General features: G+C 64.2%; 55 protein-coding genes (2 of these 55 running past the window's edge). 17 read left to right on the forward strand and 38 right to left on the reverse strand.

All coding sequences use genetic code 11. The features are described 5' to 3' along the window. From IVB40_RS24055 to IVB40_RS24080, 6 genes are all read right to left on the reverse strand, one after another. On the reverse strand, positions 1-1,353 hold the 5' portion of the coding sequence (locus tag IVB40_RS24055) for a VWA domain-containing protein (protein WP_247816537.1). 564 nt of this gene lie to the left of the window's left edge; the window shows 1,353 of its 1,917 coding nt (coding positions 1-1,353); it begins with the start codon at positions 1,351-1,353; the stop codon falls past the left edge of the window. A 10-nt stretch (positions 1,354-1,363) separates the two neighbouring features. Beyond that, positions 1,364-2,176 carry a CbbQ/NirQ/NorQ/GpvN family protein gene (locus IVB40_RS24060; RefSeq protein WP_247288927.1) on the reverse strand — a complete coding sequence of 271 codons (813 nt, stop codon included), beginning with the start codon at positions 2,174-2,176 and terminating at the stop codon, positions 1,364-1,366. A 59-nt stretch (positions 2,177-2,235) separates the two neighbouring features. After that, on the reverse strand, positions 2,236-3,582 hold the full coding sequence (locus IVB40_RS24065) for a cbb3-type cytochrome c oxidase subunit I (RefSeq protein ID WP_247816538.1): 1,347 nt from the start codon (positions 3,580-3,582) through the stop codon (positions 2,236-2,238). Positions 3,583-3,621: 39 nt separating this feature from the next. Further along, on the reverse strand, positions 3,622-4,074 hold the full coding sequence (locus IVB40_RS24070; RefSeq protein ID WP_027517044.1) for a cytochrome c: 453 nt from the start codon (positions 4,072-4,074) through the stop codon (positions 3,622-3,624). A gap of 96 nt (positions 4,075-4,170) precedes the next feature. Next, positions 4,171-4,431, reverse strand: coding sequence for a cytochrome C oxidase subunit IV family protein (locus IVB40_RS24075; RefSeq protein ID WP_027569188.1), 261 nt, complete (start codon positions 4,429-4,431; stop codon positions 4,171-4,173). A gap of 2 nt (positions 4,432-4,433) precedes the next feature. Continuing rightward, a complete protein-coding gene (locus IVB40_RS24080) occupies positions 4,434-5,009 on the reverse strand; it encodes a cytochrome c oxidase subunit 3 family protein (protein WP_247359792.1) in 576 nt (191 codons plus the stop codon). Between the two features lie 171 nt (positions 5,010-5,180). On the opposite strand from IVB40_RS24080, the gene IVB40_RS24085 reads away from it, so the two are divergent. After that, entirely contained in the window at positions 5,181-5,336 is a 156-nt protein-coding gene (locus IVB40_RS24085; RefSeq protein WP_247433087.1) for a hypothetical protein, read from the forward strand. 82 nt (positions 5,337-5,418) lie between these two features. Here the strand turns inward: IVB40_RS24085 and mmsB are convergent, their stop codons facing one another. From mmsB to IVB40_RS24165, 16 genes are all read right to left on the reverse strand, one after another. Beyond that, entirely contained in the window at positions 5,419-6,609 is a 1,191-nt protein-coding gene (mmsB, locus tag IVB40_RS24090) for a multiple monosaccharide ABC transporter permease (RefSeq protein WP_027569186.1), read from the reverse strand. After that, positions 6,606-8,183, reverse strand: a complete 1,578-nt coding sequence (gene mmsA / locus IVB40_RS24095; protein WP_247816539.1) for a multiple monosaccharide ABC transporter ATP-binding protein — start codon at positions 8,181-8,183, stop codon at positions 6,606-6,608. The genes mmsB and mmsA overlap by 4 nt, the downstream gene beginning before the upstream one ends. A 188-nt stretch (positions 8,184-8,371) precedes the next feature. After that, positions 8,372-9,445: a multiple monosaccharide ABC transporter substrate-binding protein gene (gene chvE, locus IVB40_RS24100; RefSeq protein ID WP_247816540.1), complete on the reverse strand. Its 1,074-nt coding sequence runs from the start codon at positions 9,443-9,445 to the stop codon at positions 8,372-8,374. A 74-nt stretch (positions 9,446-9,519) separates the two neighbouring features. After that, positions 9,520-10,398: an SMP-30/gluconolactonase/LRE family protein gene (locus IVB40_RS24105; protein WP_247816541.1), complete on the reverse strand. Its 879-nt coding sequence runs from the start codon at positions 10,396-10,398 to the stop codon at positions 9,520-9,522. After that, positions 10,398-11,474 (reverse strand): aldose epimerase family protein, encoded by a 1,077-nt coding sequence (locus IVB40_RS24110; RefSeq protein WP_247816542.1) that lies wholly within the window; start codon positions 11,472-11,474, stop codon positions 10,398-10,400. Before IVB40_RS24110 ends, IVB40_RS24105 begins: the two co-directional genes overlap by 1 nt. Positions 11,475-11,476: 2 nt before the next feature. Next, the gene (locus tag IVB40_RS24115) at positions 11,477-12,403 is read right to left on the reverse strand and encodes a Gfo/Idh/MocA family oxidoreductase (protein ID WP_247288915.1); all 927 of its coding nucleotides are present in this window, start codon (positions 12,401-12,403) and stop codon (positions 11,477-11,479) included. Further along, positions 12,400-13,179 carry a FadR/GntR family transcriptional regulator gene (locus tag IVB40_RS24120; RefSeq protein WP_027569180.1) on the reverse strand — a complete coding sequence of 260 codons (780 nt, stop codon included), beginning with the start codon at positions 13,177-13,179 and terminating at the stop codon, positions 12,400-12,402. Before IVB40_RS24120 ends, IVB40_RS24115 begins: the two co-directional genes overlap by 4 nt. Next, positions 13,176-14,156, reverse strand: a complete 981-nt coding sequence (gene yjfF, locus IVB40_RS24125; protein WP_027569179.1) for a galactofuranose ABC transporter, permease protein YjfF — start codon at positions 14,154-14,156, stop codon at positions 13,176-13,178. The genes IVB40_RS24120 and yjfF overlap by 4 nt, the downstream gene beginning before the upstream one ends. Then, on the reverse strand, positions 14,153-15,145 hold the full coding sequence (locus IVB40_RS24130; protein WP_247816543.1) for an ABC transporter permease: 993 nt from the start codon (positions 15,143-15,145) through the stop codon (positions 14,153-14,155). The genes yjfF and IVB40_RS24130 overlap by 4 nt, the downstream gene beginning before the upstream one ends. Then, positions 15,142-16,686: a sugar ABC transporter ATP-binding protein gene (locus IVB40_RS24135; RefSeq protein ID WP_247816544.1), complete on the reverse strand. Its 1,545-nt coding sequence runs from the start codon at positions 16,684-16,686 to the stop codon at positions 15,142-15,144. Before IVB40_RS24135 ends, IVB40_RS24130 begins: the two co-directional genes overlap by 4 nt. Positions 16,687-16,808: 122 nt before the next feature. Beyond that, positions 16,809-17,774, reverse strand: coding sequence for a galactofuranose ABC transporter, galactofuranose-binding protein YtfQ (gene ytfQ, locus IVB40_RS24140; protein WP_275992772.1), 966 nt, complete (start codon positions 17,772-17,774; stop codon positions 16,809-16,811). A 432-nt stretch (positions 17,775-18,206) separates the two neighbouring features. Continuing rightward, complete coding sequence (locus tag IVB40_RS24145) at positions 18,207-19,379, reverse strand: fumarylacetoacetate hydrolase family protein (protein ID WP_247816545.1); 1,173 nt, start codon at positions 19,377-19,379, stop codon at positions 18,207-18,209. A 111-nt stretch (positions 19,380-19,490) separates the two neighbouring features. Further along, positions 19,491-20,468 (reverse strand): HEAT repeat domain-containing protein, encoded by a 978-nt coding sequence (locus tag IVB40_RS24150; RefSeq protein WP_247359804.1) that lies wholly within the window; start codon positions 20,466-20,468, stop codon positions 19,491-19,493. 2 nt (positions 20,469-20,470) lie between these two features. Continuing rightward, positions 20,471-20,704: a ferredoxin family protein gene (locus IVB40_RS24155; protein WP_007593252.1), complete on the reverse strand. Its 234-nt coding sequence runs from the start codon at positions 20,702-20,704 to the stop codon at positions 20,471-20,473. A 29-nt stretch (positions 20,705-20,733) separates the two neighbouring features. Beyond that, entirely contained in the window at positions 20,734-22,476 is a 1,743-nt protein-coding gene (locus IVB40_RS24160; RefSeq protein ID WP_007608408.1) for a fumarate reductase/succinate dehydrogenase flavoprotein subunit, read from the reverse strand. Between the two features lie 104 nt (positions 22,477-22,580). After that, a complete protein-coding gene (locus IVB40_RS24165) occupies positions 22,581-23,354 on the reverse strand; it encodes a ferredoxin--NADP reductase (protein ID WP_247816546.1) in 774 nt (257 codons plus the stop codon). 208 nt (positions 23,355-23,562) lie between these two features. On the opposite strand from IVB40_RS24165, the gene IVB40_RS24170 reads away from it, so the two are divergent. The 5 genes from IVB40_RS24170 (at position 23,563) to IVB40_RS24190 (ending at position 28,259) form a co-directional block, all read left to right on the forward strand. Beyond that, complete coding sequence (locus tag IVB40_RS24170; protein ID WP_027569172.1) at positions 23,563-23,859, forward strand: gamma-butyrobetaine hydroxylase-like domain-containing protein; 297 nt, start codon at positions 23,563-23,565, stop codon at positions 23,857-23,859. A gap of 259 nt (positions 23,860-24,118) precedes the next feature. Next, on the forward strand, positions 24,119-24,898 hold the full coding sequence (locus tag IVB40_RS24175; RefSeq protein WP_027569171.1) for a Crp/Fnr family transcriptional regulator: 780 nt from the start codon (positions 24,119-24,121) through the stop codon (positions 24,896-24,898). Positions 24,899-25,063: 165 nt separating this feature from the next. Then, positions 25,064-26,485, forward strand: coding sequence for an ABC transporter substrate-binding protein (locus tag IVB40_RS24180; RefSeq protein ID WP_027569170.1), 1,422 nt, complete (start codon positions 25,064-25,066; stop codon positions 26,483-26,485). 68 nt (positions 26,486-26,553) lie between these two features. Further along, positions 26,554-27,390 carry an ABC transporter permease gene (locus IVB40_RS24185; protein ID WP_035963082.1) on the forward strand — a complete coding sequence of 279 codons (837 nt, stop codon included), beginning with the start codon at positions 26,554-26,556 and terminating at the stop codon, positions 27,388-27,390. After that, positions 27,387-28,259 (forward strand): ABC transporter ATP-binding protein, encoded by an 873-nt coding sequence (locus IVB40_RS24190; RefSeq protein WP_027569169.1) that lies wholly within the window; start codon positions 27,387-27,389, stop codon positions 28,257-28,259. The genes IVB40_RS24185 and IVB40_RS24190 overlap by 4 nt, the downstream gene beginning before the upstream one ends. 77 nt (positions 28,260-28,336) lie before the next feature. Here the strand turns inward: IVB40_RS24190 and IVB40_RS24195 are convergent, their stop codons facing one another. Beyond that, positions 28,337-29,395: a putative sulfate exporter family transporter gene (locus IVB40_RS24195; RefSeq protein WP_027569168.1), complete on the reverse strand. Its 1,059-nt coding sequence runs from the start codon at positions 29,393-29,395 to the stop codon at positions 28,337-28,339. 130 nt (positions 29,396-29,525) lie between these two features. After that, on the reverse strand, positions 29,526-29,744 hold the full coding sequence (locus IVB40_RS24200) for a hypothetical protein (protein WP_007593267.1): 219 nt from the start codon (positions 29,742-29,744) through the stop codon (positions 29,526-29,528). 201 nt (positions 29,745-29,945) lie between these two features. On the opposite strand from IVB40_RS24200, the gene IVB40_RS24205 reads away from it, so the two are divergent. Beyond that, complete coding sequence (locus IVB40_RS24205; RefSeq protein WP_027569167.1) at positions 29,946-30,581, forward strand: DsbA family protein; 636 nt, start codon at positions 29,946-29,948, stop codon at positions 30,579-30,581. A 9-nt stretch (positions 30,582-30,590) separates the two neighbouring features. On the opposite strand, the gene ald is transcribed toward IVB40_RS24205, so the two are convergent. After that, positions 30,591-31,706: an alanine dehydrogenase gene (gene ald / locus IVB40_RS24210; RefSeq protein ID WP_247816547.1), complete on the reverse strand. Its 1,116-nt coding sequence runs from the start codon at positions 31,704-31,706 to the stop codon at positions 30,591-30,593. Positions 31,707-31,840: 134 nt separating this feature from the next. Here ald and IVB40_RS24215 point away from each other — a divergent pair, with 134 nt between their 5' ends. From IVB40_RS24215 to IVB40_RS24230, 4 genes are all read left to right on the forward strand, one after another. Next, positions 31,841-32,320, forward strand: coding sequence for an Lrp/AsnC family transcriptional regulator (locus tag IVB40_RS24215; protein ID WP_027569165.1), 480 nt, complete (start codon positions 31,841-31,843; stop codon positions 32,318-32,320). Between the two features lie 139 nt (positions 32,321-32,459). Beyond that, positions 32,460-32,951 carry a (2Fe-2S)-binding protein gene (locus IVB40_RS24220; RefSeq protein ID WP_247359813.1) on the forward strand — a complete coding sequence of 164 codons (492 nt, stop codon included), beginning with the start codon at positions 32,460-32,462 and terminating at the stop codon, positions 32,949-32,951. Then, a complete protein-coding gene (locus tag IVB40_RS24225) occupies positions 32,948-33,964 on the forward strand; it encodes a xanthine dehydrogenase family protein subunit M (RefSeq protein ID WP_247816548.1) in 1,017 nt (338 codons plus the stop codon). The genes IVB40_RS24220 and IVB40_RS24225 overlap by 4 nt, the downstream gene beginning before the upstream one ends. A 7-nt stretch (positions 33,965-33,971) precedes the next feature. Next, the gene (locus IVB40_RS24230; RefSeq protein WP_247816549.1) at positions 33,972-36,176 is read left to right on the forward strand and encodes a xanthine dehydrogenase family protein molybdopterin-binding subunit; all 2,205 of its coding nucleotides are present in this window, start codon (positions 33,972-33,974) and stop codon (positions 36,174-36,176) included. Positions 36,177-36,237: 61 nt separating this feature from the next. Here the strand turns inward: IVB40_RS24230 and IVB40_RS24235 are convergent, their stop codons facing one another. Both IVB40_RS24235 and IVB40_RS24240 read right to left on the reverse strand, forming a co-directional pair. After that, positions 36,238-36,450: a hypothetical protein gene (locus IVB40_RS24235; RefSeq protein ID WP_027569161.1), complete on the reverse strand. Its 213-nt coding sequence runs from the start codon at positions 36,448-36,450 to the stop codon at positions 36,238-36,240. 186 nt (positions 36,451-36,636) lie between these two features. Beyond that, the gene (locus IVB40_RS24240; RefSeq protein ID WP_247816550.1) at positions 36,637-37,686 is read right to left on the reverse strand and encodes a hydroxyacid dehydrogenase; all 1,050 of its coding nucleotides are present in this window, start codon (positions 37,684-37,686) and stop codon (positions 36,637-36,639) included. 278 nt (positions 37,687-37,964) lie between these two features. Here IVB40_RS24240 and IVB40_RS24245 point away from each other — a divergent pair, with 278 nt between their 5' ends. The 3 genes from IVB40_RS24245 (at position 37,965) to IVB40_RS24255 (ending at position 39,599) form a co-directional block, all read left to right on the forward strand. Next, entirely contained in the window at positions 37,965-38,531 is a 567-nt protein-coding gene (locus tag IVB40_RS24245; protein WP_247816551.1) for a thiamine pyrophosphate-binding protein, read from the forward strand. Between the two features lie 11 nt (positions 38,532-38,542). After that, positions 38,543-39,145, forward strand: a complete 603-nt coding sequence (locus IVB40_RS24250) for a thiamine pyrophosphate-dependent enzyme (RefSeq protein WP_247467614.1) — start codon at positions 38,543-38,545, stop codon at positions 39,143-39,145. Positions 39,146-39,221: 76 nt separating this feature from the next. After that, positions 39,222-39,599 carry a VanZ family protein gene (locus tag IVB40_RS24255; protein WP_247288887.1) on the forward strand — a complete coding sequence of 126 codons (378 nt, stop codon included), beginning with the start codon at positions 39,222-39,224 and terminating at the stop codon, positions 39,597-39,599. A 42-nt stretch (positions 39,600-39,641) separates the two neighbouring features. Here IVB40_RS24255 and IVB40_RS24260 read toward each other — a convergent pair whose 3' ends face one another. The 11 genes from IVB40_RS24260 to IVB40_RS24310 all read right to left on the reverse strand — a co-directional run bounded on the left by IVB40_RS24260 (position 39,642) and on the right by IVB40_RS24310 (position 52,610). Beyond that, positions 39,642-40,025 (reverse strand): DUF1236 domain-containing protein, encoded by a 384-nt coding sequence (locus IVB40_RS24260; protein ID WP_007593296.1) that lies wholly within the window; start codon positions 40,023-40,025, stop codon positions 39,642-39,644. Positions 40,026-40,140: 115 nt separating this feature from the next. After that, a complete protein-coding gene (locus tag IVB40_RS24265) occupies positions 40,141-41,028 on the reverse strand; it encodes a 2-hydroxy-3-oxopropionate reductase (RefSeq protein WP_247816552.1) in 888 nt (295 codons plus the stop codon). Between the two features lie 12 nt (positions 41,029-41,040). Continuing rightward, the gene (gene hyi, locus IVB40_RS24270) at positions 41,041-41,826 is read right to left on the reverse strand and encodes a hydroxypyruvate isomerase (protein ID WP_247816553.1); all 786 of its coding nucleotides are present in this window, start codon (positions 41,824-41,826) and stop codon (positions 41,041-41,043) included. 12 nt (positions 41,827-41,838) lie between these two features. Further along, complete coding sequence (gcl, locus tag IVB40_RS24275; RefSeq protein WP_247816554.1) at positions 41,839-43,629, reverse strand: glyoxylate carboligase; 1,791 nt, start codon at positions 43,627-43,629, stop codon at positions 41,839-41,841. A 153-nt stretch (positions 43,630-43,782) separates the two neighbouring features. Next, positions 43,783-45,585, reverse strand: a complete 1,803-nt coding sequence (locus tag IVB40_RS24280) for an adenine deaminase C-terminal domain-containing protein (protein WP_247816555.1) — start codon at positions 45,583-45,585, stop codon at positions 43,783-43,785. 85 nt (positions 45,586-45,670) lie between these two features. Beyond that, on the reverse strand, positions 45,671-46,471 hold the full coding sequence (locus IVB40_RS24285) for an NYN domain-containing protein (RefSeq protein WP_247816556.1): 801 nt from the start codon (positions 46,469-46,471) through the stop codon (positions 45,671-45,673). Positions 46,472-46,523: 52 nt separating this feature from the next. Then, positions 46,524-48,023: a tripartite tricarboxylate transporter permease gene (locus IVB40_RS24290; RefSeq protein WP_247359822.1), complete on the reverse strand. Its 1,500-nt coding sequence runs from the start codon at positions 48,021-48,023 to the stop codon at positions 46,524-46,526. Further along, the gene (locus IVB40_RS24295) at positions 48,023-48,508 is read right to left on the reverse strand and encodes a tripartite tricarboxylate transporter TctB family protein (protein ID WP_247816557.1); all 486 of its coding nucleotides are present in this window, start codon (positions 48,506-48,508) and stop codon (positions 48,023-48,025) included. Before IVB40_RS24295 ends, IVB40_RS24290 begins: the two co-directional genes overlap by 1 nt. Continuing rightward, the gene (locus IVB40_RS24300; protein WP_018458586.1) at positions 48,505-49,473 is read right to left on the reverse strand and encodes a tripartite tricarboxylate transporter substrate binding protein; all 969 of its coding nucleotides are present in this window, start codon (positions 49,471-49,473) and stop codon (positions 48,505-48,507) included. Before IVB40_RS24300 ends, IVB40_RS24295 begins: the two co-directional genes overlap by 4 nt. Positions 49,474-49,576: 103 nt before the next feature. Further along, positions 49,577-50,419 carry an IclR family transcriptional regulator gene (locus tag IVB40_RS24305; protein WP_027569149.1) on the reverse strand — a complete coding sequence of 281 codons (843 nt, stop codon included), beginning with the start codon at positions 50,417-50,419 and terminating at the stop codon, positions 49,577-49,579. A gap of 61 nt (positions 50,420-50,480) precedes the next feature. Further along, positions 50,481-52,610, reverse strand: a complete 2,130-nt coding sequence (locus tag IVB40_RS24310; protein ID WP_247816558.1) for an acetate--CoA ligase family protein — start codon at positions 52,608-52,610, stop codon at positions 50,481-50,483. 350 nt (positions 52,611-52,960) lie between these two features. Here IVB40_RS24310 and IVB40_RS24315 point away from each other — a divergent pair, with 350 nt between their 5' ends. The 3 genes from IVB40_RS24315 to frc form a co-directional block, all read left to right on the forward strand. Beyond that, complete coding sequence (locus tag IVB40_RS24315; RefSeq protein ID WP_197031202.1) at positions 52,961-53,653, forward strand: GntR family transcriptional regulator; 693 nt, start codon at positions 52,961-52,963, stop codon at positions 53,651-53,653. Between the two features lie 79 nt (positions 53,654-53,732). Then, on the forward strand, positions 53,733-55,466 hold the full coding sequence (oxc, locus tag IVB40_RS24320; RefSeq protein WP_247359825.1) for an oxalyl-CoA decarboxylase: 1,734 nt from the start codon (positions 53,733-53,735) through the stop codon (positions 55,464-55,466). 65 nt (positions 55,467-55,531) lie between these two features. Then, a protein-coding gene (gene frc, locus IVB40_RS24325) for a formyl-CoA transferase (protein WP_007608365.1) crosses the window boundary here: on the forward strand, positions 55,532-56,099 show its 5' end (the start). 710 nt of this gene lie beyond the right edge of the window; only the first 568 of its 1,278 coding nucleotides appear in the window; its start codon is at positions 55,532-55,534; the stop codon falls past the right edge of the window.

Raw genomic sequence — 56,099 nt, forward strand, 5'->3', positions numbered from 1 at the left:
GACGGCGAGATCGTGCCCCTGCGGGCGCATCGCGACATGGATACGATCGAGACCGCCGCCGCTGCCGGCGCGAAGATCGCACCGCGCGCGCACGAGCGCGTCGAGGTCGAGGTCGTGTCCATCGGCCTGGGCGCGCATCAATTCGCGGCGCGGCCGCAAGATCTCGAAGCGCCGCCGCACCTGACGGATATGCCGGCGCATGGACTCGTCGGGCGACCAGGTCTCGCCGGTTTCGGACGCGGCGCCCGCGAGCACGTGGCAGTGATCGGGCAGGTAGGAGCTGCTGCGGTAGTCCCATTCGGGATAGGTGAGATCTGCGTTCAGCGGCGAGGCATCAAGGGCTTCCGGCGGCAGGTCGAGATCGAATTTGAGCCGGCTCGCCGGCTTGCCGCTGCGACGACTGAGCGTGATCTCCTCGAGATCGTCGGCGGCCTTCTGCGCGTCCTCGTCCTCGTTGTCGTCGGCCGGACGGTCGACATTGACCATCTCGGCCATCGCGAGGATCTTTTCGAAGCGGTTGAGCACGAAGGGATCGCGGCGATTGGCGTTGTTTTCGCGCTCGCGTACGGCAAAGCGCTTGCGATTGTCCTGGGTCGCGGCCCCCGCGCCCGGCGCGCACGCGTCGTCGCCCGCATGCGCGGGCGAAAGCTCGCGCGTCCAGCAATCGCCCCAGAGCGGACACGGCAGGACCGAGCGATAGCCCGGCGGCGCTTTGTCCGGCAGCGGACCTGTTCCCATCATCGCCGGCCACAGCCGGCCCGCGGGCGCCTTTCCGGCCCCGAGCAAAGCGAGAGCGATCTGCTCGATCTCCTGCTCGAGACGCGGCAACGGACGTCGCGGCCGAGCCTCGGCCATTGCTGCGGCGAGCTGCGCGTAACCGGCGGCGAGCCCGGGAAACTGCGTGAGCACAAAGACCGCCGTCTCGCTCGCCCGGCGCAGGACCAGAAGGTCCCGCCGCAGCGGATCATGCTCCGTGATCGTCTCGATCGGAGCGACCGCGAACCACGCCCCAAGCCAGCGATAGAGGCATGCGTTGAGGCCGCGGTCGGCGAATATCGCGATGCGATCGGGGAGGAAGACGGTCGCGGCGTCGCGGCCCGGCTGTTCGAGACGTTCGTCTCCAAGGCCGATGCGCTGCCGCCAGCCGAGCCGATGGCCCGCTCTGCGTGCGCCTGCGCTTGCGATCTGAACACCCGTCTCGCCCCCAAGCGCACGGAACATCACCGCCAACCGGCCTCTCACCTCCGCAAGCGCGACCGCGTGATCATCGTGAACGGGATAGCTCGCGGTGCCGCCGACCATCCGGTGCCAGGCACGGCCGACCGTCTCCTCCAATTCGAGGAAGTCGAGCATGGAATCTGCCTCACCCAATCACGGCGCGCGTGACATCTAGCAGCGCCGCCTTGACGTCGGAATCGTCGGTCAGCGGCTCGATCATGCCGGCGAGCACGGCATCGGCGATCGAGACTCCCGCCGCAATCAAGGTCGCGCAATACACCACGAGCCGGGTCGAGACGCCCTCCTCCAGATCATGCGCCTTCAGCGCCCGCAGACGTCCGGCGAGCGCGACCAGCGGCCGTACGCGATCCGGTGGCAGCCCGCTCTCGGCCGACACCACCGCAATCTCCTGCTCGGCCGGCAGGAAGGCGAACTCGATGGCGACGAAGCGCTGCCGCGTCGAGGGCTTCAACGCCTTGAGCAGGGTCTGGTAACCGGGATTGTAGGAGACGACGAGCATGAAGCTCGCGGGAGCAACAAGCTCCTCGCCGGTTCGCTCCAGCGGCAGAATACGGCGGTCGTCGGTGAGCGGATGCAGCACGACGGTGACGTCCTTGCGGGCTTCCACCACCTCGTCGAGATAGCAGATGCCGCCCTCGCGGACCGCGCGCGTCAACGGACCGTCGGTCCACACGGTGTCGCCGCCCCTCAGCAGATAGCGGCCGGTGAGATCGGCGGCGGTGAGATCGTCGTGGCAGGCGACGGTGTGCAGCGGCAAGCCCAGCCGTGCCGCCATATGCGCGACGAAACGTGTCTTGCCGCAACCGGTCGGCCCTTTCAGCAGGACCGGAAGCCGGTGCCGCCAGGCATGCTCGAACAGCACGCATTCGTTGCCGCTTGCGACATAGGCTGGTAGCGCGGGTGCCGGCGCGGCCAAGGCGTGAAGAGCTGCTTTCATGATCTCTCTCCGAAAATTTCTGAAGCGGCGGCCGCGATGAAACGCGGCCGCCTTCACGCTTACTCGGCCGGCTGCAGCGCGGCGGGAATGGTCGCCTGCCTTTCGCGGCCGGGCACCAGCACGGCCCAGACGAACATCAGCGCGGAGATCGCGACGAACACACCGGAGCCGAGCCGCACCCAGTAGAAGAAGGCGAGCTGGTCCTGCACGTCCATGTAGCCCTGACCGAGCACGCGCTGGAGATGGACCTGGACCACGCCGGCAAAGGTCAGCGCGAATGTCATGGTCATCATGGCCGTGCACATGATCCAGAAGCTCGTCATGCTGAGCCACTGGTTATAGGGCGCGCGTCCCTTGATCTGCGGGATGGCGTAAGCCATCACGGCAAGATTGAGCATCACATAAGCGCCGAAGAAGGCGAGATGGCCGTGCGCGGCGGTGACCTGGGTGCCGTGGGTGTAGTAGTTCACCGAGGACAGCGTGTGCAGGAAACCCCAGACGCCGGCCCCCTGGAACGCCATCACCGAACAGCCGACCGACCACAGCAGCGCGGCGCGGTTCGGGTGCTTGCGGCCGGCCTTCCAGGTCATCTGCACCGTGAAGATCACCATCGTGAAGAACGGCGCGACCTCGAGCGTCGAGAACAGCGAGCCAATCCACTGCCAGTAGCCGGGCGCGCCGATCCAGTAGAAATGGTGGCCGGTGCCGAGAATCCCCGAGAACAGCGCGAGGCCGATGATGACGTAGAGCCACTTCTCGACCACCTCGCGATCGATGCCATTGAGCTTGATCATGAGATAGGCGAGCACGGAGGCCATGATCAGCTCCCAGACACCCTCGACCCAGAGATGGACGACGTACCACCAGTACATCTTGTCGACGGCGAGGTTCGCCGGATTGTAGAAGGCGAACAGGAAGAAGATCGCAACGCCCCACAGGCCGAACAGCAGGATGTTGGTGACCGTGGTCTTGCGCCCCTTGAGCGCAGTCATGGTCACGTTGAACAGGAACATCAGGCAGACGACGACGATGCCGACCTTGATGATGAAGGGCTGCTCAAGGAACTCGCGGCCCTCGTGGTAGTGGAAGAGATAGCCCACCACCGCGACGCCCGCCGCGCCAAAAAACATCCAGAACTGGATCTTTGCGAGCAGCGGGCTGTACAGCTCGGTCTCAGTTTCCTCAGGCAGCAGGAAATAGGTCGCGCCCATAAAGCCGATCAACGACCACACGATCAGCGCGTTGGTGTGGATCATCCTGACGATGTTGAACGGCAGCAGCACCGATAGCGTGTTGGGCAGGACGTAGATCGTCCCGGCGAGGAGGCCGAACAGGACCTGGGCCAGGAACAGGGTCAGCGCGCCGTAGAAATACAGCATCGCGACTTTCTGGGTTTGGTATTTCATCTCGGATTCTCTCTGTCTTGAAAGAGGAAAGCGGCGGGCTCAGCCGGCCTTGTTCGGCGGCCAATCCTGGCGCTTGATCGTGCTCACCCATTGCAGGAAATCTGCGAGATCGTTGAGCTCCTGGTCGGTGAGGTTGAACTGCGGCATCTGCCGCCGGCCCTCCGCGCCCGAGGGCTGCGACTGCATCCAGGCCTTCAGCGTCTCTCGCGCGCCGGCCGGGTCTTCCTTGCCGCCCCATCGATCCCAGACGTTGCCGACTTCGGGCGCGAAATAGGCGCCTTCGCCGAGCAAGGTGTGGCAGTTGATGCAGGAGTTCTTCTCCCAGACATGCTTGCCGCGGGCGACCGACGACGTCAGCGTCGTCGCGTCCGTCGAGGTCGTGGCCATATAATAGTGGCTGTGCGCCGTCAGCCCGATGAAGATGGCGAAGAAAAAAGCCGAGCCGCCGTAGAAGACGTTTCGAGCGGCCGACTTGGTCAGGCGTTCAGCCATTGCCAATCCTTTCAATTGAGTCCTGTCGCGTAAATCGGTGATGCGATTTATTGCCGATTGGCCCAGCCCGTTCTTTGTCAAGGCGCAAGGAGTGAGTCAGATCAGGGCGACGACGGCGGATGTGAGCCAGGCAAACAGCACCACGATGAGGATCCAAGCGCTGACGAGGCCGCGCCAGAGCGCGGGCGCCGCGCGAAGATCGAGGAAGTCGAGTACTATCCGGCGGCCCTTGACGGCGGCCAAGGCCAGCAGCAGGGCGTTGCCGAGCAGTGGCCGCGGCACCAGCGGCGGCACCAGGATGGTCGCGAGCGCGAGGCCGATCAGCGCGATCCAGGTGATGTCCAGGCGATCCGGCATCGTCACCGCACCAGATAAAGAATCGGGAACATCACGATCCAGACCAGATCGACCATGTGCCAGAAGGCCGTTCCCGTCTCGACGCCGAACGCTTCAGCGCGGCGGCAGACCAATGCGAGGATGATGATGCCGAGGCAGACGTGCAGGAGATGGAAGCCGGTCAGGAGGAAGTAGAGTGTGAAGAAGGGGCTGGTTTCAATTCCGATGCCGCGTCCGATCTCTTCGGCATATTCGGCGAGCTTGACCGCCACGAACAGGCCACCAAGCCCCATGGCTGTGAACAGCCAGTATCGTGTCGCCCGCCTCTCGCTGGCCCGCGCGGCCTTCGTAGCCCGGGCCGCGGCCCAACCGCTCGTCACCAGCACGATAGTGTTCAATCCGGCGAGACCCGGATCAAGCGCCGCCTGCCCCGCCGCGAACACGGCGGGATGGATCGCGCGGGCGACCGTGAAGGTACCGAGAAACAGACCGAAGGCGGCGAGTTCGCTGAAGATCAGCACCCAGATCATGGGATCGCCGGGAAGATCGTCCAGAATTCCCCAACCCGTTCCCTGTGGTTCGCAATCGGCTGACGACATCTGCTCTTCCGGATCAGGACACCGGCCAGACCTAGCTCAGCCGTACCGATCCGAGTTTGTTGCCGGACAAACTTGGGGAATGCCGATCAATTTGTTTGCGCCGTCACAACGTCCAGCCTGCCGGGTCGCGGTACGAAACGCCGAAGGTTCCATGGAGCTGCGAGCGATGACATGAGCGATGCACAAATCGGGCTGATGACCGCGACGCCCATCATCATCGTCTTCGCCTTCGCGCTCCGGCGAATCGGCGTGCTATCGACCGTGGCCACCGTGTCGGCGGTGAGCATCTCCGTCGCGATCGCGGCGGTGCTGTTCACGACGCAGTAACGGCTGCCCCAGCCTGCATGGAGCAGAGCGGAATGCGGGTCAGGGTCCCGTATTGCGATTCGCTCCATCCGGCTACGCAGCCTCATCTCCGCTGATTATAAACGTCGATGCACACTGCCCCGAGCAGGACCAGGCCCTTGATGACCTGCTGATAGTCGATGCCGATGCCGAGGATGGACATGCCGTTGTTCATCACACCCATGATCATGGCGCCGACCACGGCACCGCCGACGCGGCCGACCCCGCCATAGGCTGAGGCGCCGCCGATGAAGCAGGCGGCGATGACGTCGAGCTCGAAGCCGAGACCCGCCTTCGGCGTTGCGGTGTTGAGGCGCGCGGCGAAGACGAGGCCGGCGAGCGCGGCGAGCACGCCCATGTTGACGAAGGTGAGGAAGGTCAACCGTTCCGTCTTGATGCCCGACAGGCTTGCGGCCTTGGCGTTGCCGCCGACCGCATAGATTTGCCGGCCGATCACGGTGCGGCGGGTGACGAAGCCGTAGAGCGCGATCAACGCACCCATGATCACCAGCACGTTGGGCAGGCCGCGATGCGAGGCAATCAGATAGGTGAAATAGAGCACGGCGCAGGCCAGAAGAATGCTCTTGCCGAGGAAGAACGCGTAGGGCTCGACTTCGATGCCGTGCAACTGCTCGCGCGACCTTCCCCTGGCGCTGGCGTAGACGAGGCCGAGCGCGAGCACCGCACCGATCAGCATGGATGTCGGATGCAGGGTGCCGGCCTCCGGCAAGAGCTCCGGAATGAAGCCGGAGGACAGTTTCTGGAAGGTCGCCGGGAACGGTCCGAGCGACTGGCCCTGCAACACCGCGAGCGCAAGCCCCTTGAACACCAACATGCCCGCTAGCGTCACGATGAAGGACGGGATCTTGAAATAGGCCACCCAATAGCCCTGCGCGGCGCCGATTGCCGCGCCCAGCAGCAGGCAGGCGATGAAGGCGAGCGTGTAGTCGACCTTGTATGTCACCATCAGCACGGCGGCCACCGCGCCGACGAAACCCGCGACCGAGCCGACCGAGAGGTCGATATGGCCGGTGACGATGACGAGCAGCATGCCCAGCGCCATGATGACGATGTAGCTGTTCTGGAGCACCAGATTGGTCAGGTTGAGCGGCTGCAGCAGCGTGCCGCCGGTCATGACCTGGAAGAACAGCATGATCGCGATCAGCGACATCAGCATGCCGTAGTTGCGCAGATTGTTCTTGATGAAGCTGCCGTTCCGGCGCTCCTCGGGCAGCGAAACCGTCTTGTCGGTCATGGCTGCGATCCTCCCATCTCGGCACCCGCCAGGGCGCGGCTTCCATAATTTCTGTCGTTGCGCATGATGGCGCGCATGATCTTTTCCTGTGTCGCTTCGGTGCCGGGGAACTCGCCGACGAAGGCACCGTCGTTCATGACGCAGATGCGGTCGCAGATGCCGAGCAACTCGGGCATCTCCGAGGAGATCACCACCACACCACGGCCGGCCTCTGCAAGCTCGTTGATGATACAGTAGATCTCGTACTTGGCACCGACGTCGATGCCCCGGGTCGGCTCGTCCAAGATCAAGACCTTGGGATCCGTCATCAGCCATTTCGACAGCACGACCTTTTGCTGGTTGCCGCCAGAGAGCTGGCTGGTCTCCTGATAGACGTCGGAGCAGCGGATGCGCATCCGGTTGCGGTAGTCGCTAGCGACCTTCAGCTCGGCGATGTCGTCGATCACGCGGCGAGGAGCGACCTGGTCGAGGCTTGCGAGCGTTATGTTCTTGCGGACGTCGTCGGCAAGGATCAGCCCGAGCTGCTTGCGGTCCTCGGTGACATAGGCAATGCCGGCGTCGATCGCGGCCGCGACGTTCGGCAGCACGATCTCACGGCCCTCGAGCCGGATGCGACCGCTGATCGTGGTGCCCCAGGAACGGCCGAACAGGCTCATGGCGAATTCGGTGCGGCCAGCGCCCATCAATCCGGCAATGCCGACCACCTCGCCGCGTTTCACGCTGAAATCAACGTTCTTGATCACCTGCCGCTCGGGATGGATGGGATGGTAGACCGACCAGTTCTCTACGGTGAGGACGGGCTCGCCGATCTTTGCGCTGCGCTCCGGAAAGCGATGGGCGAGATCGCGGTTGACCATGCTGCGGATGATGCGGTCCTCCTGGATCGGCTCGGCGCGGCAGTCGATGCCGTCGACGGTGCGGCCATCGCGCAGGACGGTGATGTGATCGGCAACGCGGGCGACCTCGTTCAGCTTGTGCGAGATCAGGATCGCGCCGATGCCTTGCTCGCGGAAGGCCATGAGACGTTCGAGCAGCGCGGCACTGTCGGCCTCGTTGAGGCTGGCGGTCGGCTCGTCCAGGATCAGCATCCGCACCCGCTTGGACAGCGCCTTGGCGATCTCGACAAGCTGCTGCTTGCCGACGCCGAGATCGGTGATCAGCGTGTCCGGCGATTCCTTGAGGCCGACCTGAGCCAGGAGTTCCCGGGTACGCCGATAGACCTCGTCGCGATCGATCACGCCGAGCTTGGACGGCGGATGCGACAGGAAGATGTTTTCGGCAATCGACATCAGCGGGATCAGCGCCAGCTCCTGATGGATGATGATGATACCGAGCGCCTCGGAATCGTTGATGTCGCGGAAGCGGCGCTCCTCGCCATCGAAGATGATGGTGCCCTCGTAGCTGCCGGCCGGGTAGACGCCGCTGAGCACCTTCATCAGCGTGGACTTGCCGGCACCGTTCTCGCCGACGAGGGCGTGGATCTGCCCGGCTTCAACCGAGAAGTTGACATCGCGCAGCGCCTGGACGCCGGAAAAGCTCTTGCTGACGTTACGCATCTCCAGCATTGCGGTCATCGGTTCATTCTCCCGGGGGCTTCCACAATCGTCATGGCCGGGCTTGTCCCGGCCATCCACGTGCAGCCGCTTGCGAAGAGGGACGTGGATGCCCGGGACAAACCCGGGCATGACGAGTTGATACACATGCGCTTCGCCCTAACCCTAAAGAACTCCCTCTCCGCAGGTCGGGAGAGGGAGTAGACCTCCTACTGGAACTGGGTCTTCTTGTAGTAGCCGCTGTCGACCAGGACCTTCTCCCAATTGTCCTTGTAGACCACGACCGGCTTGAGCAGATAGGACGGCACGGTCTTGGCGCCGTTCTCGTAGGTCTTGGTGTCGTTGACGGTGACCTGCTTGCCGGCAAGCGCAGCGTCGACCATGTCGGCGGTCACCTTGGCGAGATCGCGGGTGTCCTTGAAGATCGTCGAATACTGATCGCCGCGCAGCATCGCCTTGATCGAGGGCACTTCGGCATCCTGGCCCGAGATGACAGGCATCGGCTGACCGGCGCTGCCATAACCGACCCCCTTCAGCGAGGAGATGATGCCGATCGACAGGCCGTCATACGGCGACAGCACCGCGTTGACCTTCTTGTTGCCGTAGTAGGCGCTGAGCAGATTGTCCATGCGGGCCTGCGCGGTGGCGCCGTCCCAGCGCAAGGTCGCGACCTTGTCCATGCCCATCTGACCGGAGACGACAACGAGCTTGCCGCTGTCGATGTACGGCTTCAGAACGCTCATCGCGCCGTTGTAGAAGAAGTAGGCGTTGTTGTCGTCGGGCGAGCCGCCGAACAGCTCGATGTTGAACGGACCCTTGCCATCCTTGAGGCCGAGGCCCTGCACGATCGACTCGGCCTGGAGCACGCCCACCTGGAAATTGTCGAAGGTCGCGTAATAGTCGACGTTCGGCGTGCCGCGGATCAGGCGGTCATAGGCGATCACGGTGATACCTTTTGCTTTCGCCTGCTTGAGCACGTCGGACAGCGTGGTGCCGTCGATCGCGGCGATCACCAGCGCTTTCGCGCCCTTGGTCACCATGTTCTCGACCTGCGAGAGCTGGTTCGGAATATCGTCCTCGGCATATTGCAGGTCGGTGTTGTAGCCGCGCTCCTTCAGCACCTTGACCATGTTGTTGCCATCGTCGATCCAGCGCGCCGACGATTTGGTCGGCATGGCGATGCCGACTGTTGCTTTGTCCTGGGCCGAGGCGGTGACGCCCGCGGCGATCGTCGCAGCGCCGGCCAGCGCGAGCGCGAGGAAGGTCGTCTTCAGTTTCAACATGTTTCACTCCCTTGGATGTCAGACTGTTTTTTCGTGTCGTCGAGAACTTTGGTAGTGTGCGGCTTCGAGCCTCCTTATGCGAGCTTGACGTCGGGCTCCGCGCGACCGCGCGCGGAGGCCTCCAAGAGGAAGGTGTAGCCGGCTTGCGGATCGGCAGCACGCGCCGCCGCATCCATGTCCTGCCAAGCCGAGGTGACGAGGAGACGCGACAGATCAGGGCCGACAAAAGCGGGGCAGCTCGCCTGCTTTGCCGGCACGCTGAGCGAGCGCAGCCGCTCGCCTTGCGGAGAGTAGAGGTCGACGCGGCTCGCGCCCCAGCAGGCGTTCCAGAGGTTTCCGTCCGCGTCGCACACCGATCCGTCGAGGCCGCCGACGCCGGTGTGGCGCAGCAGCACTTCCGGCTCGCCGCGGGGCAGGCCGGTCGTGGGATTGAGCGGCACCGCGTAGAGCACCGCGCGCGCAGTGTCGGCGAAGTAGCCGGTGGCGCCATCGGGCGAGAAGCAGATCGAGTTGGGAATGCTGATGCGCGGAAACAGCATCGATATCTCGCCGTGATGGAACGCGTAGATCGCGCCTGCCCCTGCTTCCGCCTTGCGTCCCATGGTGCCGATCCAGAACGTGCCGGAGGGATGCACGCGGGCATCGTTGGAGCGGGTCGCGGGATTGTCGGCTTCGAGCGGACAGAGCAGCCTCATCGCGCCGTCGGCAATTTTGCGGATATAGAGGCCGTCTTCCGCGACGATCAACTGCCGCTCGGCGTCGATCCGTCCAAGTGCGCTCGCCATCCGGCCCAGCGCATGAACGCGAATGCTGCCGCTGCCGAGTTGCGCCTCGAACAGTCGTCCCTCGCGGATATCGAACCACCAGGCGGTGTCGGTGGTCACGTCATAGGTCGGTCCCTCGCCGAGATGGCAAGGATCGTTCGAAAGAACCGAGGTCGGCACCTGTTCCATCAGGACCTCCTCACCGCAAAGCGATAGACCGTATGATGGCGGTAGACCTTGCCGGGCGCTAGGCGCGGGCTCGGGAAATCCGGCCGGTTCGGTGCGTCCGGCCAGATATGCGGCTCCAGGCACATCGCGTCCGACTGCCGGAACAGCTTGCCGCCCTTGCCCGAAATCGTGCCGTCGAGATAATTACCCGAATAGACCTGCAGACCGGGCTGATCAGTGAACAGCTCCATGATGCGCCCCGAGCGCGGCGCCTCCAGCCGCGCCGCGAGCGCAAGCTTGCCGTCACGCGCGAGACAGTAGGTGTGATCGTAGCCCTTGCCGTTGCGCAATTGCTGGTCGCTCTCGCGAATGCGCTCGCCGACAGGCCGCGGCTCGCGGAAGTCGAACGGCGTGCCGGCAACGCTGCGCGGCGGCTCGGGCAACGGAATGGCGGTTGGATCGATCGCGAGGAAATGCCCGGCGGCGACCGTCAGCTTGTGATCGAGAATGGCCGTGCCTGATGTCGCGCCTTCGAGATTGAAGAAGCTGTGGTTGGTCAGGTTGACGATGGTCGGACGGTCGGTCCGCGCCTCCATGGTCAGGGATAGCTCGGCCGGGCCGGTGACGCGATAAGTCAGGCGCACATCGAGCCGACCGGGATAGTTCTCCTCGCCGTGCGGACTGACATAGGTCAGCGTGACCGCGGGCTCGGCGCCGTCGTCGATCTCCGCAATGTCCCAGAGCTTGCGGTCGAAGCCGTCGAGGCCGCCATGCAGCGCATTTGGACCGTTGTTGACGGGAAGCTGCACCGTCTCGCCGTCCAGCGAGAATTGTCCGTTGGCGATGCGATTGGCGTAGCGGCCGACGGTGGCGCCGAAGAACTTTCGTTCAGCGAGATAGCCGGCGAACCCATCATGGCCGAGCACGACGTCGTCGTAGCCGCCTTTGGCGTCCGGCGCGATCAGCGCCTGGATCACCGCGCCATGGGTGATGATGCGCGCCTCGAACCCGCCCTCGCCGCGCAGCACGATGCGCTCGACCTTGCAGCCGTCAGGCAGCGTTCCGAAGACGTCTCTCTCTGTTTTCGATCCAGCCATGATCAATCCACAAACGGTTCGACGATCGTGCGCCTGCCGAGCAGGAAGGCGTCCGCAACGAGACGAAGCGGCGCCAGATCGACGTCGCTCGCCCCTGTCGCGGCAAGCGTGACGAAGCGCCGGTAAAGCTCCCGATATTCCTCATCGGGCGCCTCGGCAACGGTCTTGCCATCGATCGCCATGATCCGGCCGCCGCGGGATAGCGTCATTCGGCCCTGGTCGGTTTCGACCAGGATATCCCAGCTCTGCGGTCCGGTCTGGCGGAAATCGAACTCGGCGGTCACAGGCAGGCCGTCGATGTCGGTCAGCGTCAGGTTCGCGGCGATCGGCGCCTGGCAATTGGCGGGGAAGGCGAGCTCGGCCGCGGTGACGAACACGGGCTTCGGCAGGATCCGGGTCAGGATCGACAGCGCATTGATGCCGGGATCGAACACCCCGAGCCCGCCCGGCTCCCAGATCCAGGCCTGCCCGGGATGCCAGACGCGGACGTCCTCTTTCCAGTTGATGTGCACGGAACGGACGCGGCGGGCGGCGAGCCACTCGCGCGCCGGCTCGACCGCCGGCGCATGGCGCGAATGCCAGGTCGCGAACAACGTCCGCTTGGCCTCTCTCGCCATCGCGATCAGCGGATCGAGCTCGGCAACGCCGGCGCCCGGCGGCTTCTCCAGCATGACATGCTTGCCGGCCCTGAGCGCTGCGACGGCCTGGGCGCGGCGCACTTGAGGCGGCGTGCAGAGCGAGACCGCGTCGATCGGCGGACCTTTTTCCAGCAGCTCTTCGATCGTCGCGAAATGCGGCAGATCCGGCAGCGAGGCGTTGCGGCTCGCGACGGCTGCCAGCGTCGCGCCGGGAACCGCTGCGATGGCGCCGACATGCTGGTCCCGCGCGATCTTGCCGAAGCCGACGATGGCGATGCGAAGTTCAGTCACGATTTTTCTCCAGCTTCCGCGGACGGCAGCGCTTCGGCCGATACAGTCTCGATCACTGTCCCCTCGTGGCGGCGCATGCCGTTGTGAATGACGTAGACCATCGCCTCCGACGCGGTCGCGGCTTCACCGGCGGCGATGGCATCGACGATCTTCTGATGCCAGAGCAGAACGGTGTCGCGGTCCTCCGGTTCGACCGGTGCGCTGAGCAGGAATGAGGCGCGCAACGCAGCCTCGATGACGTGCCCGATCGAGCGCATGAACAGATTTCCGGAGGCGCGCGCCACACCGACATGGAGCGCAAGGTCGGCATCGGCGAAGCCAACGGAGTCGGAGGCCTCAAGCCGCATCCGCTCCATGCAGCGACGGAGCTCGGAGAGATCCTGCTCCGACCGCTGCGCCGCCGCCAGCGCGGCCGCGCGCGGCTCGACCGCGAGGCGGATCTCGGCGAGGTCGTTGAGGAAGCGCTTGTCGATCCCGGCATCCAGGTGCCAGGCCAGCACGTCGGCGTCGAACATGTTCCAGGCGACGCGCTCGCGCACGACGGTGCCGACCCGCGCCTTGGTAGTAAGCAGGCCCTTGGCCACCAGCGTCTTCACGCTCTCGCGCAACACCGGTCGCGACACGCCAAACATCGCGATCATCTCGGCATCGCCCGGCAGCCGCGTCCCTTCTGCATATCGGCCGGCGATGATGTCAACGCCGATCGAGCGGGCCACTTCCGCGTGATTTGAGTGCGCCCGGCGCGTCGGAATGACGAGGATGCGCGAGGTGGTCATGAGACTGCTCCCGCGCGCTTTGCCACGGGCCGGCGCGCGAGCGCAACCAATCCCTGTTGCAAGGCGATGAAGGCGAACAGCAGCACACCGGTCGCGATCTTGGTCCACCAGCTCGACAGCGTCCCGTCGAAATTGATGTAGGTCTGAATCATGCCCTGGATCAGCACGCCGAGGAAGGTTCCGATCACCGAGCCCTGCCCGCCCGTAAGCAGCGTGCCGCCGATCACGACGGCCGCGATGCTGTCAAGCTCGACGCCGACGGCGGACAGCGAGTAGCCGGCGCTGGTGTAGAAGGAGAAGACGATGCCGGCGATGCCAGCGAGCAAGCTCGACAGCATGTAGATCTTTACCGTCATCCTGCCAACTGCAACGCCCATCAGGCTCGCGGTCGCCCGGCTGCCGCCCAGCGCATAGACATTGGCGCCGAACCGGGTGAGCTGCAGCAGCAATGCGCCGCCGATCACGATCGCAAGCATGATGATCGCGACCGCCGTCAGCCGTCCACCGCCGGGTAGTCGCAGAGCGAAGTCCGACACGGTCGAATAGACCGGTGCCGTGATCGGCACCGATTCCGTCGAGAGTAGGAAGCTGGCACCCCGGGCCAAAAACATGCCGGCGAGCGTCACGATGAAAGGCGGCAGATCGAAGACATGGATCACCGCGCCCATTGCCGCGCCGAAGGCGGCCGAGAGCGCGAGAATGGCGACGAAGGCGACCAAGGGCGGCATTCCCCAGCGCTCGATCGCCAGCGCGACGAACACCGTGGTGAAGCCGATCACCGAGCCGACCGAGAGATCGATGCCGCCGGAAATGATGACGAAGGTCATGCCGGTCGCGACGATGCCGAGGAAGGCGTTGTCAGTCAGGAGGTTGCCGACTACGCGGGTGGAGGCGATGTTGGGAAACTGCATCGCGCAGAGCACGAATCCCGCGACAAGCACGATCGCCGTGATGAGGACGGGCGGCAGGCCTTTCATGCCTTGGTCCCCCGCAGCCGCCTCACAACGCCGGCAAAGCCGGACAGCTTCGGCGATTGCAGCAGCAGCACGGCGAGCACCACCACCGCCTTGACCAGCAAATTGAACTCCGGCGGATAGCCCGACAGCAGAATGCCGGTGTTCATGGTCTGGATGATCAGCGCGCCGAGTACGGCCAGCACGAGGCTGAAGCGGCCGCCGAACAGCGAGGTGCCGCCAATCACCACCGCGAGGATGGCGTCGAGCTCGAGCCAGAGGCCGGCATTGTTGGCATCCGCGCCCATGATGTCGGCCGCTGCGATGACGCCGGCAAGCGCAGCGCAAACGCCGCACCAGACATAGACCGCCAAGATCATCGCGCGCGTGCCGACGCCGGCAAGCTCGCTCGCCCGCGCATTGCCGCCGGTTGCCTCGATCAGCAATCCGAGTGCCGAGCCTCGCACCACCGCGCCGGTGAGGATCAGCATGCCCAGCGCAATCGCGACCGGCACCGGCAGACCAAGAATTGAGCCATTGCCGAGCCAGACCAGATCGGGCGAGGAGAAGGTCACGATGCGGCCCTCGGTAATGAGCTGGGCGATGCCGCGTCCCGCCACCATCAGGATCAAGGTCGCCACGATCGGCTGCATGCCGAGCACCGCGACAAGAAATCCGTTCCACAATCCGCAGATCAGGCCCGCGCCGAGCGCAGCCGCCAGCACCACGGCCAGACTGTGGCTATCGGCGAGGCTCGCCGCGATCGCGCCCGAGATCGCCATCACAGCGCCGACTGACAGATCGATTCCGCGCGTCGCGATCACCAGCACCATGCCGAGCGAGAGCAGCGCCACCGGCGTGCCGCGGTTGAGCACGTCGATCATGCTGCCGAACAGCCGGCCGTCCTGGAGGCGCAAATCGAAGAATTGCGGCGACACCACGCGATCGACCGCCAGGATGACGATCAACGCGAGGATCTGGGCAAGGCCGCGGCGCGGCAACAGCGCGGTCATGCCCGGCCCTCATGCGCGACACTGGCGCCATCGGCGGCGATGGCGGCGAGAATGCTGCCGACGTCGATGGCCTCGCCGGTGAGCTCCTCGACATGCGCGCGGTCGCGCAGCACCACCACGCGGTCGGAATAGGTCACGATCTCGTCGAGCTCGGAGGAAATCACGAGCAGCGCAAGCCCGTCGTCGCAGAGCTCGCGTATCAGGCGGATGATCTCGGCATGCGCGCCGACGTCGATGCCGCGGGTCGGCTCGTCCAGCACGAGGAGCCGCGGCGAGGTCGCAAGCCACCGTGCCAGCAGCACCTTCTGCTGATTGCCGCCGGACAGCAGTCCGATGGGCCGCTCCGGATCGGGCGGACGAATGTCGAGCATCTTGACGTAACGGCTCGCAATCTCGTCCTGCTCGCGCCGCGACAGCGGCCGATGCAAACCGCGCTTGGCCTGAAGCGCGAGCACGATGTTCTCGCGCACGGTGAGCTCGGCGACGATGCCGTCGGTCTTGCGCTCCTCAGGGCAATAGCCAAAGCCGTGGCGCACGCCGTCACGCGGCGACTGAAGCCGGACAGGCGCGCCTTCCACCCTCGCCTGTCCGCGATCGGCGCGCTCGGCGCCGAACACCAGCCGGGCCGTCTCGGTCCGGCCCGAGCCGAGCAAGCCGGCGAGACCAACCACTTCGCCATGCCGCAGCTCGAGATTGAACGGCGCGACATAGCCGGCCTTGCCGTAACCCTCGAAGCTCGCACAGACTTCACGCGTCGTCTGTGCGCCTGCCGATGCCCGCGCGCTGGTGGTCTCGGCCAGCTCGCGGCCGAGCATCATCCGGATCAGCTCGAGCCGCGACAGCGACGCGGTCTCGCGCTCGCCGACCAGGCGACCATTTCGCAAAACGGTGATACGATCGGAGATCTCATAGACCTGGTCGAGGAAATGGCTGACGAAGACGATGCCAATGCCGCGCTTGGCAAGCTGACGCATGACGCCGAAGAGGATCTCGACCTCATGGCGATCGAGGCTCGCGGTCGGCTCGTCCAGGATCAGCACGCGCGCCGAGAGATCGACGGCGCGCGCGATCGCGGTGACATGCTGGATCGCCACCGAATAATTGCCAAGCGGCGCTGATACGTCGATGTCGAGACCGAAATCCGCGAGCAGCGACTTCGCGCGGCGTCGCATCTCGCCTTCACGCACGATGCCGAAGCGCATCGGCTGCCGGTCGAGGAATAGGTTCTGCGCCACCGAGAGATTCGGCAGCAAATTGACCTCCTGGTAGACGGTGGCGATGCCGGCCTGAACCGCCTCCTTGGCCGAGCGTGGCGCGACCTCTTCGCCGCAGATCCTGACGATGCCAGCATCGCGCGGGAACACGCCCGTGATCACCTTGATCAGCGTGGACTTGCCGGCGCCGTTCTCACCGAGCAGCGCATGGACCTCGCCGGCGCGAAGCGTGAAGTCGACCTTCTGCAACGCACGCACGGCACCAAAGCTCTTGCTGATCCCACGCACCTCCAGCAGGGAAGCAGCGGAATCCGGGCTGTTCTCCATGACAAATTCACTCCCAGCGGCGCCCGCTGACGATGCGGACACGGAGCCCTGTTCGTTCGCGCGGCGGTTTCGAGCGGGATCGCCGGACCGCCGAAACACGGCCGTCCGGCGACACTCTCGCCTCAGTAACCGAGGCCCTTCTTGCTGTCGTAGATCTTCTGCGGATCATCGGCCGGCGTGTAGAGCTTCGACTCGGTCTGGATCCATTTCGGCGGAACGCTGCCCTTGTCCTTGAAGGCGGCGATGGCATCGAGCGCGGGGCCAGCCATGTTCGGCGTCAGCTCGACCGTGGCATTGGCTTCGCCGGCGACCATCGCCTTGAAGATGTCGGGGACCGCATCGATCGAGACGGTGAGGATCTCCTTGCCCGGCTTGAGGCCGGCTTCCTTCATCGCCTGGATCGCGCCGACCATCATGTCGTCGTTGTGCGCATAAACTGCGCAGATCGACTTGCCGCCGCCTTCGGCCTTGATGAAGCTTTCCATCACTTCCTTGCCCTTGGCGCGGGTGAAGTCGCCGGTCTGGCTGCGCACCACCTTCAGGTTCGCGTGCTTGGCGATGGCGGTGTCAAAACCCTTCTTGCGGTTGGCGGCGACGCTGGCGCCGACCGTGCCCTGCAATTCGACGATGTTGCAGGCCTTGGCGCCGACGGTCTTCGCCAGCCAGTCGCCGGCGACCTCGCCTTCGTGAACGCTGTCGGAGGTCACGGCGGTGAGATAGAGCTCCTTCCCGGAGGGATCGATGTCCCGGTCGAGCAGCACGACCGGAATCTTGGCCTCCTTGGCTTCCTTCAGCACCGAGTCCCAGCCGGTCGAGACGACGGGCGCGAGGAAGATCGCATCGACGTTCTGCGCGATGAAGGAGCGGATCGCCTTGATCTGGTTCTCCTGTTTCTGCTGCGCGTCGGCGATCTTGAGATTGACCTTGCGCTTGGTGGCCTCCTGCTTGGAGACCGAGGTCTCGGCCGCGCGCCAGCCGGATTCCGATCCGATCTGCGAGAAGCCGATGGTGAGCTCGGCGGCATTCGCCGGCAGCGCGAGCAGCAACGCGGCAGTGGCGCTGGCCGCAAAGAGGGCTTTGAGGATCATCAGGCGTAGCTCCCAAATGTTATCCGGGGCGCCGATTGGTAGCATCGCACCCACAGGCCGACCTTTGAGGCGGCGGGAGGGACTATTTCACGGAAGTTTGGTTCCGACTAGTCATATTATCTGACTATTTGGATCGGTGCGATGGCTGGCAGGAAGGCTCGGGTATGACAAGCCCAGCGCGATTTTGTTCCAGCGATGCAACGCGGAGATGAAAAAATGATACAGCGGTTGGGATGAGGGCACCTCTGGACGGTGCAAGACGTACCCGCAACCTCTCTCCCCGTCATTGCGAGCGCAGCGAAGCAATCCAGAGTCTTTCCGCGTAGGGATTTTGGATTGCTTCGCTTGCCTCGCAATGACGGTGGGGAGAGCTTCTTCGTCTATCGAGCAAGGCGACTCGTGGAGAGTCCCCCACACCCGGCGGGCAGTGAGCTAGATCAGCTTCCGCTGCGCCAGATTCTTCATCAGCGCGCCGATGCCGAATGTCCAGGGCTCGCACTCGTCGCTGGTCCGCATGCGGTTGACGAGTTTGCCGAGCTGGGGTGCCGAGATCGTGACGATGTCGTCGCGCTTGTGGGTGAACCCCTGTCCCGGCGCGTCGCGATCCTTGACCGGCGCGAACATGGTCCCGAGGAACAGCACGAAGCCATCTGGATATTGGTGCACCTTGCCGATGGTCTGCTCGACCAGATCGGTCGGATCGCGGCTGATCATGCTGATCGAGGAATGGCCGTCGAGGACGAAACCGTCCTGCCCCTTCACGTTCAGGCTGATGTCGAGCTTGCGGGCGTCGTCGAGGGTAAAGCTGTCGTCGAACAGACGGAGCAGCGGGCCGATGGAGCACGAGGCGTTGTTGTCTTTGGCCTTCGACAACAGCAGCGCCGAACGGCCTTCGAAGTCGCGCAGATTGACGTCGTTGCCGAGCGCGCCGCCGACGATCTTGCCGCGGCTCGAGACGAACAGCACCAGCTCCGGCTCGGGGTTGTTCCAGGTCGACTTCGGATGCAGCCCGGCATCCATGCCGGTGCCGACCGACGACAAGGTCGGCGCCTTGGTGAAAACCTCGGCATCGGGGCCGATGCCGACCTCGAGATACTGGCTCCAGGCGTTCTGGTCGATCAGCACCTGCTTGAGGTGCATCGCCTGGTCCGAACCGGGCTTGAGCTTCGACAGATCATTGCCGATCAGCCGCGTCACTTCTGTCCGGATCGCTTCGGCCGAGGCCGGATTGCCTTTCGCCCGTTCCTCGATCACGCGCTCCAGCATCGAGATGGCGAAGGTCACGCCCGCCGCCTTCAGCGTCTGGAGATCGACCGGCGCGAGCAGCCACGGCTTTTTCGCATCGCGCTGATCGGGCGGCGTGTTGGCGACGATAGCCTCGAGATCGCCGATGCGCTCGCCCTTGATCGCGGCAAGCGCCTTCGCCGGATTGTCTTCCTCGCAGAGTGCGCTGACGGTCGGGAATTTTGCGGTGACGTCGAATACACCATCGCCACGCACGGCGACCACGGCCGGGCCATTCGCCTGCGGCAGCCAGACGCGGCCGACAAGCGTTCCCCGCGTGCCGTCCTCGGGGAGAAGGTCCTTAACCGTCAATGTCGTCATGGGCGCATCCTCGCTCTTTTCGGATCGGCCTCGCTCGCGGAGGCCTATCACATTGGCGAAGACCAATAAACGTCTGGGACGGGAAGTCCAGCGCGGCAGCCCGCCGCGCTTCTATGCCCCCGCCCGCGCTTTTCGCGCCGCAATCTGCTGAAGCGCCCAGCGCGCGTTCTTGCGCACCTCGGGATCGGGATCGTCGGCGATGACGGCAAGGAAGGCTTCGCCGTCGTGGTGGGCGATTTCGCCGAGCGCAGCAGCCGCCTCTTTCCGCAAATTGGCCTGGTCGTGGTTGACGCAATTGCCAATCGGGCGAACCGCGCGCTCGATCTTCATCCGGCCAAGGCTGCGGATTGCCTTCAGACGCACCTGCCAGAACTCGTCACTGAGCGAAGCGATGAGCTGGTCGGCGGCAATCGATCCGTTGACATTGAGGCCCAGCGTTTCCGCGGCCATCTCCCGCACCATCCAGTCCGAATCCTTCAACGCGCGCGTGATCATCTCGGCCGCGGGCTTCATCTGCGAGAAGGCGAGCGCGCTCACCGCAGCACGGCGCACATGCGCGTCGGGATCGTTGATCAGCGCGGTCAGCGCCGGAATCGATTCCTCCAGCTTGAGGAACCCGATCACGCCGATCGCCTGCACCCGCACGGCGGCATCGGAATCCTGGAGCGCTTCGAGCGCGGGTTTCAAGGTGTCCTTGCAGCGCAGCTCCTTCAGCGCACGCAACGCGCCCATGCGGACGAAGGCGTGGGCATGCTTGACCAGCGGCAGGATGATTTCGGCGCAGGCGGGATCTTTGAACTCCGCCATGCTGTCGGCCGCGGCGGCCGCGACGATTCTTTCGGGGTCGACAAGCAGCTTGACCAGCGCGCTGGCGGCCTCCGGCCCATCGAACTCGCCGAGCGCCATCGCAACCTGCTGGCGGACGCCGGCATCGGGATCGGCGACCATTTTGGCGAGATGGCCGACCGCTGCGGGATCGCCGGAATGGCCGAGCGCGATGATGGCGACGCGGCGCTCCCCTGGATCGGCGGCCTGGAGCCGCTCGTCGGCATCTTCGAGATCGTCGTAGGATTCGAACGGGCTCGACATGACTACCTCAGGAGATATGGAATGTTGACGGTGACGGCGCCGGTCGGGCAATCCGCCTCGCAGGGCATGCAGTACCAGCATTCGTCATAGGCCATGTAGGCCTTGTTGGTCATATCGCTGATACGCAGCACGTCGAGCGGGCAGACGTCGACGCACACGGTGCAGCCCTTGTCCGCGATGCATTTGGCGTCGTCGACGACCACCGGAACCGATGTCTGATAAGAAGCGAGAGGCATCGTATGTCTCCTGTTATTTGTGCGGCGGGTCAGGCGGTGGCGCGGATGCGCTGCTTGTCGTAGAGATCCTTCTCGTCGTCGGCGATCGGCACGATATAGGGCTCCACGGCACGCTTCTCGCTGGTCATCTTGCCGTCCTGCTTGCTGAGCAGCGTGTGGCAGAACCAGTTCTCGTTGTCCTTCTCCGGGAAATCCGTCCGCCAGTGATAGAGGCCCCAGCGGCTTTCCTCGCGGTAGAGCGAGGCATGCACGGCCATGTCCGCGCAATCCATGATCGACTGGACTTCGAGCGCGCGGAGCAGTTCGTGCGCATTGCGCGCGATCATGCGCTCCTGCATGTCTTCCCTCGCTTCAGCGAGCCGGCGCATGCCGAGCTCGTATTTGCGCGTGACTTTCGGCGGCTGGAGATAGTCATTGACGAGACGCCGGGTCTTGTACTCGATCTGGTTCGGCGGAATGCCGTCCTCGCGTTTGGTCGGCGCCATCACGCGGTCACGTTCGCTGGCGACATCGGCCGCGTCGAATTCCGCGAAGTCGTGATTGTCCGCGAACTCCATCGCGTCGATGCCGGCGACCGAACCGTTGGTGAAGGCGCCGAGCATGTAATTGTGCGGCACGCTGGCCATGTCGCCGGCGGCATAGAGGCCCGGCACGGTGGTGCGCGCGTTGTCGTCGACGAACACGCCCGACGCACTGTGACCGGAGCAGAAGCCGATCTCGGAGATATGCATCTCGATCGACTCGCTGCGATAGTCGACGCCGCGCCCCTGCTGGAACAGGCCGCGAGTGGGACGCTCGACCTTGTGCAGGGTCGATTCGATCTCCGAGATGGTGTCGGGGTGAAGATGCTTGAGCTGGAGAAACACCGGGCCCTTGCCGGACAGCAGCTCGTTGTAGAACTCCAGCATCATCTGGCCGGACCAGTAATCGCATTCGATGAAGCGCGATCCCTCGTTGTTGGCGGTGAAGGCGCCGAAGGGACCAGCGACGTAGGCGCAGGCCGGCCCGTTATAGTCCTTGATCAGCGGATTGATCTGGTAACATTCGAGGTTCGCCAGTGCCGCACCGGCGTGATAGGCCATGGAATAGCCGTCACCGGAATTGGCCGCATTCTCGTAGGTGCCGAACATGTAGCCGGAGGTCGGCAGGCCGAGACGGCCGGCGGCGCCCATGCACAGGATAACGGCCTTGGCCTTGATCACCAGCATCTCGGCGGTGCGGGTATTGACGCTGATCGCGCCGGCAATGCGGCCGTCGGCGGATTTGAGCAGCCGCGTCGCCATGTAGCGGTTGGAGATCAGGATGCGGGCGCGGCGGAGCTGGCGATACAGCGCCTTCTTCACCGTTTCGCCGTTCGGCATCGGCAGCACGTAGGTGCCGATGTGATGCACCTTCTTGACGGCGTAGTCGCCGTTCTCGTTCTTCAGGAAGCGGATGCCGAAGCTGTCGAGTTCCTCGATGATCGAGTAGCAGTTTTGCGCGTATTTGTAGACCGCCTTCTGATCGACGATGCCGTCATTGGCGATGGTGATTTCCTTGGTGTACTGCTCGGGCGTCGCATAGCCGGGAATGACGGCATTGTTCAAGCCGTCCATGCCCATCGAGATCGCTCCGGAGCGCTTGACGTTGGCCTTTTCGAGCAGGACGACGTTGGCCTTCGGGTTCTTCAGCTTCGCCTTCAATGCCGCCATCGGGCCGGCCGTGCCGCCGCCGATGACGAGCACGTCGCAGGAAACCTCCGAAAGTCCGTCGACGATCTGATCTAGTGACATCGCTTGCTCCTGGTCCGCCGGCAGATCCGGCGCCTCTGCATCAGATTTGTTCAGCAGGCGTCCCGGCGATAGCAATTAGTTGTCGCCGGGCTGCGATTTGCGCGTCAGCGCTCGACAAAGGCCTTTTCGATCACGTAATGGCCGGGCCGGCTGTGATTGCCCTCGGCAAACCCGCGCGCGGACAACATCGCGGGAAGTTCCTCCAGCATCGCCGGGCTACCGCACAGCATGATACGGTCAGTCTCGATGTCGAGGCCTGATAGACCGATATCGTCGAACAGCTGGTTCGACGCGATCAGGTCGCTGATGCGGCCGCGGTTCCTGAACGGCTCGCGGGTAACGGTGGGATAGTAAACGAGCTTGTCACGGATCAGCGGCCCGAAGAACTCGTGATTGCGCAGGCCTTCGACGAGGTGCTCGCCATAGGAGAGCTCGGAGACCTGGCGGCAGCCATGGGCGAGCACGATGGTCTCGTAATTCTCGTAGACGTCGGGGTCCTTGATCAGGCTGGCGAACGGCGCGAGCCCCGTTCCGGTCGAGAGCAGCAGCAGGCGCTTGCCGGGAATGAGGTTGCCGGTGATCAGCGTGCCAGTGGCCTTGCGGCCGACCAGGATGACGTCGCCCTCCCTGATCTTCTGAAGGCGCGAGGTCAGCGGACCGTCCTGCACCTTGATCGAGAAGAACTCGAGCGCCTCCTCGTGATTGGCGCTCGCCATGCTGTAGGCCCGCAGCAACGGCTTGCCCTCGACTTCCAGCCCGATCATCGCGAACTGGCCGTTCTGGAAGCGGAAGCCCGGATCGCGCGTCGCGGTGAAGCTGAACAGGCTATCGGTCCAGTGCCTGACCGACAGGACCGTTTCCTTCTGAAATGCGTTCATTGTCTCTCCTGATCTCGATTGCGCACAAGGTTTCGGAGAGACAGGAATCCGGCAACGCCGAACTGAAATTCCCGGTCGATTAGTTTCACATTTCGTGCGCAATGATCGAACAGCAGGCAGCGAAGATCAGCGTCGCGCACCTGCGCCTGGCAATTAGTTGCTATCGCAGCAGCGCTGCGGCAACGTAGAGAAGGGTCGGAGACACGTCATGACCTTGGTGGCACCGACCGTGGCAGATTACGAAGCAAGCGCCGACCTCGCGACGCTCCGCGTCCGCACCGCTAAGGACGACACGCTGGACTTGCCGGCGGAAACGCTCCGCCTCTCCTGCAAATGCGCCCACTGCACCCGCGCCCGCTTCGACGGCCGCTTCCCCGAGCGGTTTCCAGGCATCGCGATCACCGAGATCGGCGATCTCGGTTACGGGCTGAACATCTCGTTTTCGGATGGGCACAATCGGGGGATTTACCCGAAGCCGTATTTGTTGAGTCTAGCGGGGCGGTAGACGCCACAGGTCGTCCTCCAAACTCCGCTGTCATTCCCCGCGACCCGGCTACGCCAAGGCTTCGCCGGGGTTCAGGCCCAGGGGCGCCGAAGCTTTTAGCGTAGGCGGCAGACGGGGAATCCAGTACGCCGCGGCTTCTCGATAACCCATTGACGTCTCTGGAATACTAGATCGCCCGGTCAAGCCGGGCGATGACAGCGGGGTGAATCTGGCACGGACATTGCTCCTCTTTAGAACGGTTTGAACGTTCCGGAGGCAAATGATGTTGCAGGCAGCGGCCAATGTGGTTCGCGGGACGGTTCCCGCAACGGTCCGGCCTGCCGGTGGTTCCTCGCTGCTGCTCACTGAGAACCAGCAATGGATCGGCGGACCGCCGGCGTTGATGGACAAGCTCAGTCAGCGCGAACGTGAGCTGGTGCTGAAGCAGGGACGCCGGAAAGTGCTCAACCGTGGCCAGACGCTGTTCAGCCAGGGTGGCAAGCATGACGGTATCTGGCTGATCGAGAGCGGCCGTATCCGGGTGTTCTACACCTCCCCGCTCGGCCGCGAGATCACGCTGGCCTATTGGCATGTCGGCAATTTCGTCGGCGGCCCCGAAGTGTTCGAAGGCACCGTGCATCAATGGTCCGGCGTTGCATCCAGCAATTGTAGCGTGGTGCATCTGCCCGGAAAGGAGCTGCGCTCCCTGGCCCTAGAGATCCCGAACCTCGCGATCGGCCTGATCGAAGGCCTGACCTTCAAGGGCAAGTGCTATTCGGCTCTGGCCCAGATGCTGGGAACGCGCTCGATCACACAGCGCCTTGCGCATCTGTTGCTGCATCTCGTCGACCTCTATGGCGTCGATGACGCCGACGGCCGGGTGATCGCCGCCGCCTTCACCCATGCCGATATCGCCCACATGGTCGGCGCCACCAGGCAATGGGTCACGATCAGCCTGAAGCGCATGCAGGAGAAGGGAATCGTGCTGACCAAGCGCTCCCAGATCGTGGTCTGCCGGCCCGACGTGCTGGAAGAGATGCGAGGGCAAGGGTCTGACTAGGGCTGGTGCCCATGCAAGCAGCTTTATAGTGCAGGACTGCCCAAGGAGTATGCAATCAACTTTTCCCGGCAACTAATCGACTGTGGCGCTCATTCCGGATTTGCCCTGCCCACGCCCTCACCCAATCATGGCAACCACAGCACATCCAACCGAATGAGGATGAGAATGGTCCGCCATCTTCCCACGCTCTCGATCGCGATGTCGGTGACGTCGCTGGCGCTTCTCCTCGCGCAGCCGGCCGCGGCGGAAACCGTCACGCTCGGCATCGGAACGCAGGACACCACGACCAACACGGTGACCGCCGGCGTCGTCATCCGCCAGCTCCATCTCCTCGAAAAATATCTGCCGAAGGACGGCAAATACGCCAACATCAAGTTCGAGCTGGAGTGGCAGAACTTCACCTCCGGCCCGCCCGTCACCAACGCGATGATGGCGAATAAGCTGCAGATCGGCATGATGGGCGACTATCCGCTGATCGTGAACGGCTTCACTTTCGACAGCAATCCGGAGAGCAAGAGCCGGCTGATCGGGATCGCCGCCTACAGCCTGTCGGGCTCCGGCAACGGCATCGTCGCTCACAAGGATTCGCCCTACTACGATCTCGCCGATCTCAAGGGCAAGCTCGTGAGCGTGCCGTTCGGCTCTGCCGCGCACGGCATGGTGCTGAAGGCGATGCAGGACCGCGGCTACGCGTCGGACTTCTTCCAGCTGGTCAGCCAAAGCCCGGAGGTCGGCTCGACCAATCTCCAGGAGAAGAAGATCGACGCTCATGCCGACTTCGTTCCGTTCGCCGAGTTGCTGCCGTTCCGCGGTTTTGCGCGAAAGATCTTCGACGGCGTCGAGACCAATCTCCCGACCTTCCACGGCATCGTGGTCCGCACCGATTTCGCCGAGAAATACCCTGAGGTCGTCGTCGCCTACTTCAAGGCCGTGATCGCCGCCAATCAATGGCTGCGAGACGATCCCAAGCTCGCCGCCGAGAAGATCCAGGAATGGACCGGCATCAGCAAGGAGGTCGTCTACATCTTCCTCGGCCCCAGCGGCAACATGACCACCGATCCCACGGTCAAGCCGGCGCTGATCGATGCCGCCACGGCCGACGTCAAGGTGCTGCAGAACCTCGGCCGCATGAAGGAGTTCGACCCGAAGAAATGGGTCGATGACAGCTACATCCGAAAAGCTTATGCCGAGATGAAGCTCGACTATGACGCGCAGCTTGCGAGCACCAAGAATTACGAGATCTCCGGCGACGATTCCTTCTGCAAGAAACCGATCTCCGATCCGCGCAAGGCCGGCGAGGTCTGGGTCGACGATTCAGGCATCATGCCCTTCTCGTCAGCCAGCTGCACGCTCGGCGCCTATGCCGACTACAAGGCCAAGGGCAAGAAGATCAACGTCGCCTACGTCTTCGATACCACCCGCGGTATCAAGCTGTTCGCCGACCAGGCTTTCTTCGCGGTCGGCAATGGCGAGGTTGCGCCGTTCCTGCTGAAGAAGGATGCCGAAGCCTATGCCGCCAAGATCAGCGGCAAGGTGCTCGGCTTCGACGACGCGGTGAAGGCGGCGGTCAGCGGGAGCAAGACGTGAGCAGTCCCGCCCTCCTCAGACATTCCGAGGACAGCATGCCGGCAAGTGCAATCGCGGAGGCAAGCGCCATGCCCGCCTCCACGCCACCCGCGTCTCCACCCTCCTTCGGCACGCTCGCACTGCGCTGGTACCGGCTCAACCGGGGCGGGCTGCGCGCGACCGCGATCGGCATCATCTCACTGCTCGCCTTTCTTCTGGTCTGGCATCTGCTGACGACCTATCGCGTCGTGTTCTTCGTGCGCTTCACCAACGTGCCTTCGCCGCTCGCGGTCTATGCGAGCTTCACCAAGGCGATCCACGATCCGAAATTCCTGCTGCACGTCCTCTTGAGCTGCCGGCGCATCTTCTTCGGCTTCTCGCTTGCGGCGATCGTCGCGGTGCCACTCGGCCTGATCATGGGCCGCTTCAAGCTGATCCACGAGATCATCTTCCCAGTAGCGGAGGTGCTGCGGCCGATCCCGGCGATTGCCTGGGTGCCGATGGCCATCATGCTGTGGCCGACCAACGAGCAGAGCATCGTCTACATCACGTTCCTCGGATCGTTCTTCCCGATCCTGGTCAACACGCTGCACGGCATGTCGCTGGTGGATCCCGTGCTGGTGCGTGCCGCGCAATGTCTCGGCGCGCGGGAGCGCTCGATCTTCCGCGATGTGTATTTTCCGGCCTCGCTCCCGCACATCTTCACCGGCCTCACCGTCGGCATGGGCGTGGCCTGGGTGTCGCTGATCGCCGCCGAGATGATCTCGGGGCAATATGGCATCGGCTATTTCACCTGGGAGGCCTATTCGCTGGTCCAGTATGCCGACATCGCGCTCGGCATGATCGCGATCGGCGTGCTCGGCCTCGGATCGAGCATGTTGATCCGAGGCGCCGGACAATTGGTGATGCCGTGGAGGTCAAGATGAGTGAGATCGTTGTCAAGGCACCGCAGGGCCATATCGAGGTCAAAAACTTCTCCCTCAGCTACGACAGCATCGAGGGGCCGGTCGAAGCCGTCACGGATACGCAGATTCATGTGAAGCCTGGCGAGTTCGTCTCGATCGTCGGACCCTCCGGCTGCGGAAAGTCGACGCTGCTCAACGCGGTCGCCGGCTTCCTCAAGCCGACCACGGGCATCGTCACCGTCGACGGCGAGAAGGTGAACGGCCCGAGCGCGGAGCGCGGCATGGTGTTTCAGCAATATTCGCTGTTTCCCTGGAAGACCGTGCGGGAGAACGTCGAGTTCGGCCTGAAGATGCGCGGCATGCCACGCTCGCAGCGCGAGCGCGCCGCGCGCACGCTGCTGGGACTCGCGGGCCTCGAAGCCTTCGAAAAGCATTACCCCGAGAAACTCTCAGGTGGCATGAAGCAGCGCGTTGGCATCGTCCGGGCGCTCGCGACGGGACCCAAAGTGTTGCTGCTCGACGAACCCTTCGGCGCGCTCGACGCGCAGACCCGGGTCATCATGCAGCAGATCCTCACCAACATGTGGCAGCGGCTGAAGATCTCGGTGCTGTTCGTCACCCACGACATCGACGAGGCGATTTTCCTGTCCGATCGTGTCTACTGCATGACCGCACGCCCCGGCTCGATCAAGGCGGAGATTCCGATCCCGCTGGAGCGGCCGCGGCAGCAGGCGATGATGATGTCATCGGAGTTTTTGGCGCTGCGCCGCGGACTGATGTCGCTGATCCGCGAGGAGAGCATCAAGGCGATGGGCGGCGAGCTCAACGACATGGGCATGCAGGGGCTGAACATCGAGCTGCACGGGCATTCGCTCGCGGATGTGATTTAGCGATTTCTCGACGCTTACCCTCTTAGTTCCCTTCTCCCCTTGCGCGAAGGAAGAAGAGTTCGCGGCTACAGCCGCCTTCACTTGAACCAGTGCACCAGTGCGATGCTGATGCCGAGCAGCAGCATCAGCGACAGCGTCACGGCCGCCGTCACCCTGCCCCCGACATTGGCCAGCACACGAACGTCGACACCCAGACCCAGCGCCGCCATCGACACCACCGTGAGAAAGCTGGTGATCTTCGTCACCGGACCAACCACCGTGCCTGGCACGATCTCCAGGGATCGCAGGGTCGCCAGCGCAAGGAAGCCGAGGATGAACCACGGGACCAAGCGGAAAAAGCCGACACTGGTCTTCTTGGCGTCGCTGTGCCAGCGCGAGGCCGTCAGCGAGAGGCCGACGACGACCGGCCCGAGCATCAGCACCCGCATCAGCTTGACGAGCGTGCCGATCTGCGTCGAGACGAGCCCCGCCGGCACAGTCGCCGCAAGCACCTGCGGCACGGCATAGACGGTGAGGCCTGCGAGGATGCCGTATTGCGTGGCCGATAGCTGCAGCAGCGGGATCAGCAGCGGCAGGCCGAGCACCATCATCACGCCGAGGATGGCGGTGAAGGAGATCGAGGATGCGATCTCGTCATTGTTGGCGCCGATGATCGGCGCCACCGCCGCAATCGCCGAGTTGCCGCAGATCGAGTTGCCGCAGGCGATCAGGATCGAGAGCCGCGTCGAGAGACCAAGCAGGCGGCTGATGCCGAAGGAGACGCAGAGCGCGACCACAACGACGGCCGCGATCGAGGCCAACAGCGCGACGCCGGACGCCGCGATAGCAGCAAAGCTGATCGAGGCCCCCAGCAGCATGACGGCGACTTCGAGCAGCTGCTTGGCGCTGAAGGCGATGCCGGACTGCCAGCGCGGCGCGGGCTTCCAGAAGCTGCGCACGGCCATGCCGAGCAAGATCGCCATCACCAGCGCCTCGACATAGGGATGCTCGAAGACGCCCAATTCCGCCCTTTCGAGCAGGGCCGAAACACCGGCCACGGCGATGCAGAGGAGGATCCCGGGAATCAGCGCGACGATGCGGCCAGTGGCCGTGGTCGGCTTGGCGTCGGCCGGACTGGATGCTTGATTCTGCGACACAAATCTCTCCCCGAGGAGAAGGATTTATACGCAGCGCCATCCGATTGGGAAATAAGTTTTCGACATATCAGGGCTCAGGGAAGTTCTATCCTCAGCCCGGGATAATCCGGCTCGGAAGTTCAGGCGCGCCTTAGAAGATCAAGCTCTTGGCCAGTGAGGCGACGCGGCTGAAGCCGTCATAGACGCCGGGCTCGAAGAAGGCCGCACGCGCCAGCACGATGCCGGCGACCAGCGACCAGAACAGGCCGGTGCCGACCCGCAGCAGCAGCTTTGACCCGCGCGAGCGCGGCTGGGTGTCCGTTGCGGACACCAATTGCTCGCCGAAAGGCTCAAACCTGGTGCGTTCCATGGCAGTCAATCCATCAATTTCTGATGGAAATGTCGTCGTTTCGGCCCCAAACAGCAATGGAAGCGATTGGCTTTTTTGCCTCCCGAAGGGGAAACTCCTTCCGCCGGACGGACCCGGGGCAATAGTTTTCTTCTTCCGGCCTATTTGAGCACCGGCGCCACGGCGAGCAGGTAGCGCCGCGCGTATGAAAGGAATCTGCCAATGCCAAATCCCCGCGTGCGTATCTACACCGACTACAAGAGCCCCTACGCATTCGTGGCCAACAAGCGCCTGTTCGAACTCGAGGAGACGCACGGCGTCGAGCTCGAATGGCTGCCCTATACGCTGCGCGTTGCCGAATTCATGGGGACCGTGGAAGAGCGCACGCCGCATTTCTGGCGCAAGGTGCGCTACGCCTATATGGACGCTCGGCGCTATGCCAATGCGCAAGGGCTCGTCATGAAAGGGCCCCGGCGGATCTACGACGCGTTCTATTCCAGCGTCGGCATGCTGTTCGCCCAACAGCACAGCTTCTTCCGTCCGTATCACGATGCGGTGTTTCGGCGCTTCTGGAGCCATGAGCTCGAGATCGACGATCTCGCCGCCATCACGGACGTCATCACGTCCTGCGGTGGTTCAGCCAGTGAGTTCAAAGCCTACATCCATGGCCCCGCCCGCGCCGAGCATGACCGCATCATCGACGAGGCCGAAGCGCTCGGCGTGTTCGGCGTGCCGACCATGGTATTCAACGGCGAGCTGTTCTGGGGCGGCGACCGCATCGACATGCTGATCGAACGCATCGAGGAGCCTGAGACGATCGAAGCCGCGCTCGGCAGCCGCCATCGCAAGCCGGTATGAGCAGCAACGCTACGCCGCCAGCCCGCTCCCCACCGGAGCAAACTCCGGCCCGAGGCTTTCGGCCACCGCCTTGTTGGTGATGCGGCCGCGATGCACATTCAGCCCGTTGCGCAGATGTGGATTTTCCAGCACTGCAGCAAAACCCTTGTTCGCAAGCATCAAGCCGAACGGCAGCGTCGCGTTGTTCAGCGCCTGGCTCGACGTCACCGGCACCGCGCCGGGCATATTGGCCACGCAATAATGCACGATGCCGTCGACCAGATAGGTCGGATCGGCATGCGTGGTCGGGTGCGAGGTCTCGAAGCAGCCGCCCTGATCGATCGCGACGTCGACCAGCACGGCGCCCGGTCGCATCGATGTCAACATCGCACGCGTGACGAGCTTGGGCGCGCTCGCGCCCGGCACCAGCACCGCGCCGATCACGACGTCGGCAGCGAACACCTCCTCCTCAACTGATTCGATGGTGGAGAAGCGGGTGCGTACGCGCCCGGCAAAGAGATCATCAAGCTGCCGCAACCGAGGAATAGAGCGGTCGATCACGGTGATCTCCGCGCCAAGGCCCGCGGCCATGCGCGCGGCTTGCGTTCCCACTACGCCGCCGCCCAGCACGACGACCCGCGCCGGCTGCACGCCGGGAACGCCGCCCAGCAGCAGTCCGCGGCCCCCGGCCGAACGCTTGAGCGCGGCGCCGGCGGCCTCGATGGCGAGGCGGCCGGCGACTTCGCTCATCGGCGCAAGCAGGGGGAGGTGACCGGCCGCGTCGGTGACGGTTTCATAGGCGATCGCAGTACAGCCGGAGGCGAGCAAACCCCTGGCCTGTTCGGGATCCGGCGCGAGATGGAGATAAGTGAACAGGATCTGGCTTTCGCGGAGCTGGGCCCACTCGCTTTTCTGGGGCTCCTTCACCTTCACGATCATGTCGGAGTTCGCGAAGATGTCGCGTGCGCTCTCGGCAATGATCGCCCCTGCCCGCCGGTAGACTTCGTCGGAGGCGCCGATGCCGCCACCCGCACCGGTCTCGACCGTCACCTCGTGCCCCGCCGCGACATATTCGCGGACCGCACCCGGGGTGAGCCCGACGCGATATTCCTGCACTTTGATTTCCTTGGGCACACCGACGCGCATCCCGGGCCTCCTTTTGATTCACCTCATGATCGTAGCGACCTGCCCGGTTTGGTTTCGTGCAAATATCCGCTAGCTTTGGCGTCCCTGCGCCGGTTTCCGGCGCGCAAACGCCCTTTCACGCTGGAAACGAAACTTTGGCCCTGGACCGGAAAGATCTCGCCATCCTCGCGGAACTCACGACCAATGCGCGGGCCAGCCACACCGAGCTCGCCAACAAGGTTGGGCTCTCCAGCACCGCGCTCGCGCGGCGGCAGAAGGCACTTGAGGACGACGGCTACATCCAAGGCTATCAGGCCACGCTCGACCTCGCGCAATTCGGCCTCACCACCACGGTACTGGTCCGCATCGCGCTGGAAAGCCAGAGCGATGAGGCGTTGAAGGCGTTCGAGGCGGAGGTGGTGAAATGCCCGTCCGTCGTGCGCTGCTTCCTGATGTCGGGGACCGACGACTACATTTTGATCGTGCTCGCCCGCGACATCCAGGATTTCGAGCGCATCCACCGCATGGAGCTGTCGCGCCTGCCGCGCGTCGCGCGGGTCCAATCGAGCTTCGCGCTGCGCGAGGTCGTCAACCGCGCCGTGCCGAATGTGGTGTTCGGCGAAGCAAAGCGCTGACCGCAACCTCTCGGAAAGGCGAACTGCCTGCAAGGAACCAACCGGTCGGTGGTCCGTTGGGCGCTATTGGCCGGCGGAGGCGTGCCCCCGCGTCAACACGGCTGACGTCCGGCACGGTCGCCGTCGCAGGGAGCAGGACATGGGCGATGTCACGCATCAGATTTCCGAACGAATCCCGATCCATCTTGTCGTCAACGGCGTCAGTCACACGCTCGATCTCGTGCCATGGACCACGCTGCTCGACGCCTTGCGGGACCATCTTGCGCTGAGCGGCACCAAGAAGGGCTGCGACCATGGTCAGTGCGGCGCCTGCACTGTGCTGGTGGATGGCCGGCGCGTCAATTCGTGCCTCACGCTCGCCGTCATGAAGGACGGCGCGGAGATCACGACTGTCGAAGGTCTTGCCAAGGACGGCGCACTGCATCCCGTGCAACAGGCGTTTATCGACCATGACGCCTTCCAGTGCGGCTATTGCACGCCGGGACAGATATGTTCGGCGGCCGGACTGCTCGCCGAAGGCCGTGCCCGTGATTCCGACGAGATCCGGGAGCTCATGAGCGGAAACCTCTGCCGCTGCGGCGCCTATCCGAACATCGTCGCCGCCATCCAGCAGGCAATGGGCCAGCCATGAACAATTTCCAATACGCCCGAGCCACTGATGTCGCCGACGCGATCCGCCTGCTCGCCGCCGATCCCGACGCCAAGCTGATTGCCGGCGGCACCAATCTGATCGACCTGATGAAAGAGAATGTCGAGCGCCCCTCCCGGCTGATCGACATCTCCCGCCTGCCGCTCCGGGAGGTCCAGGAGACGACCGACGGGTCCTTGCGCATCGGCGCCCTGGTGCCGAACTCGGACCTCGCCTACCATCCATTGATCGAGCAGCGCTATCCCCTGCTCGCCAGCGCGATCCTAGCCGGCGCGTCGGCGCAATTGCGCAACATGGCCTCCGTTGGTGGCAATCTGATGCAGCGAACGCGTTGCGCCTACTTCTATGACACGGCCACGCCCTGCAACAAGCGACATCCCGGCAGCGGCTGCTCGGCGATGGACGGGCTGAACCGCAACCATGCGATCCTGGGCACGAGCGCCGCCTGCATCGCGACCAATCCATCCGATATGAGCGTGGCGCTTGCCGCGCTGGACGGGCTCGTGCACGTCGCGGGTCCTTCCGGCGAACGCACCATCGCGTTGACCGATTTCCATCGGCTGCCCGGCGACAAGCCTCATGTCGATACCAATCTCGGCACCGGTGAGATCATCACGGCGATCGAGCTGCCGCCGCGCGGCTTTGCACAAAACTACAGCTACCTAAAAATTCGCGACCGGATGTCTTATGCTTTCGCTCTGGTCTCGGTCGCCGCCGCACTCGAATTGGAGGGCAACGCGATCAGCGGGGCACGCCTGGCGCTCGGCGGCGTGGCGCACAAGCCCTGGCGTAGCCTCGAAGCCGAAGCGGCGTTGCGCGGCCAGGCCGCAACGCCCGATCACTTCTCGCACGCCGCGGATCTCTTGCTCCAGGGAGCAACGGCCCGCTCACATAACGGCTTCAAGGTCGAGCTCGCACGCCGCGCCATCGTGCGGACGCTCACACAGGCGGCGAACGCCACGCCGCAATCCCAGGCCCACAAGAAGATCGCGTGAGGACCCCATGAACGCTTATGTCGGAACGCCAACGTCGCGTGTCGACGGCCGCGCCAAGGTCACCGGCGCCGCCAAATACGCCGGCGAATTTCCGGCCGACAAGCTCCTCCATGGGTTCGTCGTCGAGGCTACCATTCCATGCGGGCGCATTGCCCGCCTCGACACCAATGCGGCGCTGCAGATCAAGGGCGTGCTCGACGTGCTCACGCATGCGAACCGTCCGCCGCTGGCCGATAAGGACGAGGCGTGGAAGGACGAGGTGGCGCCCGAGGAAGGCTCGCCTTTCCGTCCGCTTTATGATGACAAAATCAAGTTCAATGGCCAGCCGATCGCACTGGTCGTCGCGGAGGACTGGGAAACCGCGAAATTCGCCGCGACGCTCGTGCGGGTCGACTATGAGCAGCATGGTTTTGCGACCGACCTCGAAGGCGAGCGCGGCAACGCTGCCGAGAAGGACAAGCCGCATAAGCCGCGGGGCGACGCCGCAGCCGCCCTTGCGGGAGCTGATGTGCGCCATGTGGCGGACTACGTGATACCGACCGAGCATCACAACCCGATGGAGCTCTATGCGACCACGGCGGTCTGGGACAGCAATGGTAAGCTCACGATCTATGACAAGACGCAGGGCGTCCAGAACGTCCACAAATTTCTCTGCGGCGTGTTCGACAGGAAGCCGGAGGACATTCGGGTGATCTCGCCATACGTCGGCGGCGCCTTCGGTTCCGGCTTGCGGCCGCAATATCAGGTGGTGTTGGCAACGCTCGGCGCGCTCGCGCTGAAACGGTCCGTTCGCGTCGTGCTGACACGGCAGCAGATGTACGGGCTCGGCTACCGGCCAATGACCATCGAGCGCGTCGGGCTCGGTGCAAAGTCAGATGGTACGCTCGATGCGGTCACGCACGAGGCCATTGCCGTCACCTCGCGCTACGAGGATTTTGCCCGCAACGATACCGGCTGGGCCGAACAGCTCTACCGCAGCCCGAACAGCCGCTTGTCCCACAAGCTGGTCCACCTTGACGTCTCCACCCCCTGCGACATGCGCGCACCGGGCGCGGCGTCGGGCGTCTGCGCGCTCGAATGCGCGATGGACGAGCTTGCCGTCGCACTCAAGCTCGACCCGGTCGACCTGCGGCTGAAGTGCTACTCGGACCGCGACCAGAGCGAAAACCTGCCCTACACCAGCAAGCAGTTGCAGGCATGCTACGCGCGCGGCGCGGACGCCTTCGGCTGGAGCAGACGCGATCCTGCGCCGCGCTCGATGCGCGACGGCAAGGAGCTGGTCGGCTGGGGCATGGCCACTGGTGTGTGGGAAGCACTGCAGATGCCAGTCGCCGTCCGTATCGTGCTGACGTCGAACGGACATGCCGAGGTGTCTTGCGCGGCATCCGACATCGGCACCGGCACCTACACCATTGTGGCGCAGGTCGCGGCCGACGCACTCGGCCTGCCGATCGAGAACATCAGCGTCAGGCTCGCCGATTCGACCTTGCCGCAGGCGCCAGTCGAGGGCGGCTCCTGGATGGCCGCCTCGAGCGCACATGCGGTGCTCGCAGCCGCCGAGGAGGTGCGCAAGGAGCTGTTAGATCTGGCCGGAAAGATGCCAGGCTCGCCGCTCGCCGGCGCCGAGTTGGCCGATACGGTCCTGATCGACGGCAGCATTGCCGGCGCCAGCGACAACAGCCGCGCGGTCTCGATCGCCGACGCAATGCGCCATGGCGGGGTCGAACGCATCGAGAAGGAAAAGCTCAACCAGTTCGATGAGGACAAGAAGCACGCGCGCAACACCCATTCGGCCGTCTTCGCCGAGGTCAAGGTCGACGAAGAGCTAAATGTCGTTCGCGTGACGCGGGTCGTCAGCGCCGTCGCGGCCGGGCGGATTCTGAACACCAAGACCGGCCGCAGCCAGATCATGGGCGGCGTGGTCTGGGGAATCGGGATGGCCCTGCACGAGGAGACGGTGATGGATCACCGCTTCGGCCGGATCATGAATGCGAATATCGCCGAGTACCACATTCCGGTGAACGCAGATGTTCGCGACATCGACGTGATCTTCGTCGACGAGCCGGACGCGCACATCAACGCGCTCGGCATCAAGGGCATTGGCGAAATCGGCATTGTGGGCGTCCCGGCGGCGATCGCAAACGCCGTCTATCACGCCACCGGCAAACGCATCCGCCGCTTCCCGATCACACTGGACAAGCTGCTCGACTGAGACGGTGCAGCGGTCCCGCTCGGCGCCAGCGTGACCTCACGGCGCCCGGCCGCCAAGCCCCTCACGACGGAAAGTCAGCCGGTCTGACCTGGATGCGGTCGGCATGCAACGACCAGTGGTGCAACGCCTGGTCCGCGCAAAACCTTGCCTTCGCCCGCTCTCTGGCTTCGTCCTCGTCGGAAGCGTCGACCTCGAGCGTGCCTTGGCACACCTCGATCTGCCGGCCGTATTGGCCGAGCACGTCCTTCATGAACCTGACCACATAAGTTGACATGGGACCTCCTGCCTGCCCCGGCGGCGCTCACTCTAATCCCATTTAGCCGGATTGCGGGAGGGAGATTTTGACGCGGATCAAAGTCGGGCGCGATTCCCGCCCGCCGATCATTCGGTGGCGCGTAGCGCTAACCGGGACATTGGGCAGCAGGAGCATCGCACCCCGGAAGGACAAAGCGACCATCGACTACGCCGGCGTCGCACCAAACGCCTGCTTGAATCGCTCCGCATAGCGTGGCCAGACCTCGGGATTGATGATGCGCGGCGGGCGCTTGCCGTCCAGCGTCTGCAGCACCTGCTCGGCGGCGATCCGGCCCATGTTCTGCCGCGCCTCGATCGTGACGCCCGCGGTATGCGGGCTCGCCAGCACGTTGTCGAGCTGGAGCAGCGGATGCTCCGGTGGCGGCGGCTCCTTGGACCAGACGTCGAGACCGGCGCCCGCAATGCGCTTGTCACGCAACGCCTGGAGCAGCGCATCTTCGTCGTGGATGAAGCCACGCGCCGTGGTGATAAAGTACGCATGCGGCTGCATCAACCCAAACTCGCGCACGCTGATCATATTGCGGCTGCCCTTGTCGAGCGGACAGGAGATCGAGACGAAGTCCGCGCGGCGCAAAAGCTCGTCGAGCTCGACCTTCTCGCCACCCCGCTCGGCCATCACCTCGGCCGTCAGGTACGGATCGTAGGCCAGCACCTTCATGCCGAACAGGCCCTTGCACAGCGCGGCGATGCGGCGACCGACATTGCCGAGGCCGATGATGCCGACGGTCTTGTGCTCGATCTCGTTGCCGACGAGTTCGTTGCGGTTGACGTTGGCCTCCCTGCGAAGCTTGCGGTCGGACTGGATGATGCGCTTGGACAACGTCAGCATCATCGCCAGCGCGTGCTCGGCGACGGAATGGGCATTGCCGCCGGACTGGTTGACGACCAGCACGCCGGCATCGGTGCAGGCCTCGACGTCGACAGGATCGAATCCCGCGCCGTTGCTGGAGACGAGCAGCAGGTTCGGCGCGCGCTTCAGGAAGGCAGCATCGACATGGAAGTGCGGGGCCAGTTCGTCGCGGGCGGCGCCGATCTGGTAGACATGAGCCGCTTCGATGATCGGCGCGAAAAAGTCCTCGGGGCTCTCGTTCTCGATGCGATCGAGCCGGACGTCGGGCCGCGCCTTCAGGATGTCGATGTAGATCGGGTTGGCCAGATATTTGACGTAGAAGACGCGCTTGCTGTTGACGGACATCAGGACCCTTCCGGCTTTCTCCAGGAGATCCGCAGGGCCAGCGCGGCGCGCTCTCCTTCCATGCGTTCCTCCGTTCTCTTGTTATTGCCGCTTATGACACGGTGGCGCCGGCCGCGGCAGGCCGTCTGGCGCAGATCACGGTGCAGCCCGGACATGTTGACAATCCCGCTGCCTGCGTCAAGTTCGGCAGACCGCCGCGACGGCCAAGACGACGCCTAAGACGCCGCCTGAGACAATGGCAAAGACCAAGAAGCATGCGCGGCCGAAGGGAGAACGCAATGGCGATTGCGGAGCAACAGACCTCGTCCAAGGCGGCGCAGACCTCCAGCGACAAGAGCTGGCACGGCATCGTCCTGCAAACCCTGAAGCGGAACGAGATCAGCCTCGTCCCTTACGTGCCCGACCGCGTGCTGACGCCGCTGATCAAGAACCTGCACGCCGATCCGTTCTTCACCACCTTTGCCACCGCCCGCGAGGAGGAGGCCGTCGGCATCGTCTCGGGCGCCTGGATGGGCGGACGGCGCGGTGCGGTGCTGATGCAGACCTCGGGCTTTGCGACGCTCGCCAACGTGCTGGCCTCGCTCGCGGTGCCCTACCAGATTCCGCTGATCATGTTCGTGTCCGAACGCGGCACGCTCGGCGAATTCAACTACGGCCAGTCACTGGTCTGCCGCACCATGCGTCCGGTGCTGGATTCTCTGGCGCTGGAGCATCACACCATCACCCGGCTCGACGAGCTCGAATTCATTGCCGACCGTTCGATCAAGCAGGCCGTGACGACGCAGGCGCCGGTCGCGCTGATCCTCAACCCGCTGCTCACGGGCGGCAAGGTGTTCGACAAGTGAGGCCGGCGCAAATGAATACAGACGCGCGCAACACCAAAGTGATGAACCGCTTCGACGTCACCTCGCGCCTGATCGCGAAACTCGAGCACGAGGAAGCCGTGATCGGCGGCATCGGCAACACCAATTTCGACCTCTGGGCCGCCGGCCACCGTCCGCAGAATTTCTACATGCTCGGCAGCATGGGGCTCGCCTTCCCGATCGCGCTGGGCGTGGCGCTGGCGCAGCCGGACCGGCGCGTCTTCGCGCTCGAAGGCGACGGCTCGCTGCTGATGCAGCTCGGCGCGCTCTCGACGATTGCGGCGTTGAAGCCGAAGAACCTCACCATGATCGTAATGGACAACGGCATCTATCAGATCACCGGCGCGCAGCCGACACCGGCCGCGAACGTGGCTGACATCGTCGCCATCGCGACCGGCTCCGGGCTTACCAACAGCGCCTGGGCCGCGGACGAGGAGGATTTCGAGCGTCTGGTCGAAGAAGCCATGTCGGCCGGCGAGCCGAGCCTGATCGCCGTTCGTATCGATGACAAGCCTGGCGTCGGCGCCACCCGACGCGACCCCGTACAAATCCGGGAACGCTTCATGCACGGCCTGGGCGTGCGTGAGCCGCTTTAACGTTTCGTCATTAACTACACGGCGATCTGATCCCGGCCCCTCGGCAGGCTGCTGCAATCCATGCTAAGCGGTGCGGATGTCCATTTTGGTTCGCTCCTCTGCCTGGCTGCTTGCCGCCGCCGTCGCCTTTGCAACCCTCGGCCCGCCCGGCCTGCGGCCCCATTCCGACCTTGGCCAGGACGGTGAACACGCCCTCGCCTTCGTCCTGGTGGGACTAGCCTTCGGCCTCGCCTATCCGCGCCGCCGCCTGTCGGCTACAGCCATCGCTGTGGTGCTGATCGGCCTGCTCGAACTGATGCAATTCTGGGCACCGGGACGACATGCGCGGCTGGAGGACTTTCTGGTCGATGCCGGCACCACCTGCATCGGCTTCGCCCTCGCGACCGTCGCCGATTGGGCCTTGACGCGGTTTCGCGCAAATTCGGCCCTGACGAGCCAAGGCCCCGCGGAGTGATGCTCCGCAGGGCCCGCCTTTCAAAGCTCACGCTCCGATCGATCAGTCGATGATCTTGACGACGCGGCGCGTGCGCGGCTCCACGATCACGCGGCGATCGTTCACGACCGCATAGCGATACTCGGTGTAGTTCGGCACGGGCCGCAGCACCACGGTCGGCGGCAGGGGCTCGCCGACCACGACGCGCTCGTGAACCACGACGGAATCATCACGCGGAATTCCGCCCAGGATCGCGTTCGGAATTTCAAGGCCGGCGCCCACGGCTGCACCGACGGTACCACCGACCATCGCACCGACCGGACCGCCGATGTCGCCGCCCGCGCGTGCGCCGTTCCTGGCGCCCTCTTCGGTCGTCGACTGAGCAAAGGCCGCACTCGACGCCAGCAGCGACGCGGCAGCCAACGAAATCGCAAGACGGGTTTTCATGTGCTTATGTCTCCAGTGATTGTTGTGCGCCTTCAACCGCGGGGCCGGATCATTGTTCCGGTTCCCTCGCCCGATCTAGGCAGAACCACAACGGAGACTGTTACCCGGTAACAGTTCAGGCCGCGGCGATCTCGTGCCCCGCCATCAGTTCCAGCGCGCGCACCATCGCCGAATGGTCCCAGCCCTTGCCGCCATGCGCGGCGCAGGACGAGAACAGTTGCTGCGCCACTGCGGTGCTCGGCAGCGACAGGCCGAGCGCGCGGGCGCCTTCAAGCGCGAGGTTAAGATCCTTCTGGTGCAGCTCGATGCGGAAGCCGGGATCGAAATTGCGCTTCACCATGCGCTCGCCATGCACTTCGAGAATCCGCGAAGACGCAAAGCCGCCCATCAGGGCCTGCCGCACCAGCGCCGGATCCGCACCGGCTTTCGACGCGAACAGCAGCGCTTCGCTGACCGCCTCGATCGTCAACGCGACGATGATCTGGTTGGCGACCTTCGTCGTCTGGCCGTCGCCATTGGCGCCGACGCGGGTGACGTTCTTTCCCATCCTGTCGAAGATCGGCTTCATGGTGTTGAAGGCGCGCTCGGGGCCACCGACCATGATGGTGAGGCTTGCCGCCTTGGCACCAACCTCCCCGCCTGACACCGGTGCGTCGAGATAATCCGCGCCGAGCGCCTCGATCTTCTCCGCAAACTCCTTGGTCGCCAGCGGCGAGATCGAGCTCATGTCGACCACGATCTTGCCCTTGGAAATGCCGCCCGCGACGCCGTCCTTGCCAAACAGCACGGCCTCCACCTGCGGGGTATCCGGCACCATGATGATGACCGCATCCGCCTTCTCCGCAACCTCCTTGCTTGACTTGCAGACAACGCCGCCGGCGGCGATCAGCTCGGGTGCGACCGGCCCGACATCGTGCAGGAGAACGCGATGGCCTGCGGCCAGAAGATGACCGGCCATCGGCCGTCCCATGGTGCCAAGTCCGATAAAGCCGATGTCGATCATGTCAAAGTTTCCTCAGGTCTCGAAAGTCTGCGCCGCGTGCCAGGACAGGCCGTCCAGCGTCCTGGTGCGCGGCTTGTATTCGCAACCGATCCAGCCGCGATACCCGATCGCGTCGAGATGGCGGAACAGGAAGGGATAGTTGATCTCGCCCGTGCCGGGCTCGTGGCGGCCGGGATTATCGGCGAGCTGGATGTGCGCGATCTGCGGGAGACATTCCTGCATGGTACGGGCGAGATCGCCCTCCATGATCTGCATGTGGTAGATATCGTACTGGATGAACAGATTGTTCGAGCGCACCTCGGAGATCAGCTGCACGGCCTGCGCGGTGCCGTTAAGGAAGAAGCCGGGGATATCGAGCGTGTTGATCGGCTCGACCAGAAGCTTGATGTTCTCCCGCGCCAGGGTCGACGCCGCAAAGCGCAGATTCCCGACCAGCGTCTCGTTGAGCTCGCGCGGATCGGCATCGACAGGCGCGATACCGACGAGACAGTTGAGCTGCTCGCAATCCAGCGCCTTGGCATAGTCGATGGCACGAAACACGCCGTCCCTGAACTCGCTGACACGATCCGGCAGGATCGCGATGCCGCGCTCGCTCGCGGCCCAATTGCCGGCCGGCAGATTGTGCAGCACCTGCGTCAGCCCATGGCTGTCGAGCTGCTCGCGCAACTGCGCCTTCTCGAAATCATAGGGGAAGAGGTACTCGACACCGGAAAAGCCCGCCGCTTTCGCCGCGGCGAAGCGGTCCACGAACGGCATTTCGTTGAAGAGCATGGTGAGGTTGGCGGCGAATTTCGGCATGATGCTGGTCCCCTATTCCGCCGGCTGCAGGACGCCCGGCCGCGCGGTCGCGACCTCGTCGAGCGGCAGGTCCAGCACCTCCTCGAACTCGACGACGTTGTCGATTTCCGTGCCCATCGCGATGTTGGTGACGCGCTCGAGAATGAACTCGACCATCACAGGCACGCGGTACTTCGCCATCCATTCGCGTGCGGTGGCGAACGCGGCCTGCGCGTCCTTGGGATCGGTGACGCGGATCGCCTTGCAGCCGAGCCCTTCGGCGACGGCGACGTGATCGACGCCGTAGCCGCCGAGCTCGGGCGCGTTGATGTTCTCAAAGGAGAGCTGGACGTGATAGTCCATGTCGAAGCCGCGCTGGGCCTGGCGGATCAGGCCGAGATAGGAATTGTTCACGACGACGTGGATGTAGGGCAGGTTGAACTGCGCCCCGACCGCGAGCTCCTCGATCAGGAACTGGAAGTCGTAGTCGCCCGAGAGCGCGACGATATCGCGATCCGGGCACGCCGCGCGCACGCCGAGCGCCGCAGGTAGGGTCCAGCCGAGCGGCCCCGCCTGCCCGGCATTGATCCAGTTGCGCGGCTTATAGACACCCAGGAACTGCGCACCGGCGATTTGCGAAAGGCCGATCACGGTGACGTAGCAGGTGTCGCGGCCAAACGCCTTGGTCATCTCCTCGTAGACGCGCTGGGGCTTGATCGGGACGTTGTCGAAATGGCTCTTGCGCAACATCGTCTTCTTGCGGTCCCGGCAGGAAGCGGGCCACGCCTGGCGCTCGCGCAACCTGCCTGAGCGGCGCCACTCCCTGGCTACGGCGACGAACAGTTCGAGCGCCGCCTTCGCGTCCGAGACGATGCCGAGGTCGGGATTGAACACGCGCCCGATCTGGGTCGGCTCGATATCCACATGCACGAAGGTGCGACCCTTGGTGTAGGTCTCGACCGAGCCGGTGTGGCGGTTTGCCCAGCGGTTGCCGATGCCGAGCACGAAATCGGATTCGAGCATGGTGGCATTGCCGTAACGATGGCTGGTCTGAAGACCGACCATGCCGGCCATCAGCACGTGGTCGTCGGGGATGGCCCCCCAGCCCATCAGCGTCGGCACAACCGGCACGTTGGCGATCTCGGCGAATTCCACCAGCAAATCCGAGGCGTCGGCGTTGATGACACCGCCGCCCGCGACGATCAGCGGACGCTCGGCCGCATTGAGCATCTCCAGCGCCTTCTCGACCTGCTTGCGGGTCGCGCTGGGCTTGTAGACCGGCAGCGGCTCGTAGGTCTCGTCGTCGAACTCCATTTCGGCGAGCTGCACGTCGAGCGGCATGTCGATCAGGACCGGGCCGGGCCTTCCCGAGCGCATCACGTGAAACGCCTGGCTGAACACGCGGGGCACCAGCGCCGGCTCGCGCACCGTCACCGCCCATTTGGTCACGGGCTTTGCGATCGATTCGATGTCGACGGCCTGGAAATCCTCTTTGTAGAGTCGCGCGCGCGGCGCCTGCCCGGTGATGCAGAGGATCGGGATGGAATCGGCGATCGCCGAATAGAGCCCGGTGATCATGTCGGTCCCGGCCGGCCCCGAGGTTCCGATGCAGACGCCGATATTGCCGGCCTTGGCCCGCGTATAGCCCTCGGCCATATGCGAGGCACCTTCGACATGCCGCGCCAGGATATGGCGGATCGAGCCGCGCTTCTTCAGCGCCGAGTAAAGCGGATTGATCGCGGCCCCAGGAACGCCAAAGGCAGTCGAGATACCTTCCTTCTCCAGAATTCGCACGGCAGCATCGATGGCTCGCATCTTCGCCATATCGGACCTCGCTTGAGTTGCATTGGCTCGAGCGAGATCATCGGGCCCGCGGGGGCTGCACTCAACGAGATCGATTTTATTTTCCACGATGCGGCAGCCGTGGAAAAATCGCGGCGGTCTCAATCGGTTAGATCGAGACTCGCGTGAAAGCGCTCACTCGAACAGCGGCGCCAGCTGCATCTGCGGCACCAGCACAAGGCCCTTGTCGGTGATACGAATTTCCGGAATGACCGATAGCGGAATCAAATTGAAGCCCATGTAGGGGATGGTGCAGCCGGCTTCCGCCCATTCCTTCTTCAGCACCTTGACCTCTTCCGCCACCTCCGTGACGCGCTTGTCGGACAAGAGCCCAGCGATCGGCAACGGCACCAGCGCCCTCACCTTTCCGTCAGCGACGAGGCAGACGGCGCCCTGTTGCTCCTTGATGGCGGCGACCGCGACCTGCATGTCGGCCTCGTTGGTGCCGGCAACGATGATGTTGTGGCTGTCGTGGCCGACGCTGGAGGCGACCGCGCCGCGCTTGAGGCCAAAGTCCTTCAAGAGGCCATAGGCGACATTGCCGGCCGATTTGCCATGGCGCTCGACCACCGTGACAAAGCACAGGCCGTAGCGCGCAAACAGCGTCGGCCAGTCCTTTGCGGGCTCGATCGCGATCTTCTCGTGGATCAGCGTGATGCCGGGCAACGCGGTCTTGATGGCGTTGACGGTGCAGGCCTTCACCGGCAGTTCCGGTATTAGCGTGACCTTCTCGGGCAGCTTCACGGTCGCATAGGCCGCCTTCGGATATTGATAGCGCTGCGACAGCGCCTTATCGAGCTTCGGCGTGATCTTGCGGTTCTCGACCACCAGCTCACCGCCGTACCAGGTCGATTGCGGCTCGAGATTATCGTCCATCAGCACGAGATCGGCGCGACGCCCCCCGCCGAGCCCGCCGATATCGCTGTCCATGTTGAAGCGCGTGGCGCCATGCAGCGATCCGATCGACCAGGCCTGCTCCGGCGACATTCCCGCCTTCACGGCTTCGCGCACCACCCAATCGAGCCCAAACAGCAGGAGATCGTCGGCATCGCGATCGTCGGTGCATACTGCGGTGCGCTTATGCGAGGCCCCGAGCTCGGTGATGGTCCGGATCGCCTGCGGCAGCGAGTGCCAGGGTGTGGTCGGCGGTCCTCCGCGCAGGAACACCCAGACGCCGGCATCGAGCAAATCGTCGGCGATGTCGCGGTCGATCGCCTCGTGCGTATCGGTGACGCCGCTCGCCGCATAGGCCGCAACGAACTCGCGGCCATAAACATGACCGGATACCGGCCGCCCGCGCTTCAGGGCGGCGGCGAGGATGGCGTGGCTTCGCTCGTCCCCCATGGTGACAGGCACAAAGTCCATCTTCTCGCCGAGCGCGACCGCTTCCGGCCAACGGTCGAACAGGCCGGCGATCTTGTCGGGCGTGAGGTCGCCACCCGCGGTCTCGAGTGCGGCTGAGGTGGCCGGCACCGTGCTTGGCACGGTCAAAAAGATCGACAACGGCGCCTCGCGCGCGTCCTCCAGCATCGCCTCGACGCCGGCGACGTCCATGACGTTGCCGATCTCGTGGCTGTCGCAGAAGATCGTAGTGGTGCCGTTGAGCAATGCGGCTTCGGCATAGGCGCAGGCCGTCACCATCGAGGATTCGATGTGGATGTGCGGATCAACTAGGCCCGGCGCGATAATGCCGCCAGCGGCATCGTAGGTCGTGACGCCGCTCCAGGCCTTCTTGGCCGTTCCAGCCGGCTTTACCGCCGCAATGCGGCCGCCGGTGATCCAGACCTCACGTCCCTGATGGATGCGCTCCGAATAGGTCGAGAGCACGCGCGCGCCGGTGACGACGAGATCCGGCGCGACACGGGCCGAGGCCACATCGGCGAGACGCCGGGTCATCGAATGCAACGGTGCGACGGCGAAGCGGGTAAGTCTGGTCATCAGGACCCTCGCGTGGCGTTATGGCCCTGCGATGGTTACGCTCCGCGCCCGACCGGGCAAGCGCAAATATAACGGCACGCCCTGCTTACGCCTTAGGCGTCGAACCGCCTGCCGCCGCCGGCCTCGCGGGTCTGCGCGAGTTCCGCCTTCGCGGGGCCGGTGCGGCAGCGGGCTTGACCCGAATCCGCATCGACCTCCCGTTCTGCTCGTCGATCTCAAAGGAATTGGTCTTTCGCACGAGGTCGCTCAGTTTGCGGAAGCCGAACGTTCTAGGATCGAAATCGGACGCGAGATTGGCAAGTTGGCGACCGACTTCCCCGAGCGTCACCCAGCCGTCCTCGCTCTCCATCTGGGTGATGACCTTCTTGATGATGGGGGTTGCGGCATCGAGCGGCTGAAGCGACGTCGATCTCGAGGCGGCGTCCTGGGTGTTCGCCGGCGCGGGAAGCAGGTTCTCCGTGTAGACGAACCTTCGACAGGCCTGCCGGAAGCTCTCCGGCGTCTTCTGTTCGCCGAACCCAAAGACATCGATGCCCTGCTCCCGGATTCGGGCGGCGAGACGGGTAAAATCGCTGTCCGAGGACACCAGGCAAAAGCCGTCGAAACGGCCGCTGTGAAGCAGGTCCATCGCGTCGATGACCAGGGTGATGTCCGAGGCATTCTTGCCGGTCGTATAGGCAAACTGCTGCTGCGGGATGATGGCGTGCTTCGACAGGATGTCGGCCCAGCCCCTCGACCTGGCATTGGAGAAGTCGCCGTAGATGCGGCGAACGCTGGCCTCGCCGATCTTGGCAATCTCCTCGAAGAGTCCATCGGCGATCTTTGCCGAAGCATTGTCGGCATCAATCAGGACAGCGAGACGGGGCGAACGGAGCTCTGACGGCATGACTTTTCCCACGAGATGAACGTAGCATTAGAAGACGCTCGCGTCGGGATGGCTAGTCCTCGTTCGCTTTGAAGCGTCCCATCCCTTTCAGCACGAAGGGTGCCAGCAGCGCGATCAACGCCAGCGCAAGCAGCGTCGCCGAGATCGGGCTCTGGAGCAGCGTCATGGGATCGCCGAGGCTGATCGCGAGCGCGCGACGCAGCTGGCTCTCGGCGATCGGGCCGAGGATCAGGCCGACCACGACGGGCGCGATCGGAAAATCGAACCGCCGCATCAAAAAGCCGAGCACGCCGAAGCCGGCCAGCATCGACAGTTCGACCACCGACGGCTTTGCGGCGATGGTGCCCATGGTCGCGAACACCAGGATGCCGGCATAGAGCCACGGTTGCGGGATCGCCAGCAGCCGCACCCACAGGCCAACCAGCGGCAGATTGAGCACCAGCAGCATGCAATTTGCGATGAACAGGCTCGCAATCAGGCCCCACACGAGGTCGGGCCGCTCGGCGAACAGCAGCGGCCCCGGGTTGAGGCCGTATTGCTGGAACCCCGCCAACATCATCGCGGCCGTCGCCGAGGTCGGCAATCCCAGCGTCAGGAGCGGCACCAGCGTGCCCGCAGCCGAAGCGTTGTTGGCGGCCTCCGGTCCTGCGACGCCTTCGATCGCGCCCTTGCCGAATTCTTCGGGGTATTTGGTCAGCCGCTTCTCGCAGGAATAGGACAAAAAGGTCGGGATCTCCGCGCCGCCGGCGGGCAGCGCACCGATCGGGAAGCCGAACATGGTGCCGCGCAGCCACGGCTTCCACGATCGCTTCCAGTCTTCCTTGGTCATCCACAGCGAGCCGCGCACCGGCTCGAGCTTCTCCTCGGTGTGGTGACGGCGTGACGCGACGTAGAGCGCCTCGCCCACCGCGAACAGGCCGACCGCGAGCGTCGTCACCTCGACGCCATCGAGCAGCTCGGGCACTCCGAACGCAAGCCGCGCCTGACCGGTCAGCTTGTCGATGCCGACGAGGCCCAACGTCAGTCCGATGAACAGGCTGGTCAGGCCGCGGATCGGGGAATCGCCGAAGGTCGCCGACACCGTGACGAAGGCGACGCACATCAGCGCGAAGTAATCCTCCGGGCCAAAGCGCACGGCGAAATCGACCAGCCACGGCGCGAGAAAGGCAAGCCCGATGGTGGCGATCGTGCCCGCGACGAAGGACCCGATCGCGGAGGTCGCGAGCGCCGGCCCGCCGCGGCCGGCCTTGGCCATCTTGTTGCCTTCGAGCGCCGTCGCCATCGAGGCGCTCTCGCCGGGCGTGTTGATCAAGATGGCCGTGGTCGATCCGCCATACATGCCGCCATAGTAGATGCCGGCGAACATGATCAGCGAACCGCCGGGATCAAGCTTGTACGTCACCGGCAGCAGCAGCGCGACCGTCAACGCCGGGCCGATGCCGGGCAGCACGCCCACGGCGGTGCCGAGGAACACGCCGATCAGGGCGTAGAGGAGATTCATCGGCTGGACGGCGACCGCCATGCCGTGGGCCAGCGCGGCGAAAGTTTCCATCACAGCAGTCGCTCCAGGGGGCCGGCGGGAAGGCTCAACGTCAACAGGCGGTCGAATGCGAGATAGATGAGGGTCGACATCACGAGGGCGATGGCGGAATCGACCAGGACGGCGCGGCGCCCAAATGCCGCCGAGGTCGTGACGAACAGCGCCGACGTCGCCAGGATGAACCCGCCGCCGAAGCCGATGATGCCGATCAGCAGCGCAAGACCAGCGAGGATCAAGACCACAGGCACAGGATCGGCGCTCTCGCGCGCCGGCAAATGACCGCGCAGCGCGTCGATGAGATTGCCGATCGCGAGCAGCGCGAGGCCGGAGGCGATCACGACCGGCATGGCTTCCGGCCCCATCCCGTACATCGTGGTCGATTGCAGGCCGCGCGCGTCCCAGACCAGCACCGCGGCAAGACCTGCGAGCAACGCAGCAATGACGACGCCGGCGCGATCAACGCGCCGCGGCGGCTGGACCGGATCGCCCGAGGTCATGACTTGACCAGGCCGACTGATCTCAGCACGTCGGTGACGCGCACGGTTTCCTTCTTCAGGAAGTCGGCGAAGGCGTCGCCGCCGAGATACGCATCCTCCCAGCCCTTCTGCTTGAGGATGTCCTTCCAGGCGTCCGACTTGACCATCTTCTCGACCGCGTCGCTCAGCGTCTTGCGCTGCTCCGGCGTGATCCCGGGAGGCGCGACCACCGAACGCCAGTTGGCGATCACGAGGTCGATGCCCTGCTCCTTGAAGGTCGGGATGTCGCTGCCTGGAATGCGCTTCTCCGAGGTCACGCCGATCGCGCGCAGCTTGCCGGACTTGATCTGCCCGTCATATTCACTGAGGCCGGAAATGCCGGCAGTGACCTTCGCGCCGAGAATGGCGGCGAGCGACTCGCCGCCGCCCGAGAACGGGATGTAGTTGATCTTCTTCGCGTCGGCGCCAACGGCGCCGGCGAACAATGCCGCCATCACATGATCGACGCCACCGGCCGAGCCGCCCGCGAAGGTCACCTTGGCGATGTCGGCCTTCACCGCTGCGGCCAGATCCTGCGCGGTCTTGATCGGTGAATTCGCCGGCACCACGATCACCTGGATTTCCTCGGTGAGGCGCGCGATCGGCGTCACCTGTTCGAGCGTGACGGGTGATTTGTTCATGGCGAGCGCGCCCACCATGACGAAGCCGTTGACCATCAGCTGGTTGCCGTCACCCTTGGCGCCGTTGACGAACTGCGCGATGCCGACGCTGCCGCCTGCGCCGGGAACGTTGGTGACCTGCACGCTGCGTGCGACGCCGGCAGCGACCAGCGCCTGCTGCATCGAGCGCGCGGTCTGGTCCCAGCCACCGCCCGGCGCCGCCGGTGCCATCAGCTTGAGCTCGAGCTGCTGGGCAAAGGCCGGCGTCGCTGCCGCAAGGGTCAGCGCGACAGCTGCGCCGACGAGGCGCGCGGGAAGTTGAAACATGGGACGTCTCCGGGCTCATGCGGACGTTTGCCGCATCGTGTCGTTTGGTCGCATATCAGCCAAAACAGCCGACACTGTCCAGTGACATACCCCGGGTTTCCGATTAGCGGGGTGTCGGAACTGCCCCGCCGAGCGCGGCCGTCAGTTCGGCAGCAACATCACGGACGATCTGCCCGATTTCCGGTAACCGCTGATCGGTCAGCCGGCTCGTCATGCCGGAGACCGAAATCGCCGCGAGCGGCTCGGCGCAGTCGTTGTAGACCACCGCGGCAACGCAGCGCAGGCCCATGCAGGCCTCTTCATCATCCAGCGCGTAGCCTTGCTTTCGGATCTTTTCGAGCTCCTTGAACAGATCGCTCGGCCGCACGATGGATTTCTCGGTCAAGCGTGGCATGCCGTGATGGCGGATGACGGCACCGACGTCCTCGTCGGAATAGGTCGCGAGTACCGCCTTCCCGACGCCGGAGGTCACCATGGGGACGCGGCCGCCGACTTGGGTCAGCGAACGCATGATCTCGCGGCTCTCCATGCGGGTCAGCACGATGATGAACTCGTCGTCGACCATGGCAAGATTAGCGGTCTCGCGGGTAAGATCGCGCAGCTTGCGCAAATAGGGGATGGCCTGGGCGCTGAAATTGCGCCGCCGCGCAAAGCTCGCGCCGACCGTGAAGCTGCGCACGCCGACATGCCATTTGGATTCGGCGCGGTCGAACTGGACGAAGCGGCGGCTTTCCAGCGTGGCGAGCAAGCGGTGCACGGTCGAGGCGGAGAGCCCGGTGCGAACAGCGAGGTCGCTGAGGCGATAGCCCTCGTCGTCCTCGGACAATGTCTCGAGGATCGACAGCGCGCGGTCGACGGATTGCACCCCGCCGTCGCGCGCGTCGTGGTCGGCCTCCGATGGCGATCGGGGCTCGATCGATTTGCGCCGGATCACGTTCCTGCTCATCGCGACCTGACTGTTCTCGCCTCTCCCCGCACGCGAGGAGAGGCGAAGCGGCATCGTCGACTCAGAGCAGCCCTGCCCCGCGCGCCCATTTGTACTTGGCGCCGAGCACTTCCACCGGCAGCTCAGTCGAGTATGCATAGGCCGGGATGCCGTTCTGGTAGAGATATTCGGCGGCCTCCTCGACCTCCACGTCGCCGGCGAGCGAGGCGACGATCGGCTTCACGAAGCCCTTGGCCTCCATCTCCTTCTTCACCTCGACCATGTTGCGGGCGAACACCATCGGCGGCGTGACGATGGTGTGCCAGTAGCCGAGAATGAGCGAATGGATGCGCTCGTCCGTCAGGCCGAGCTTCACCGTATTGACGTAGGTGATCGGCGGCTCGCCACCGGTGATGTCCACGGGATTTCCGGCCGCGCCAAACGGCGGGATGAACTTGCGGAAGGCCGCATCCAGATCCGCCGGCATCGCCATCAGCGACAGGCCGTTGTCGACGCAGGAGTCCGACAGCAGCACGCCCGAGCCGCCGGCGCCGGTGATGATCAGCACGTTCTCGCCCTTCGGCGTCGGCAGCACCGGCACGCCGCGCGCGAACTCGAGCAGTTGCCGCAAGCTACGGGCGCGGATCACGCCGGACTGCGCCAGGACATCCTCGTAGATCTTGTCGTTGCCGGCGAGCGCGCCGGTGTGCGACGAGGCCGCCTTCGCACCGGCGGAGGTGCGGCCGGCCTTGAGCACGATGACCGGTTTTTTCTTGGAGACGCGCTTTGCCGCTTCCGCAAAGGCGCGGCCGTCCTTGAGGTCTTCGCAGTGCTGCGCGATCAGGTTGGTGTTCGGGTCCTGCTCGAAGAAGGCGAGCAGATCGTCCTCGTCGATGTCGGACTTGTTGCCGAGGCCGACGATCGCCGACACGCCCATCTTGGCCGAACGGGAGAAGCCGATGATGGCCATGCCGATGCCGCCCGATTGCGAAGACAGTGCCGCATGGCCCTTGACGTCATAGGCGGTGCAGAAGGTCGCGCAGAGATTGGCAGGCGTATAATAGAAGCCGTAGATGTTCGGCCCCATCAGGCGGATGTCGTATTTCTTGCCGACTTCGACGATCTCGGCCTGGAGCTCCGGCGCGCCGGCTTCCGCGAAGCCCGACGGGATCAGGACCGCGCCGGGAATTTTTTTCTCGCCGCATTCGGTGAGCGCCGCGGCCACGAACTTCGCGGGAATTGCGAACACCGCGGTGTCGATCACGCCGGGCACGTCCTTGACGCTCTTGTACGCCTTGTAGCCGAGGATCTCGGCGGCCTTGGGATGGATCGGGTAGATGTCACCCTTGTAGCCGCCGTTGATGAGGTTCTTCATCACGGAATTGCCGATTTTGCCGTCTTCGGCCGAAGCGCCGACCACGGCAACCGCCTTCGGCTGCATGATGCGGCTCATCGCCGCGACGATCTCTTCGGTCGGGCGCGGCTTCGGCTTGGGCACGTAAGCGAAGTCGACGACGATGCGGACGTCGGCCGCGATCGCGTCCTTGGCCGTCGCGAACACCGGGTTGAGATCGAGCTCGACGATCTCGGGGAAATCGGTGACGAGCTGCGAGACCTTGACGATGACATCGGCGAGCGCCGTGCGGTTCACCGGCTCGCCGCCGCGAACGCCCTTCAAAATTTCGTGCGCCTGGATGCCGTCGAGCATCGACAGCGCATCTTGCTTGGTCGCGGGTGCGAGGCGGAAGGTGATGTCCTTCAGAACTTCGACCAGCACGCCGCCGAGGCCGAAGGCAACCAGCTTGCCGAACGAGGCGTCGGTGATCGACCCGACGATCACTTCGGTGCCGCCGGCCAGCATCTGCTGCACCTGGACGCCCTCGATCTTGGCGTCGGATTTGTACTTCTTGGCGTTGCCGAGAATGGTCTCGTAGGCCTTCTCGGCGTCCTCGGCCGACTTGAGGCCAACGATGACGCCACCGGCTTCGGTCTTGTGGAGAATGTCCGGCGAGACGATCTTCATCACCACCGGGAAGCCCATCGAGGCGGCCATCTTGCCGGCCTCGCCGGCCGACTTCGCCACCCCCTCCTTCGGCACCGCAATGCCATAGGCGTCGCAGACCAGCTTACCTTCCGGCGCGGTCAGGCTGGTGCGCTTGTCCGCCTTGACCTGGTCAAGCACCTTGCGGACGGCATCTTTGGAATTGGACATGTGGCTTCTCCCTTGACCTTGGTTCTTGCGTTCTCAAAGCGCGCGCGTGTTGCGGCTGCCCGTGATGCTTTTCCATTCGCCGCGCTCTGTTCCATGTCGCGGAACGGAGTGGCATAAAGCCGAGATTACTCCGCCGGCTTGGATCAAAAATGGCTGGCGATGGCATTTGGTATGCCAGAAGCCAACTTGTCAAGCTGCAGCGCCCCTTAGAACGCTGCAAAAAATAGGCAGCTTGACATTCTGGTATTTGGTATGCCAAAAACTTTCCCGTTAATAATCCTGTAAAAGACGACTCCCACTGGAGGAGATTCGTCGTGTCACTGCGGAAACCAACCAAGGCGTTGCCGAACATGGCCGAGGCAGATATCGCAATCGTTCGTATTGCCCCGGAGTCGAGCTTCAAGAACAAGGCGTATGACGCCTTGAAGGAAGCCATCCTCAAGATGGACATCTACTCGACGCCCGAGCCGGTGATGCTCGACGAGCGCGCGTTGTCCGAACGCCTGGGCGTGAGCCGCACGCCGATCCGCGAAGCCATCGCGATGCTCGAGCAGGACGGCTTCGTGAAGACGGTTCCGCGCCGCGGCATCATGGTGGTGCGAAGGACCAAGAGCGAGATCGTCGACATGATCCGCGCCTGGGCGGCGCTGGAGAGCATGGCGGCCCGCCTCATCACCGCCACGGCGCGCAAGAAAGACATCACGGCGCTGCGCGACTACTTCAAGGATTTTGGCAAAGACCGCCTCCCCGAGGATCATGTCGAGGAATATTCGCGCGCCAATATCGCCTTCCACCAGGCGCTGATCTCGCTGTCGGAATCACCCGTGCTGGTCGATCTCACCAACGACCTCCTGCTGCACGTGCGTGGCTATCGGCAATTGACGATCGGTCGCAAGGACCGCACCGCGACGTCGCTACCCGAGCATCTCGGCATGATCGAAGCCCTGGAGGCGCGCGATACCGAACTCGCCGAGAAGCGCGCCCGCGATCACACCCTTGGCCTTGCCGCTTACGTCGAAGCGCATGGCCAGGAACTCTTCTAGCCAGCAACGTTCACCAGAAGGGCGAGGCATCGCCCCCAAAAGCCTGAAACGGCATCTTGAGACCAGGGAGACAAGGCCCATGCTGAATACCGCGACCAAGTCCGAAGCACCGGGCACCGAGCAGGAATTGACGGATGGTTTTCATCTCGTCATCGACGCGCTCAAGCTGAACGGCATCAACACCATCTACAATGTGCCGGGCATCCCGATCACGGATTTGGGTCGCATGGCCCAGGCGGCCGGTATTCGCATGATTTCGTTCCGCCACGAGCAGAACGCCGGTTATGCGGCGGGCATCGCCGGCTACCTCACCAAGAAGCCCGGCATCTGCCTGACCGTTTCCGCGCCCGGCTTCCTCAACGGTCTCACCGCACTCGCGCACGCCACCACCAACTGCTACCCGATGATCCTGATCTCGGGCTCCTCCGAGCGCGAGATCGTCGACCTCCAGCAGGGCGACTACGAAGAGATGGACCAGCTCGCGATCGCCAAGCCGCTGTGCAAGGCAGCCTATCGCGTGCTGCACGCCCAAGACATCGGCATCGGGCTTGCCCGTGCCATCCGTGCCGCCGTCTCCGGCCGTCCCGGCGGCGTCTATCTCGACCTTCCGGCAAAACTGTTCGGTCAGGTAATGAACGCCGATGCCGGCCGGAAGTCGCTGGTCAAGGTGATCGACGCGGCTCCCGCGCAGATCCCCTCGCCCGCTTCGATCAAGCGCGCGCTTGATGTTTTGAAGAGCGCAAAACGTCCGCTCATCATCCTCGGCAAGGGCGCGGCCTACGCGCAGGCCGATGAGGAGATCAAAACCTTCGTCGAGAAGAGCGGCATCCCCTTCCTGCCGATGAGCATGGCCAAGGGCCTCCTCTCCGATACGCATCCGCAGTGCGCAGGCGCCGCCCGCTCGACGGTGCTGAAAGAATCCGACGTCGTGCTGCTGATCGGCGCCCGGCTGAACTGGCTGCTCTCGCACGGCAAAGGCAAGAACTGGGGCGAAGCGCCCAAGAAGTTCATCCAGGTCGACATCGAGCCCAGGGAAATGGACTCCAACGTCGAGATCGTCGCGCCCGTCGTCGGCGACATCGGCTCGGTCGTCTCCGCCTTCAACCAGGCGATGGCTTCGGGCTGGACCGCCCCGCCGGCCGAATGGACCAAGGCGATTTCGACCAAGCGCGAAGAGAACGTCGCCAAGATGGCGCCGAAGCTCATGAACAACAAATCGCCGATGGACTATCACGGCGCGCTCGGCGTGCTGAAGAACGTCATCAAGGATCATCCCGAGGCGATCCTCGTCAACGAGGGCGCCAACACGCTCGACCTCGCCCGCGGCGTCATCGACATGTACAAGCCGCGCAAGCGTCTCGACGTCGGCACCTGGGGCGTGATGGGTATTGGCATGGGTCAGGCGATCGCGGCGGCTCTCGAGACCGGCCATCCCGTGCTCGCGGTCGAAGGCGACTCGGCCTTCGGCTTCTCCGGCATGGAGGTCGAGACCATCTGCCGCTACAATTTGCCGATCTGCGTCGTCATCTTCAACAATGACGGCATCTATCGCGGTACTGACGTCAACAGCGTCAACGCCGATCCGGCGACGACCGTGTTCGTCAAGGGCGCCCGCTACGACAAGATGATGGAAGCCTTCGGCGGCATCGGCGTGAACGCGACCTCGCCGGACGAGCTCAAGCGAGCCGTCAACGAAGCCATGGCTTCGGGCAAGCCGACGCTCATCAACGCCGTGATCGATCCGGCCGCCGGTTCCGAGAGCGGCCGCATCGGCAACCTCAATCCGCAGAGCGTTCTGCAGAAGAAGAAGTAAGCACTCCCCTTCAACCCATAAGGTCCCTGCGGGTGCAGGGGTAGATCAGAGTACGGAGCAACACGATGACAAAAGCGCTCGAGGGCGTTCGCATTCTCGACTTCACCCACGTCCAGTCCGGGCCGACCTGCACGCAGTTGCTCGCATGGTTCGGCGCCGACGTGATCAAGGTGGAACGTCCAGGTGTCGGTGACATCACCCGCGGCCAGCTGCAGGATATCCCGAACGTGGACAGCCTGTATTTCACCATGCTCAACCACAACAAGCGCTCGATCACGCTCGACACCAAGAACCCCAAGGGCAAGGAAGTCCTCACCGAGCTGATCAAGAAGTGCGACGTGCTGGTCGAGAACTTCGGTCCCGGCGTGCTCGACCGCATGGGCTTCCCCTGGGAGAAGATCCAGGCGATCAACCCGAAGATGATCGTCGCCTCGATCAAGGGCTTCGGTCCCGGACCGTACGAAGACTGCAAGGTCTATGAGAACGTCGCGCAGTGCACCGGCGGCGCCGCCTCCACTACCGGCTTCCGCGACGGCCTGCCGCTCGTGACCGGCGCGCAGATCGGCGACAGCGGCACCGGCCTGCATCTGGCGCTCGGCATCGTCACCGCACTCTATCAGCGTACCCATTCCG

This window comes from Bradyrhizobium sp. 40, from assembly GCF_023100925.1.
Taxonomy (GTDB): Bacteria; Pseudomonadota; Alphaproteobacteria; order Rhizobiales; family Xanthobacteraceae; genus Bradyrhizobium.

What these genes read in the sequence shown, in the direction of transcription:
- IVB40_RS24060 (WP_247288927.1), bottom strand. Translation starts at nt 2,176, where the DNA reads ATGAAAGCAGCTCTTCACGCCTTGGCCGCGCCGGCACCCGCGCTACCA.
- IVB40_RS24065 (WP_247816538.1), bottom strand. Translation starts at nt 3,582, where the DNA reads ATGAAATACCAAACCCAGAAAGTCGCGATGCTGTATTTCTACGGCGCG.
- IVB40_RS24070 (WP_027517044.1), bottom strand. Translation starts at nt 4,074, where the DNA reads ATGGCTGAACGCCTGACCAAGTCGGCCGCTCGAAACGTCTTCTACGGC.
- IVB40_RS24075 (WP_027569188.1), bottom strand. Translation starts at nt 4,431, where the DNA reads ATGCCGGATCGCCTGGACATCACCTGGATCGCGCTGATCGGCCTCGCG.
- IVB40_RS24080 (WP_247359792.1), bottom strand. Translation starts at nt 5,009, where the DNA reads ATGTCGTCAGCCGATTGCGAACCACAGGGAACGGGTTGGGGAATTCTG.
- IVB40_RS24085 (WP_247433087.1), top strand. Translation starts at nt 5,181, where the DNA reads ATGAGCGATGCACAAATCGGGCTGATGACCGCGACGCCCATCATCATC.
- mmsB (WP_027569186.1), bottom strand. Translation starts at nt 6,609, where the DNA reads ATGACCGACAAGACGGTTTCGCTGCCCGAGGAGCGCCGGAACGGCAGC.
- mmsA (WP_247816539.1), bottom strand. Translation starts at nt 8,183, where the DNA reads ATGACCGCAATGCTGGAGATGCGTAACGTCAGCAAGAGCTTTTCCGGC.
- chvE (WP_247816540.1), bottom strand. Translation starts at nt 9,445, where the DNA reads ATGTTGAAACTGAAGACGACCTTCCTCGCGCTCGCGCTGGCCGGCGCT.
- IVB40_RS24105 (WP_247816541.1), bottom strand. Translation starts at nt 10,398, where the DNA reads ATGGAACAGGTGCCGACCTCGGTTCTTTCGAACGATCCTTGCCATCTC.
- IVB40_RS24110 (WP_247816542.1), bottom strand. Translation starts at nt 11,474, where the DNA reads ATGGCTGGATCGAAAACAGAGAGAGACGTCTTCGGAACGCTGCCTGAC.
- IVB40_RS24120 (WP_027569180.1), bottom strand. Translation starts at nt 13,179, where the DNA reads ATGACCACCTCGCGCATCCTCGTCATTCCGACGCGCCGGGCGCACTCA.
- yjfF (WP_027569179.1), bottom strand. Translation starts at nt 14,156, where the DNA reads ATGAAAGGCCTGCCGCCCGTCCTCATCACGGCGATCGTGCTTGTCGCG.
- IVB40_RS24130 (WP_247816543.1), bottom strand. Translation starts at nt 15,145, where the DNA reads ATGACCGCGCTGTTGCCGCGCCGCGGCCTTGCCCAGATCCTCGCGTTG.
- IVB40_RS24135 (WP_247816544.1), bottom strand. Translation starts at nt 16,686, where the DNA reads ATGGAGAACAGCCCGGATTCCGCTGCTTCCCTGCTGGAGGTGCGTGGG.
- ytfQ (WP_275992772.1), bottom strand. Translation starts at nt 17,774, where the DNA reads ATGATCCTCAAAGCCCTCTTTGCGGCCAGCGCCACTGCCGCGTTGCTG.
- IVB40_RS24145 (WP_247816545.1), bottom strand. Translation starts at nt 19,379, where the DNA reads ATGACGACATTGACGGTTAAGGACCTTCTCCCCGAGGACGGCACGCGG.
- IVB40_RS24150 (WP_247359804.1), bottom strand. Translation starts at nt 20,468, where the DNA reads ATGTCGAGCCCGTTCGAATCCTACGACGATCTCGAAGATGCCGACGAG.
- IVB40_RS24155 (WP_007593252.1), bottom strand. Translation starts at nt 20,704, where the DNA reads ATGCCTCTCGCTTCTTATCAGACATCGGTTCCGGTGGTCGTCGACGAC.
- IVB40_RS24160 (WP_007608408.1), bottom strand. Translation starts at nt 22,476, where the DNA reads ATGTCACTAGATCAGATCGTCGACGGACTTTCGGAGGTTTCCTGCGAC.
- IVB40_RS24165 (WP_247816546.1), bottom strand. Translation starts at nt 23,354, where the DNA reads ATGAACGCATTTCAGAAGGAAACGGTCCTGTCGGTCAGGCACTGGACC.
- IVB40_RS24170 (WP_027569172.1), top strand. Translation starts at nt 23,563, where the DNA reads ATGACCTTGGTGGCACCGACCGTGGCAGATTACGAAGCAAGCGCCGAC.
- IVB40_RS24175 (WP_027569171.1), top strand. Translation starts at nt 24,119, where the DNA reads ATGATGTTGCAGGCAGCGGCCAATGTGGTTCGCGGGACGGTTCCCGCA.
- IVB40_RS24180 (WP_027569170.1), top strand. Translation starts at nt 25,064, where the DNA reads ATGGTCCGCCATCTTCCCACGCTCTCGATCGCGATGTCGGTGACGTCG.
- IVB40_RS24185 (WP_035963082.1), top strand. Translation starts at nt 26,554, where the DNA reads ATGCCCGCCTCCACGCCACCCGCGTCTCCACCCTCCTTCGGCACGCTC.
- IVB40_RS24190 (WP_027569169.1), top strand. Translation starts at nt 27,387, where the DNA reads ATGAGTGAGATCGTTGTCAAGGCACCGCAGGGCCATATCGAGGTCAAA.
- IVB40_RS24200 (WP_007593267.1), bottom strand. Translation starts at nt 29,744, where the DNA reads ATGGAACGCACCAGGTTTGAGCCTTTCGGCGAGCAATTGGTGTCCGCA.
- IVB40_RS24205 (WP_027569167.1), top strand. Translation starts at nt 29,946, where the DNA reads ATGCCAAATCCCCGCGTGCGTATCTACACCGACTACAAGAGCCCCTAC.
- ald (WP_247816547.1), bottom strand. Translation starts at nt 31,706, where the DNA reads ATGCGCGTCGGTGTGCCCAAGGAAATCAAAGTGCAGGAATATCGCGTC.
- IVB40_RS24220 (WP_247359813.1), top strand. Translation starts at nt 32,460, where the DNA reads ATGGGCGATGTCACGCATCAGATTTCCGAACGAATCCCGATCCATCTT.
- IVB40_RS24225 (WP_247816548.1), top strand. Translation starts at nt 32,948, where the DNA reads ATGAACAATTTCCAATACGCCCGAGCCACTGATGTCGCCGACGCGATC.
- IVB40_RS24230 (WP_247816549.1), top strand. Translation starts at nt 33,972, where the DNA reads ATGAACGCTTATGTCGGAACGCCAACGTCGCGTGTCGACGGCCGCGCC.
- IVB40_RS24235 (WP_027569161.1), bottom strand. Translation starts at nt 36,450, where the DNA reads ATGTCAACTTATGTGGTCAGGTTCATGAAGGACGTGCTCGGCCAATAC.
- IVB40_RS24240 (WP_247816550.1), bottom strand. Translation starts at nt 37,686, where the DNA reads ATGTCCGTCAACAGCAAGCGCGTCTTCTACGTCAAATATCTGGCCAAC.
- IVB40_RS24245 (WP_247816551.1), top strand. Translation starts at nt 37,965, where the DNA reads ATGGCGATTGCGGAGCAACAGACCTCGTCCAAGGCGGCGCAGACCTCC.
- IVB40_RS24250 (WP_247467614.1), top strand. Translation starts at nt 38,543, where the DNA reads ATGAATACAGACGCGCGCAACACCAAAGTGATGAACCGCTTCGACGTC.
- IVB40_RS24255 (WP_247288887.1), top strand. Translation starts at nt 39,222, where the DNA reads ATGTCCATTTTGGTTCGCTCCTCTGCCTGGCTGCTTGCCGCCGCCGTC.
- IVB40_RS24260 (WP_007593296.1), bottom strand. Translation starts at nt 40,025, where the DNA reads ATGAAAACCCGTCTTGCGATTTCGTTGGCTGCCGCGTCGCTGCTGGCG.
- IVB40_RS24265 (WP_247816552.1), bottom strand. Translation starts at nt 41,028, where the DNA reads ATGATCGACATCGGCTTTATCGGACTTGGCACCATGGGACGGCCGATG.
- hyi (WP_247816553.1), bottom strand. Translation starts at nt 41,826, where the DNA reads ATGCCGAAATTCGCCGCCAACCTCACCATGCTCTTCAACGAAATGCCG.
- gcl (WP_247816554.1), bottom strand. Translation starts at nt 43,629, where the DNA reads ATGGCGAAGATGCGAGCCATCGATGCTGCCGTGCGAATTCTGGAGAAG.
- IVB40_RS24280 (WP_247816555.1), bottom strand. Translation starts at nt 45,585, where the DNA reads ATGACCAGACTTACCCGCTTCGCCGTCGCACCGTTGCATTCGATGACC.
- IVB40_RS24285 (WP_247816556.1), bottom strand. Translation starts at nt 46,471, where the DNA reads ATGCCGTCAGAGCTCCGTTCGCCCCGTCTCGCTGTCCTGATTGATGCC.
- IVB40_RS24290 (WP_247359822.1), bottom strand. Translation starts at nt 48,023, where the DNA reads ATGGAAACTTTCGCCGCGCTGGCCCACGGCATGGCGGTCGCCGTCCAG.
- IVB40_RS24295 (WP_247816557.1), bottom strand. Translation starts at nt 48,508, where the DNA reads ATGACCTCGGGCGATCCGGTCCAGCCGCCGCGGCGCGTTGATCGCGCC.
- IVB40_RS24300 (WP_018458586.1), bottom strand. Translation starts at nt 49,473, where the DNA reads ATGTTTCAACTTCCCGCGCGCCTCGTCGGCGCAGCTGTCGCGCTGACC.
- IVB40_RS24305 (WP_027569149.1), bottom strand. Translation starts at nt 50,419, where the DNA reads ATGAGCAGGAACGTGATCCGGCGCAAATCGATCGAGCCCCGATCGCCA.
- IVB40_RS24310 (WP_247816558.1), bottom strand. Translation starts at nt 52,610, where the DNA reads ATGTCCAATTCCAAAGATGCCGTCCGCAAGGTGCTTGACCAGGTCAAG.
- IVB40_RS24315 (WP_197031202.1), top strand. Translation starts at nt 52,961, where the DNA reads ATGGCCGAGGCAGATATCGCAATCGTTCGTATTGCCCCGGAGTCGAGC.
- oxc (WP_247359825.1), top strand. Translation starts at nt 53,733, where the DNA reads ATGCTGAATACCGCGACCAAGTCCGAAGCACCGGGCACCGAGCAGGAA.